Source organism: Niallia sp. FSL W8-1348 (assembly GCF_038006745.1).
GTDB lineage: Bacteria > Bacillota > Bacilli > Bacillales > Cytobacillaceae > Niallia > Niallia alba.
Window position 1 is genome coordinate 3,726,613 of record NZ_JBBOVV010000001.1, and the last position, 57,671, is coordinate 3,784,283.

Annotated in this window: 45 protein-coding genes, 22 tRNA genes and 3 rRNA genes (1 of these 70 running past the window's edge); 51 read left to right on the forward strand and 19 right to left on the reverse strand. The window is 36.5% G+C overall.

Features of this window, described 5'->3' with window-relative positions:
- The first annotated feature begins 56 nt into the window (after window positions 1–56).
- Together NST60_RS17550 and NST60_RS17555 are read left to right on the forward strand one after the other, a co-directional pair.
- Window positions 57–1,403, forward strand: a complete 1,347-nt coding sequence (locus NST60_RS17550; RefSeq protein ID WP_101729198.1) for a glucose-6-phosphate isomerase — start codon at window positions 57–59, stop codon at window positions 1,401–1,403.
- A 164-nt stretch (window positions 1,404–1,567) separates the two neighbouring features.
- The gene (locus tag NST60_RS17555) at window positions 1,568–1,900 is read left to right on the forward strand and encodes a four-helix bundle copper-binding protein (RefSeq protein ID WP_016202368.1); all 333 of its coding nucleotides are present in this window, start codon (window positions 1,568–1,570) and stop codon (window positions 1,898–1,900) included.
- Window positions 1,901–1,996: 96 nt separating this feature from the next.
- On the opposite strand, the gene NST60_RS17560 is transcribed toward NST60_RS17555, so the two are convergent.
- Both NST60_RS17560 and NST60_RS17565 read right to left on the reverse strand, forming a co-directional pair.
- The gene (locus NST60_RS17560; RefSeq protein WP_341099619.1) at window positions 1,997–2,995 is read right to left on the reverse strand and encodes a potassium channel family protein; all 999 of its coding nucleotides are present in this window, start codon (window positions 2,993–2,995) and stop codon (window positions 1,997–1,999) included.
- 81 nt (window positions 2,996–3,076) lie between these two features.
- Window positions 3,077–3,952: a TetR/AcrR family transcriptional regulator gene (locus NST60_RS17565; protein WP_169189007.1), complete on the reverse strand. Its 876-nt coding sequence runs from the start codon at window positions 3,950–3,952 to the stop codon at window positions 3,077–3,079.
- Between the two features lie 425 nt (window positions 3,953–4,377).
- Here NST60_RS17565 and NST60_RS17570 point away from each other — a divergent pair, with 425 nt between their 5' ends.
- The 3 genes from NST60_RS17570 to NST60_RS17580 are packed head-to-tail and all read left to right on the forward strand — an operon-like array spanning window position 4,378 to window position 6,805.
- Window positions 4,378–5,115, forward strand: a complete 738-nt coding sequence (locus NST60_RS17570) for a GTP cyclohydrolase II (protein ID WP_254415613.1) — start codon at window positions 4,378–4,380, stop codon at window positions 5,113–5,115.
- Between the two features lie 11 nt (window positions 5,116–5,126).
- Entirely contained in the window at window positions 5,127–6,227 is a 1,101-nt protein-coding gene (gene ribD, locus NST60_RS17575; RefSeq protein ID WP_016202363.1) for a bifunctional diaminohydroxyphosphoribosylaminopyrimidine deaminase/5-amino-6-(5-phosphoribosylamino)uracil reductase RibD, read from the forward strand.
- A gap of 20 nt (window positions 6,228–6,247) precedes the next feature.
- Entirely contained in the window at window positions 6,248–6,805 is a 558-nt protein-coding gene (locus tag NST60_RS17580; protein ID WP_101729195.1) for a 5' nucleotidase, NT5C type, read from the forward strand.
- 410 nt (window positions 6,806–7,215) lie between these two features.
- Here NST60_RS17580 and NST60_RS17585 read toward each other — a convergent pair whose 3' ends face one another.
- From NST60_RS17585 to NST60_RS17595, 3 genes are read right to left on the reverse strand one after another with little or no spacing between them, the layout of a single operon-like run.
- Window positions 7,216–7,692, reverse strand: a complete 477-nt coding sequence (locus NST60_RS17585; protein WP_016202361.1) for an Lrp/AsnC family transcriptional regulator — start codon at window positions 7,690–7,692, stop codon at window positions 7,216–7,218.
- 37 nt (window positions 7,693–7,729) lie between these two features.
- Window positions 7,730–8,269 carry a chromate transporter gene (locus NST60_RS17590; RefSeq protein WP_016202360.1) on the reverse strand — a complete coding sequence of 180 codons (540 nt, stop codon included), beginning with the start codon at window positions 8,267–8,269 and terminating at the stop codon, window positions 7,730–7,732.
- 2 nt (window positions 8,270–8,271) lie between these two features.
- The gene (locus NST60_RS17595; RefSeq protein ID WP_016202359.1) at window positions 8,272–8,838 is read right to left on the reverse strand and encodes a chromate transporter; all 567 of its coding nucleotides are present in this window, start codon (window positions 8,836–8,838) and stop codon (window positions 8,272–8,274) included.
- 567 nt (window positions 8,839–9,405) lie between these two features.
- Here NST60_RS17595 and ade point away from each other — a divergent pair.
- Complete coding sequence (ade, locus tag NST60_RS17600; protein WP_341099621.1) at window positions 9,406–11,142, forward strand: adenine deaminase; 1,737 nt, start codon at window positions 9,406–9,408, stop codon at window positions 11,140–11,142.
- Window positions 11,143–12,199: 1,057 nt separating this feature from the next.
- Here ade and NST60_RS17605 read toward each other — a convergent pair.
- From NST60_RS17605 to gsiB, 3 genes are all read right to left on the reverse strand, one after another.
- Window positions 12,200–12,520 carry a hypothetical protein gene (locus NST60_RS17605; protein ID WP_016202357.1) on the reverse strand — a complete coding sequence of 107 codons (321 nt, stop codon included), beginning with the start codon at window positions 12,518–12,520 and terminating at the stop codon, window positions 12,200–12,202.
- Window positions 12,517–13,437, reverse strand: a complete 921-nt coding sequence (locus NST60_RS17610; RefSeq protein ID WP_101729192.1) for an HD-GYP domain-containing protein — start codon at window positions 13,435–13,437, stop codon at window positions 12,517–12,519. Before NST60_RS17610 ends, NST60_RS17605 begins: the two co-directional genes overlap by 4 nt.
- Before the next feature lie 514 nt (window positions 13,438–13,951).
- The gene (gene gsiB, locus NST60_RS17615) at window positions 13,952–14,323 is read right to left on the reverse strand and encodes a glucose starvation-inducible protein GsiB (protein WP_016202355.1); all 372 of its coding nucleotides are present in this window, start codon (window positions 14,321–14,323) and stop codon (window positions 13,952–13,954) included.
- Window positions 14,324–14,449: 126 nt separating this feature from the next.
- On the opposite strand from gsiB, the gene NST60_RS17620 reads away from it, so the two are divergent.
- The 3 genes from NST60_RS17620 (at window position 14,450) to NST60_RS17630 (ending at window position 16,925) form a co-directional block, all read left to right on the forward strand.
- The gene (locus tag NST60_RS17620) at window positions 14,450–14,818 is read left to right on the forward strand and encodes a hypothetical protein (RefSeq protein WP_016202354.1); all 369 of its coding nucleotides are present in this window, start codon (window positions 14,450–14,452) and stop codon (window positions 14,816–14,818) included.
- Between the two features lie 196 nt (window positions 14,819–15,014).
- Window positions 15,015–15,686 (forward strand): response regulator transcription factor, encoded by a 672-nt coding sequence (locus NST60_RS17625; protein WP_016202353.1) that lies wholly within the window; start codon window positions 15,015–15,017, stop codon window positions 15,684–15,686.
- Window positions 15,687–15,701: 15 nt separating this feature from the next.
- Window positions 15,702–16,925 (forward strand): sensor histidine kinase, encoded by a 1,224-nt coding sequence (locus NST60_RS17630; protein WP_016202352.1) that lies wholly within the window; start codon window positions 15,702–15,704, stop codon window positions 16,923–16,925.
- A 53-nt stretch (window positions 16,926–16,978) separates the two neighbouring features.
- Here the strand turns inward: NST60_RS17630 and NST60_RS17635 are convergent, their stop codons facing one another.
- Window positions 16,979–17,722: an NADPH-dependent oxidoreductase gene (locus NST60_RS17635; RefSeq protein WP_016202351.1), complete on the reverse strand. Its 744-nt coding sequence runs from the start codon at window positions 17,720–17,722 to the stop codon at window positions 16,979–16,981.
- A 306-nt stretch (window positions 17,723–18,028) separates the two neighbouring features.
- Window positions 18,029–18,811, reverse strand: a complete 783-nt coding sequence (locus NST60_RS17640) for an SDR family oxidoreductase (protein ID WP_341099625.1) — start codon at window positions 18,809–18,811, stop codon at window positions 18,029–18,031.
- A 178-nt stretch (window positions 18,812–18,989) separates the two neighbouring features.
- Here NST60_RS17640 and NST60_RS17645 point away from each other — a divergent pair, with 178 nt between their 5' ends.
- The 4 genes from NST60_RS17645 (at window position 18,990) to NST60_RS17660 (ending at window position 23,442) form a co-directional block, all read left to right on the forward strand.
- Window positions 18,990–19,985: a zinc-dependent alcohol dehydrogenase family protein gene (locus NST60_RS17645; protein ID WP_016202349.1), complete on the forward strand. Its 996-nt coding sequence runs from the start codon at window positions 18,990–18,992 to the stop codon at window positions 19,983–19,985.
- 84 nt (window positions 19,986–20,069) lie between these two features.
- Window positions 20,070–20,303 carry a small acid-soluble spore protein Tlp gene (gene tlp / locus NST60_RS17650; RefSeq protein ID WP_169189709.1) on the forward strand — a complete coding sequence of 78 codons (234 nt, stop codon included), beginning with the start codon at window positions 20,070–20,072 and terminating at the stop codon, window positions 20,301–20,303.
- 243 nt (window positions 20,304–20,546) lie between these two features.
- Window positions 20,547–21,719 (forward strand): beta-ketoacyl synthase N-terminal-like domain-containing protein, encoded by a 1,173-nt coding sequence (locus NST60_RS17655; protein WP_341099626.1) that lies wholly within the window; start codon window positions 20,547–20,549, stop codon window positions 21,717–21,719.
- Window position 21,720: 1 nt separating this feature from the next.
- Complete coding sequence (locus NST60_RS17660) at window positions 21,721–23,442, forward strand: ATP-binding protein (protein ID WP_016202346.1); 1,722 nt, start codon at window positions 21,721–21,723, stop codon at window positions 23,440–23,442.
- Window positions 23,443–23,636: 194 nt separating this feature from the next.
- Here NST60_RS17660 and nspC read toward each other — a convergent pair whose 3' ends face one another.
- The 4 genes from nspC to NST60_RS17680 all read right to left on the reverse strand — a co-directional run bounded on the left by nspC (window position 23,637) and on the right by NST60_RS17680 (window position 27,230).
- Entirely contained in the window at window positions 23,637–24,776 is a 1,140-nt protein-coding gene (gene nspC / locus NST60_RS17665) for a carboxynorspermidine decarboxylase (protein WP_016202345.1), read from the reverse strand.
- A 10-nt stretch (window positions 24,777–24,786) separates the two neighbouring features.
- The gene (locus NST60_RS17670) at window positions 24,787–25,986 is read right to left on the reverse strand and encodes a saccharopine dehydrogenase family protein (RefSeq protein ID WP_016202344.1); all 1,200 of its coding nucleotides are present in this window, start codon (window positions 25,984–25,986) and stop codon (window positions 24,787–24,789) included.
- A 288-nt stretch (window positions 25,987–26,274) separates the two neighbouring features.
- Window positions 26,275–26,350, reverse strand: a tRNA-Ala gene (locus NST60_RS17675).
- 193 nt (window positions 26,351–26,543) lie between these two features.
- Complete coding sequence (locus NST60_RS17680) at window positions 26,544–27,230, reverse strand: MgtC/SapB family protein (protein ID WP_040343016.1); 687 nt, start codon at window positions 27,228–27,230, stop codon at window positions 26,544–26,546.
- A gap of 568 nt (window positions 27,231–27,798) precedes the next feature.
- Between NST60_RS17680 and NST60_RS17685 the strand changes: the two genes are divergently transcribed.
- The 24 genes from NST60_RS17685 to NST60_RS17800 all read left to right on the forward strand — a co-directional run bounded on the left by NST60_RS17685 (window position 27,799) and on the right by NST60_RS17800 (window position 35,090).
- Window positions 27,799–29,347 (forward strand): 16S ribosomal RNA (locus NST60_RS17685).
- A 478-nt stretch (window positions 29,348–29,825) separates the two neighbouring features.
- A 23S ribosomal RNA gene (locus tag NST60_RS17690) occupies window positions 29,826–32,763 on the forward strand.
- A gap of 269 nt (window positions 32,764–33,032) precedes the next feature.
- Window positions 33,033–33,149, forward strand: a 5S ribosomal RNA gene (rrf, locus tag NST60_RS17695).
- The 16S, 23S and 5S rRNA genes sit together here with 21 tRNA genes alongside, the layout of an rRNA operon.
- A gap of 13 nt (window positions 33,150–33,162) precedes the next feature.
- Window positions 33,163–33,238: transfer RNA gene (locus NST60_RS17700), tRNA-Val, on the forward strand.
- 8 nt (window positions 33,239–33,246) lie between these two features.
- Window positions 33,247–33,322, forward strand: a tRNA-Thr gene (locus NST60_RS17705).
- A 5-nt stretch (window positions 33,323–33,327) separates the two neighbouring features.
- Window positions 33,328–33,403 (forward strand) — tRNA-Lys (locus NST60_RS17710).
- Window positions 33,404–33,429: 26 nt separating this feature from the next.
- Window positions 33,430–33,514: transfer RNA gene (locus tag NST60_RS17715), tRNA-Leu, on the forward strand.
- 18 nt (window positions 33,515–33,532) lie between these two features.
- Window positions 33,533–33,607 (forward strand) — tRNA-Gly (locus tag NST60_RS17720).
- A 9-nt stretch (window positions 33,608–33,616) separates the two neighbouring features.
- Window positions 33,617–33,705: transfer RNA gene (locus NST60_RS17725), tRNA-Leu, on the forward strand.
- 16 nt (window positions 33,706–33,721) lie between these two features.
- Window positions 33,722–33,798: transfer RNA gene (locus NST60_RS17730), tRNA-Arg, on the forward strand.
- 8 nt (window positions 33,799–33,806) lie between these two features.
- Window positions 33,807–33,883 (forward strand) — tRNA-Pro (locus NST60_RS17735).
- Between the two features lie 13 nt (window positions 33,884–33,896).
- Window positions 33,897–33,972: transfer RNA gene (locus NST60_RS17740), tRNA-Ala, on the forward strand.
- A 20-nt stretch (window positions 33,973–33,992) separates the two neighbouring features.
- Window positions 33,993–34,069 (forward strand) — tRNA-Met (locus tag NST60_RS17745).
- A 9-nt stretch (window positions 34,070–34,078) separates the two neighbouring features.
- Window positions 34,079–34,155: transfer RNA gene (locus NST60_RS17750), tRNA-Ile, on the forward strand.
- 9 nt (window positions 34,156–34,164) lie between these two features.
- Window positions 34,165–34,257: transfer RNA gene (locus NST60_RS17755), tRNA-Ser, on the forward strand.
- Window positions 34,258–34,281: 24 nt separating this feature from the next.
- Window positions 34,282–34,355: transfer RNA gene (locus tag NST60_RS17760), tRNA-Met, on the forward strand.
- A 3-nt stretch (window positions 34,356–34,358) separates the two neighbouring features.
- Window positions 34,359–34,435: transfer RNA gene (locus NST60_RS17765), tRNA-Asp, on the forward strand.
- A 31-nt stretch (window positions 34,436–34,466) separates the two neighbouring features.
- Window positions 34,467–34,542 (forward strand) — tRNA-Phe (locus tag NST60_RS17770).
- A 38-nt stretch (window positions 34,543–34,580) separates the two neighbouring features.
- Window positions 34,581–34,656 (forward strand) — tRNA-His (locus NST60_RS17775).
- Between the two features lie 19 nt (window positions 34,657–34,675).
- Window positions 34,676–34,749, forward strand: a tRNA-Gly gene (locus tag NST60_RS17780).
- Between the two features lie 5 nt (window positions 34,750–34,754).
- Window positions 34,755–34,831 (forward strand) — tRNA-Ile (locus tag NST60_RS17785).
- An 11-nt stretch (window positions 34,832–34,842) separates the two neighbouring features.
- A tRNA-Asn gene (locus NST60_RS17790) sits at window positions 34,843–34,917 on the forward strand.
- Between the two features lie 8 nt (window positions 34,918–34,925).
- A tRNA-Ser gene (locus NST60_RS17795) sits at window positions 34,926–35,016 on the forward strand.
- 2 nt (window positions 35,017–35,018) lie between these two features.
- Window positions 35,019–35,090, forward strand: a tRNA-Glu gene (locus NST60_RS17800).
- A 105-nt stretch (window positions 35,091–35,195) separates the two neighbouring features.
- On the opposite strand, the gene NST60_RS17805 is transcribed toward NST60_RS17800, so the two are convergent.
- Window positions 35,196–35,408 carry a hypothetical protein gene (locus NST60_RS17805; protein WP_016202891.1) on the reverse strand — a complete coding sequence of 71 codons (213 nt, stop codon included), beginning with the start codon at window positions 35,406–35,408 and terminating at the stop codon, window positions 35,196–35,198.
- A gap of 304 nt (window positions 35,409–35,712) precedes the next feature.
- On the opposite strand from NST60_RS17805, the gene glgB reads away from it, so the two are divergent.
- Genes glgB through NST60_RS17830 form a run of 5 tightly spaced genes read left to right on the forward strand, consistent with a single transcriptional unit; the run spans window position 35,713 to window position 43,641 of the window.
- A complete protein-coding gene (glgB, locus tag NST60_RS17810; protein WP_341099894.1) occupies window positions 35,713–37,653 on the forward strand; it encodes a 1,4-alpha-glucan branching enzyme in 1,941 nt (646 codons plus the stop codon).
- Entirely contained in the window at window positions 37,601–38,746 is a 1,146-nt protein-coding gene (locus tag NST60_RS17815) for a glucose-1-phosphate adenylyltransferase (protein ID WP_101730612.1), read from the forward strand. The genes glgB and NST60_RS17815 overlap by 53 nt, the downstream gene beginning before the upstream one ends.
- Before the next feature lie 23 nt (window positions 38,747–38,769).
- On the forward strand, window positions 38,770–39,798 hold the full coding sequence (locus tag NST60_RS17820; protein ID WP_212119658.1) for a sugar phosphate nucleotidyltransferase: 1,029 nt from the start codon (window positions 38,770–38,772) through the stop codon (window positions 39,796–39,798).
- Window positions 39,795–41,249 carry a glycogen synthase GlgA gene (glgA, locus tag NST60_RS17825; RefSeq protein ID WP_101730614.1) on the forward strand — a complete coding sequence of 485 codons (1,455 nt, stop codon included), beginning with the start codon at window positions 39,795–39,797 and terminating at the stop codon, window positions 41,247–41,249. The genes NST60_RS17820 and glgA overlap by 4 nt, the downstream gene beginning before the upstream one ends.
- A complete protein-coding gene (locus NST60_RS17830) occupies window positions 41,239–43,641 on the forward strand; it encodes a glycogen/starch/alpha-glucan phosphorylase (RefSeq protein ID WP_169188997.1) in 2,403 nt (800 codons plus the stop codon). The genes glgA and NST60_RS17830 overlap by 11 nt, the downstream gene beginning before the upstream one ends.
- A 490-nt stretch (window positions 43,642–44,131) precedes the next feature.
- On the opposite strand, the gene NST60_RS17835 is transcribed toward NST60_RS17830, so the two are convergent.
- Complete coding sequence (locus NST60_RS17835; protein ID WP_407939841.1) at window positions 44,132–44,893, reverse strand: TraR/DksA C4-type zinc finger protein; 762 nt, start codon at window positions 44,891–44,893, stop codon at window positions 44,132–44,134.
- A 292-nt stretch (window positions 44,894–45,185) separates the two neighbouring features.
- On the opposite strand from NST60_RS17835, the gene NST60_RS17840 reads away from it, so the two are divergent.
- The 6 genes from NST60_RS17840 (at window position 45,186) to NST60_RS17865 (ending at window position 52,898) form a co-directional block, all read left to right on the forward strand.
- A complete protein-coding gene (locus NST60_RS17840) occupies window positions 45,186–46,565 on the forward strand; it encodes an isochorismate synthase (protein WP_016202883.1) in 1,380 nt (459 codons plus the stop codon).
- Window position 46,566: 1 nt separating this feature from the next.
- The gene (gene menD, locus NST60_RS17845; RefSeq protein ID WP_169188995.1) at window positions 46,567–48,312 is read left to right on the forward strand and encodes a 2-succinyl-5-enolpyruvyl-6-hydroxy-3-cyclohexene-1-carboxylic-acid synthase; all 1,746 of its coding nucleotides are present in this window, start codon (window positions 46,567–46,569) and stop codon (window positions 48,310–48,312) included.
- A gap of 12 nt (window positions 48,313–48,324) precedes the next feature.
- Window positions 48,325–49,131: a 2-succinyl-6-hydroxy-2,4-cyclohexadiene-1-carboxylate synthase gene (gene menH, locus NST60_RS17850; RefSeq protein WP_101730617.1), complete on the forward strand. Its 807-nt coding sequence runs from the start codon at window positions 48,325–48,327 to the stop codon at window positions 49,129–49,131.
- 37 nt (window positions 49,132–49,168) lie between these two features.
- Window positions 49,169–49,987, forward strand: coding sequence for a 1,4-dihydroxy-2-naphthoyl-CoA synthase (menB, locus tag NST60_RS17855; protein WP_016202880.1), 819 nt, complete (start codon window positions 49,169–49,171; stop codon window positions 49,985–49,987).
- 166 nt (window positions 49,988–50,153) lie between these two features.
- Window positions 50,154–51,632: an o-succinylbenzoate--CoA ligase gene (locus NST60_RS17860; RefSeq protein ID WP_101730618.1), complete on the forward strand. Its 1,479-nt coding sequence runs from the start codon at window positions 50,154–50,156 to the stop codon at window positions 51,630–51,632.
- A gap of 63 nt (window positions 51,633–51,695) precedes the next feature.
- Window positions 51,696–52,898, forward strand: a complete 1,203-nt coding sequence (locus NST60_RS17865) for an NAD(P)/FAD-dependent oxidoreductase (RefSeq protein WP_101730619.1) — start codon at window positions 51,696–51,698, stop codon at window positions 52,896–52,898.
- Between the two features lie 54 nt (window positions 52,899–52,952).
- On the opposite strand, the gene NST60_RS17870 is transcribed toward NST60_RS17865, so the two are convergent.
- A complete protein-coding gene (locus NST60_RS17870) occupies window positions 52,953–53,117 on the reverse strand; it encodes a DUF1540 domain-containing protein (RefSeq protein ID WP_016202877.1) in 165 nt (54 codons plus the stop codon).
- 332 nt (window positions 53,118–53,449) lie between these two features.
- Here NST60_RS17870 and NST60_RS17875 point away from each other — a divergent pair, with 332 nt between their 5' ends.
- Window positions 53,450–54,007: a beta-class carbonic anhydrase gene (locus NST60_RS17875; RefSeq protein ID WP_016202876.1), complete on the forward strand. Its 558-nt coding sequence runs from the start codon at window positions 53,450–53,452 to the stop codon at window positions 54,005–54,007.
- Here the strand turns inward: NST60_RS17875 and yidD are convergent.
- Window positions 54,004–54,261, reverse strand: coding sequence for a membrane protein insertion efficiency factor YidD (yidD, locus tag NST60_RS17880; RefSeq protein ID WP_016202875.1), 258 nt, complete (start codon window positions 54,259–54,261; stop codon window positions 54,004–54,006). The genes NST60_RS17875 and yidD overlap by 4 nt on opposite strands.
- Window positions 54,262–54,470: 209 nt before the next feature.
- Between yidD and NST60_RS17885 the strand changes: the two genes are divergently transcribed.
- Window positions 54,471–54,947 (forward strand): S-ribosylhomocysteine lyase, encoded by a 477-nt coding sequence (locus tag NST60_RS17885; protein ID WP_016202874.1) that lies wholly within the window; start codon window positions 54,471–54,473, stop codon window positions 54,945–54,947.
- Window positions 54,948–55,303: 356 nt separating this feature from the next.
- Here the strand turns inward: NST60_RS17885 and cls are convergent, their stop codons facing one another.
- Entirely contained in the window at window positions 55,304–56,758 is a 1,455-nt protein-coding gene (gene cls, locus NST60_RS17890; RefSeq protein ID WP_016202873.1) for a cardiolipin synthase, read from the reverse strand.
- Between the two features lie 551 nt (window positions 56,759–57,309).
- On the opposite strand from cls, the gene NST60_RS17895 reads away from it, so the two are divergent.
- A protein-coding gene (locus NST60_RS17895; protein WP_169188992.1) for a sulfite exporter TauE/SafE family protein crosses the window boundary here: on the forward strand, window positions 57,310–57,671 show its beginning. 409 nt of this gene lie beyond the right edge of the window; the window shows 362 of its 771 coding nt (coding positions 1–362); it begins with the start codon at window positions 57,310–57,312; its stop codon lies off the right edge, out of view.

Genomic DNA, 57,671 nt, shown 5'->3' on the forward strand with positions numbered 1-57,671 from the left:
TACTTCCGATAAAGTGGAAGAGGAGTATAAATAAATATTATATTGGAGGATCATTTATGACACACGTTCGTTTTGATTACTCAAAGGCATTAAGCTTCTTTGGAGAACACGAAATTACATATTTAGAAGATGCAGTAAAAGTTGCTCATCATTCCTTGCATGAAAAGACAGGACAAGGAAGCGATTTCTTAGGATGGATAGATCTTCCTGTAGCATACGATAAAGATGAATTCGCACGCATTTTAAAGGCATCAGAAAAGATTAAAAGTGATTCAGAGGTATTACTTGTAATTGGTATTGGTGGTTCTTATTTAGGCGCACGCGCAGCAATCGAAATGCTAAATCATAGTTTCTACAATTCTTTATCTAAAGAAAAGAGAAAAACACCACAAATTATCTTCATTGGAAAAGATATTAGCTCCACTTATATGAGTGATGTCATTGATTTCCTTGGCGATAAAGATTTCTCTATTAATGTTATTTCTAAATCAGGAACAACAACAGAGCCTGCAATTGCGTTCCGTATTTTCCGTAAATTATTAGAACAAAAATATGGAGTAGAAGAAGCAAGAACGAGAATTTATGCTACTACTGATAAAGCTCGTGGGGCGTTAAAAACTTTAGCGATGGAAGAAGGATATGAATCATTCATCATTCCTGATGATGTAGGTGGACGTTATTCTGTGTTAACACCAGTTGGTTTATTGCCAATCGCTGTTAGTGGTGCAGATATTACGGCTATGATGGAAGGTGCGGCAGCTGCACGAACTGATTTCAGTACATCTGAATTAAAAAATAACATTGCTTATCAATACGCAGCAGTTCGTAATGTCCTTTATAATAAAGGAAAAACAATTGAAATGTTAATTAACTATGAGCCAGGCTTGCAATATTTCTCTGAATGGTGGAAACAATTGTTTGGTGAAAGTGAAGGGAAAGATCAAAAAGGGATTTATCCTTCTTCTGCAAACTTCTCAACAGACTTGCACTCATTAGGACAATATGTTCAAGAAGGCCGTCGCGATATTTTTGAAACAATTGTAAAAGTAGACAAGCCTCGTCATGAATTAGTTATTGAAGCAGAAGAAAATGACTTAGACGGTTTGAATTACTTAGCAGGACAAACTGTTGACTTTGTAAACAATAAAGCATTCGAAGGAACACTGCTTGCACACACAGATGGTGGAGTACCAAATCTTATTGTAACAATCCCAGAAATGAATGAATATACATTTGGATATCTAGCATATTTCTTCGAAAAAGCTTGCGCAATCAGCGGTTATTTACTAGGTGTAAATCCATTTGATCAACCAGGAGTAGAAGCATACAAAGTAAATATGTTCGCATTGCTTGGTAAACCAGGATTTGAAGAGAAAAAAGCAGAATTAGAAAGTCGTTTATAAGATTGTAGTGATGAAGCTATCGGTAAACTCAGAAAATGAGGGTTACCGATAGTTTTTTTAGTTTCTCTTTCTATTCTATTGATGCCATTTCGCTTTTCAAAATGTTTAAAGGTTTCATGAAAGGTTAAATAAATAGAAATAGGTATTAGAAGGAGGAAGTAGGGATGCTTGTGGAAAAAGAACAGTTATTAATTAAAACATTACAGGAATGTATGATTGTTTGTAACCATTGTCTAAATGAATGTTTAGCAAGTGAGAAGGTAACACCAATGCTTGATTGTATTCATGCCAATAGAGAATGTATACAGTTTTGTAGTTATTTAGAACAAGCTATTATTAGAAAGTCTCCATATGCAAAAGAGTTTGCGGAGATTTGCTTATCTGTATGTACCGATTGCGCTAGCGAATGCAAGAAACATGACCATCGCCATTGCCAATATTGTGCAGAAATTTGTATGGAGTGCGCTAATGCTTGCAAAACTTTTTTAGAAGCTTAAGGATAATCCTTAAGCTTCTGAGGCATACTTTTTGTTTCTTGAAAAGCGAGTAGTATGCCTCAGAAAATAATCTATTATTAAATAACTTCACTTAGGCTAAGTGATAATAATTAATTCATCATTCTCTTCAAACTGGAATGCAGGATTAGGATTAAGGTAACTAGTCCCCCCTCTTTTCACCCCTAATAATAGCTTTCCATCTGCTAATAAATAATTGTTTAATATCAAATAGTCTCCTAATTCACCATGAATATTTGTTAAAGGGATAAATTGAAGCTTCTTATCCTTCAGTTGATTTAAAAGCTCCAGAAATGCAATCATTGTATCTTGAGAAGTTAAACTATTGTGCATAACAAAGCTCGTTAAACTATTTGTCTCAATAATTTCATCTGCACCAGCTCTTTTAGCGTTCTGGATTTGTTCTGCAGTTAGTATTTCAACAATACATGGTATCTTAGCATTCAAACCTTTTATCGCAAGTAACGACAATATTGAATGCATGTCAGCTTGTAACTCTTCTTTGTTTTGATCAGCTGTAATAATAACCTTACTAGCGGTCATTATATTTGCTTTCAGCAGGACGCTGTCTAAGTTTGAATTGCCTCTTACGAAGTGGATGGTTTCTGGCACTGGATTGGTTGTTAAAGACTCATCAACTAATGTAATAGGGATATTTTCCTGGTCTTTAATAATAGAATGAATAATCAGCTTTGACCGTTCATTCCACCCAATGATAATCAAGTGGTTTTGCCCTTTATAAGTCGTTTTTCCTTCTAGATAAGCATTTTGTTTAGCTACAGCCGCAGTAGCTAATGTCACTAAATAGGTCGAAAGGAATCCTACCCCTGTTAATATTAATAACATTCCTGTTATTCTCCCCAAAACGGTAATGGGAGCATAATCACCATAGCCAACTGTGGAAGTCGTAATAATCGCCCACCAGATTCCTTCAAATATAGTGGGAAATGTTTCTGGTTCAATAAAGGTGATAAAGAAACCGAATAGGATAATAATAGATAAAGAAATTGTTAATACACGAATACTTAACGGTAATCTTAAGAATCTAGAAAGTATAGAATTAGGCAAAGTAAACACCTCATAAAGTTGTTATCCTTTGCATTATTGACCAATAAAAAAACTTTCATAATCAAATGAAAGTTTTTTAGTAGAATATACTCAAAGTTCTATCTGATAATAATCAGCAATCTTTTTTTGTTCTGTTTGAAAGTCATCATAACCATTCAAGTTATAAAGCATTCCCTTGATAATTGGGACTCTTGGTTCTTCTGCATGGATTTCTGTCATTAATACTTCCAATGTTACTTCTATCTCTTCCTTATTTGCAATATGCTCCATTTTCTTTTGAATAGAGTTAATAGCATCTACTATATGTTGATGATTATCTTCCATAAAGTTGATAGCAGGCTTCTTAATAATATATTTAAGAAAAACATTGGAAAAGAGAGGATGCTCGTTCTCTTTTACCATATCCGTTATAATGGAATCTAATCTTTTTAATAAGTAACTGGCAATATCTTTGGACGAGACATTAATGGAATCTAAAATCGAAACTTTCAAAAAAGAATGAATAAGTCCATCTTGGATAATAAGCAAATCTAAAAGGTATTTCTTCTTCTCTTCCCCATAAATAGCAAGGAGACCTTTTAGATTATAGTCTTGCAGTTCTGCTTGCATTTTTGCTAAGAGTTCCTTAATAGAATTGTTTAAAGGAATTGCCTGTTCTTTTGATTGCATAATGATAAACTCTTTATGCTTTAATGCGTGATCGAACATAAAGGTCAGTTGATCTATATATTTATCTCTAGATGGGACTGGCCTTTGACTAATTTCTTCAAGTGTTTCGATCAGTTCATCATAATAATATTGTAAGATTTTATAAAGAAGGGAATCTTTTGATTTAAAGTATAAATAAAAGGCACCTTTTGATATCCCACAATCACTTGCAATTTCTTGTACAGATGTAGAAGAAAAGCCTTTTTGCGCAAAAAATTTTATCGCAGAATCGATAATTATTTTTTCTTTTTCTTTCACGTAATTTCCTCCTGTGCATATAGGAAGTAAAGTTGACTAAACGGTCATAATGATATTGAATTTGTGACTAGTTAGTCAAATTATATAGTAAATGAAAAGAAAAATCAATTAATAGCGCTTTTCTTCGCAGCTCTTTGGTGAGAAGTAGAGAATTTTCGAATTGTATGAATGAGGGATTTGCTATATGATAGTAGTCAGAAAAGATTTAAGAACAAAAGTTGAGTAATCCAATTGGTTTATAATGTTTAAAAGAGCTGATTACTTGACGTTAATTTCTTATGATTGTAAACTTACTTACGCATAGTAAGTGAAAAGGGGATTAATAACCTAAATTCTTTTTTCACAAACTATAAGATGAAATTTATTTATAAGTGATATATTAGCTGATACATGAAGGAATAATACGACAAAAAGGGGATTTTCGAATGGATCAAAATATTATCGATCTTCTTCAAGATAAAATGGAAATAATCGCATTTAATGAAGAACAGAATTTAAGCTTAGTTGGACCAGTGAAACTGCCAGTTCAATTAGATGATCAAGTGGTTACTTTTCAATGGTATACATGGTTACCAATAAATAAAAATGAAACGAAAGAAGAAGTTCTTCGTTCCTTACCAGCTCTAGATTTAGCAGATTATCAACAATCATCTGTTTTAGTGTATGGGGACTTCGCATCAGAAGAAAATGCATTAATACGTATGCATAGCATTTGTCATACGGGCGACATTTTCGGTAGTAAACGGTGTGATTGTGGATATCAATTAAAAGAATCTATGAGAATGATTGTGGCGAATGGAAATGGCGCACTCTTTTATTTAGCCAATCATGAAGGAAGAGGTATTGGATTATTTACAAAATCCCTTGCGTACCTTTTACAAGAAAATGGTTTCGATACAGTAGAAGCGAATCTTGCACTTGATTTCCCAGATGATTTGAGAAGCTATGAAGCACCTCTTAAAGTACTTCAATTTCTTCGTCAAAAGCCAGTGAAATTAATAACCAACAATCCTAAAAAGCTAGAAGCTCTTAAGAAACTGGGGCTAACAGCTGAAGAAAATGTTCCGTTATGGGGGGATGTTTCTTCTTATAATGAGAATTATTTAAAGACAAAAGTTAATAAATCTGGTCATATTCCCTTGAAAAATACGGTGACCATTTAAGGAGAATAGGTATGAAGCTTGATCAAGATTATATGAGAATGGCGTTGGAACTTGCAGCATCAGCACTAGGGAAGACAAATCCGAATCCAGTGGTGGGAGCTGTGATTGTAAAGGATGGAGTAATTGTCGGCACAGGTCTTCATCGGAAAGCTGGAGAACCACATGCTGAAGTCCATGCTTTTAGAATGGCAGGAGACCATGCAAAAGATGCAACCCTTTATGTTACATTAGAGCCTTGCTCACACTATGGAAAAACGCCGCCATGTGCACTTTTGGTTAAAGAATCTGGGGTGAAAAGGGTAGTAGTGGCAACAGAAGATCCTAATCCACAAGTAGCGGGTAGGGGAATTAACATCTTAAGAGAAGCGGGAATTGAGGTTGAAGTTGGAATCTTACAAAAAGAGGCCCAACAATTAAATGAGCGTTTTATCCATAATATGATTCACGGAACTCCGTTTGTCATTTCCAAGGTTGCAATGACTTTAGATGGAAAAATTGCTACTCATACTGGACATAGCCAATGGATTACGGGTGAAGCGGCAAGAAAGGAAGTCCATCTTTTAAGAAACGAAGTGGATGGTATTTTAGTTGGTATTGGAACAGTATTAGCAGATAATCCTAGATTGACAACCCGATTAGAGGGACCATCAAAAAATCCTATTCGTATTATTTTGGATGCTAATTTAAGGACTCCTTTAGAAGCTCACATAACAGATTGTAAGGAAGCGAAGACAATTATTGTAACTTCTGCAATTGCTCATTCTTCCAAAGCAATTGCTTTGGAAGAAAAGGGAGTAGACCTATTGACAGTTCCTTCTATTAATGGGCAATTAGATTTAAAAATAGCATTAAAGGAATTATATAAGCGCGGAATTACGGATATTCTTCTTGAAGGCGGAAGTGAAGTAAATGCAAGCTTTATGCGGCAAGGACTTATTAACAAGTATCTAGTATATATTGCCCCTAAAATAGTAGGTGGTACAAATTCCTATACGCCATTTAGAGGAGAAGATATTGATAAAGTAGAGGAGGCTGTACCATTACGTTTTGAAAAGACGGAATGGGTTGGAGCAGATATTAAAATAACAGCTTATCCTGTGAGTAATAAATAGTAATTCTATGGAGGAAGTCAATGAAGTTTGGGTTTGATATAGATGATACACTTATCAATTTAAGGCAGCATGCTTTTGAACTTTATAATAAAAAGTTAAAGAAGAATATTACGTTAGAAAGCTTCCATGCATTAAAAACAGTCGAAATTCATGAACCATTTGGATTAAATGCTATTGAAGGAAAGCAATTATGGGATTCCCTTAGGGAAGAGATTTACTTTACAACTTGTCCCCCTTTTCCATCAGCAATAGAAACACTAAATGAGCTTGTAAGTCATGGTCATGAGGTTTATTATATTACGGCACGGAAAAAACAATTTGCAGAAAAAACGAAAGATTGGATGAGAGAAGTAGGTTTTCCAATTTTGGATAGTCATTTTTATTGCGGAATGGAAGATCATGAAAAAATAGCTATCATCCAAGCGCTTAAGTTAGACTATTATTTTGATGATAAGCCAGCTGTACTGGAAACACTTCAAGAACAATCAACAAAGCTTTATGTGAAAGATCATCCATATAATCAGCATCTTGAGTTTAATCGTATTAATGATTGGGCACAGCTAAGAGAACTGTATTAGCGTTGATCACAAAGAGGTTGGGACAAAACAAAATATATAATAGATAAAGAGGAATCATTTCTCATTTAGTAGCGAAACCAACTCGTTCCATTACGCTACAGACACTCCCTTTCTGCAGGAGTTGAGTGTCCTCCGCTCCATTTCACTCCGTTTTTAAAGGTTGTTTCGTTCCACCATTTTTTAAAAAGAAAATATAATGGGTAATACAAAGCAGACTGAATACACGGAGACTCCTATGGGAGCATATCATTCAGTCTGCGGGTAATAACCACAAATATTCTTTCTTAAAATGAATAAACCCCAAACAATTATACGAACCTTTCTTAGCATGTACGTATAATCGTTCGGGGTTATTTGGTTGAAAATACTTATGTCCCAGCTTCTCTTAAAACTCCACTGATAGAAGTTTTTTATAGCTTCATGCCGATTCTGCTCTTATATCGTTTGATAAGAATTTGACAGTCTACACTAACAACACCTTTTATTGCATACAATTTATTTGTGAGAAAGGACTCCATTTCTTGGTTATCAATAAATATTCCATGCATATGTAATTTACTTGGACCTGTCATATGGTACAGACTTGTAACCGCAGGATCATCTGCAAGTGTATTAGCCACGCTTTCTAAGTATTGAGGTTCTACATCAACATTAAAGAAAGCAGAGACCGTTTTCCCAACTTTAGCAGGATTAATAACAGTTGTGAACTTCTCAATTATGCCATTTTCAAATAAAGTATTTACTCTTGTTTGAACAGCAACTCGAGAAATCCCAATTTCTTTTCCGATATCTGTATAGGAGATCCGGCTATTCTCGTGAAGCAAGGACAAAATATGTCGATCAATTTTATCTAATTTTATATTAGGAACATAAAACTTTTTATCCATAAAAAATCCTCCAACTAATTTTCTTCGCCTTAATTGTTTAACTTAAGTGAGGAACAATGAGGCCACCGTAAAGAAAGGCAAGTATAATGACAAATGCGGGATGCACCTTCCATTTTTGTAGCAATAAAAATGCAACTAATGCAATAACACCTGATTGAATAATACCTATGGAATGATAGGAATCCTGAAACATTTCAAAGGTCAAAACTAGCATTAATGCTGTTATGACAGGTTGAACTAGAAGGGTCATACCTTTAACAATCACTGAATCCTGATGTTTTCTCATTATTTTCAATAAAAAAATAAGTGCTATAGCTGAAGGGAGGATGGTTGCAAGTAAAGCAATAAAAAATCCTCCCCAACCACCAACTCCAAATCCTACATAGGCAGCAATTTTTGTCGCAATTGGACCAGGTAAGGCATTAGCAAAAGCTAACATATTCGAAAACTCAGTGTTGGATAACCAATTATATCTATTTACTATTTCTTCATACATTAAAGGAATAGAAGCGGGACCGCCTCCATATCCCAATAAATTAGCAACAAGAAAACTGAGAAAAATACTGACGAATATCATATTCACTGGCCTCTTTCTTTCTTATGTATAAATTTTTCTTTTAGTTTAAAATGGAATGCTCCATAGGTAAGAAAAACGAGCACAACAATACCAGGATGAATGGAAAATGTTTGTAAGAGGATGAGACAGACAATGGTAAGTCCAATTCCCACATAGATTCCCAGGCCTTTCACTGCTTTTTCTCCAAATTCATATGCCATTAAGCCAAGCATGACGGCAATTACAGGAACAACTGCTGAAATCATGCTTGTTATTATTGGTGAGTGACTAAGAATAGATATAAAGGAAAATAAGAATACCATTGCCAAACAAGTCGGTAATATGTGAGCTAGAACACTAACGATTGCTCCGACAGTTCCCTTTTGGCGATAACCTAAATAGGCGGCTATTTTAGTAGCAATTGGCCCAGGGAGTGTATTGGCAATTGCTAATACGTCTCCAAATTCTTTATTATCCATCCATTTATATTTTGTCACCGCTTCGTGACGAATTAGTGGAATGACAGAAGGACCTCCTCCAAATCCAAAAATACCTGCACGTAGCATGCCTAGAATTAAATCTTTATACATGAATTTATTTCTCCTTTCTTAACAAGTGTAACGATATAGAAAAAATAATTACGATACGTAACTATAATACCACGATTTATTATTAATGTGTTTAAAGAAAATGTTAAATCTATACTAATAGAAAGTTTATTTGGACTATCTTATCCATTGAAAAATAAATCAACATATAATAAAATAATAAAAATATATTTAAGTAAGAGTTATCTTCATCCTAGCTTTCGTAAATAATGGCTCATTATACTATTCCTTATTGCCTTAAGTCTAAACGTTTTCAGAAAGTAGTAGTTCAAATTATGATAGCAAAATAATTTAATGGTGTAGATATGAAATAATTTACCCACTCTTAATGGGCAGTAAGCTACAGCTTAAGTTGCGAAAAATCGCAGAAGCTAGGTGTTAAACTCTCCCGTAAAGGCGCGATAAGTGTAACTAACTATCAGTGGGAAATGAGAAAAACCAAACTGATGGAAGTTTTCTTTATAGGATGTAACCTTCTATATTTTTTAGGAATGATTATATTATTTTATGAAGTTTGAATATTCAGAAATATAAAGGAGGTACTTATATTTGAGAGAGCAATTGGAAAAAAGAATTAGAATTTCTGCAAAAAAAGAAATTGCCGATATAGTGATTACCAACGCTAAAATTGTTAATGTGTTTACAGGCGAAATAATGGAAGGGGACTTAGCAATTGCTGATGATACAATAGCTGGTATTGGGCGTTATAAAGGAAAACAAATAATTGATGGTCAAGGAAAGTATATTGTTCCTGGTCTCATTGATGGACATGTCCATATAGAAAGCAGTATGCTTACCCCTCAGGAATTTGCGAAAATTCTACTTTTGCATGGTGTTACAACTGTTATCACAGATCCACATGAAATTGCAAATGTTGCGGGGGCGGCTGGAATTCAGTATATGTTAGATAAATCTGAAGAGCTTCCGTTAGATATTCGTGTAATGTTGCCATCTTGTGTTCCTGCTGTACCAGAGGACTCAAATGGTGCAACATTATATGCTAAGGATTTAGCGCCTTTTTATTCCCATGAAAGAGTACTAGGATTAGCAGAAGTTATGGATTTTCCCTCTGTTTTTGAAACGCAGACGGATATGATTGATAAACTAGTCCTGACAAAAAAACATAATCGCTTAATTGATGGGCATGCTGCAGGAATTGAAAGAGAGAAATTAAATGTTTATAGTGCGGCTGACATCCGGAATGACCATGAAGCGACAACATTACAAGAAGCAAAGGATCGGTTAGATTTAGGAATGTATCTGATGATTAGAGAAGGTACAGTGGCAAGAGATTTGAAGGCTTTGTTACCTGTTGTAACGTTGAGAAATTCACGTAGATGTTTGTTTGTAACAGATGATAAACTTGTAGATGATTTGGTGGAAGAGGGCAGTGTTGATCACAGTATACGCTTAGCAATAGAAGAAGGATTAGATCCGATTACAGCGATTCAGATGGCCACGATTAATGCTGCTGAATGTTTTAAACTAGATTCAATTGGAGCGGTATCTCCAGGCTATCGAGCTGATTTTCTACTTGTAGATAATCTTGAGAAATTAACCATTCACTCTGTTTTTAAAAATGGTCAATGTGTTGTAGAAAATGGAAAGTTAACAGATGAGAAATTTGTTAAACATCCTTATTTAGATGCTGAGTTACCTTCCATTAATTGTGCAGAAGTATCTTTAGAAGATTTAAAGCTTCCTTTAGCTTCTAACACATGTCATATCATCGAAATTATTCCCAATAGTATTGTTACAAAGGAAGTCATTGAAAAAGTAAACAGGCAAAATGGGTATTTTCAACCATCTATTGAAAAAGATCAATTAAAACTAGTAGTAGTGGAAAGACATCACCAAACTGGAAATGTAGGAAAAGCTATTGTAAAAGGATTCGGTTTTAAAAAAGGTGCAGTTGCTACAACCATTTCTCACGATTCACATAATATCGTTGCGGTAGGAACAAATGACGCTGATCTATTATTGGCCATTCATACATTACAGGACATAGATGGAGGAATTGCGGTTGTATCAGAAGGGATAGTAGTTGCTACATTGCCTTTACCGATAGCTGGCTTAATCTCGGATCAGGACTATTTAACGTTGTATGAGCAGTTAAAAATTTTGAATCATAATGTCAAAATTCTACAAGGGTATGATTCTTTTAATCCATTTTTAACATTATCCTTCTTATCATTAACTGTAATCCCAACCTTAAAATTAACGGATAAAGGATTATTTGACTTTTATGCTTTTTCTTATAAAGATATTGCTCTAGAGATTAAATAGTTTTTTATTTTTTAATCTTTTGTTCATTATTTGTTCATAATTATTCGTTATTCTATAAATAGGTTAAGAGTTTCCCCTCTTAAAATATATATTACCCGAAAGAAATTTCGGGCTTTTTTCATTTTTAATTTCCCTTTCCTCCATTAGTAGGAATTGTTAATAAGTAAATGAGATGTATGTTTAAAATTACTATATAAAGTGAATACTTTTATATAGGTATACAAATATACAAGGTAGACAAAGAACTTATAAGAAAAACAGGAATAATGAAAGCGTTTTCTGATATAATGAAGGTATAGATGATCTACTTACTAATAAGGAGTGGATAACGATGGAAGAACAAACAAACTTTTTTAATGGACTTAAATGGGGCGTTATTATTAGTATACCTTTATGGATTTCGTTTTTTGGTTGGATAAAATTATTAATTCATTTGGCTTAATAGAGAAGCTTCTTTAGAGTGTTAATTATATAAATAAAAAGAGGCTGGGACAAAACTAGATAGCCAATCTGTAAAGACGAACAATCTCTAATTTATCACTTAAATAAAGGTTCCTTTTATACAATGGTTATTTATGTTTTTAAATATAGTCAAGTGTAAAAACTAATTCGTTCCATTGCGCTACAGAAACTCGCTTTCCGCGGGGAGCAACCTAAGCCTCCTCGGCTAAAGCCTGTGGGGTCTTAGGTTTTGCTCTACTTCCCGCAGGAGTCGAGTGTCTTCCGCTCCATTCCACTCTGTTTTTAAAGGCAATTCCCTAAAAAATATTGTTTTTTTAGAAAAAATGAATTAGTAGGAAATATGGAGCAGCCTGAATACACGTAGACTCCTATGGGAGCTGCGAGAAAGTCCGAGACCCTGCAGGCCATAGGCCGAAGCGGCTCGGCGCTCGCCCCATGGAAAGCGAAGTGTATTCAGGCTGCGGATATTAACACTAACTGTACTGAAACAGCCTTTTATAAAACTAATAAAACCCGAACAATCATTTAGGATTATTTGATAGTTGTTCGGGTTTATCTATGACTGGAATACTTATTTCCCAGCCTCTTTTTATTCTTATGCTTGTGGTAGTGGAGGATCTATTCCTAAAACTTTCTCTCCATTAACGGTTAACCAAATATAGTAACGATCGATTTCTTTACCAAGGATCTTTTCGATTTTAGTAATTACTTTTTCTTGAACTTCAAAGGAAATTTGTGCAGTTTGTTCACCTAGAGGTACATTTTTAAGTCCAAGTGCATCTGCAATTTGTCTTGCTTGATCATAAGATACTTCGATATATTTGTCATACTCAGGTAAGTAAGCAGCTTCAGCAGGCTTTACTTGAAGTGACACAATTAATACTACAGCTAGTAAACTCCATACTAATTTTTTCATAAAATCTCTCCCTTTTCGTTTATGATTTTTTCTTTTAGTGCTATAAAAGTATCTACCACTAAGGGGTGATACATAGTACCCCGATTATTTAAGATTTCTTGAAATGCTTCTTCGGCAGCTTTGCCTTTTTTATATACTCTATCTGTTGTCATTGCATCGAAGGAATCGACGACTGATATAATGGCAGCTTCAATAGAAATCTCACTTTCTTTGAGACCTTTTGGATAACCTTTTCCATCATATCTCTCATGATGCTGTTCAACTATTAATCCAACTTCACAAAGAACAGGTATTTTTGTCTCTTCAAGTAAATCTCTACCAAATGTAGTATGTTTTTTCATAATGGCCCATTCATCTTCTGTTAATTTAGCGGGTTTTTGCAGAATTTCTAATGGAACTCGTACTTTGCCAACATCGTGAAAAAAAGAAGCCAAGTTTAATCTTGTAATCTGTTTTCTATTAAGATCTAATGCCTCTCCAACTAGCATGGAGTAGTGTTTAATTCTTTCACAATGATCTACTGTGTAACCATCCTTTTCTTCTATAGAAATCGCAAGTTCCATTAAATCTTTAGAACATTGACTATAATAATGAAAAACTGGTTGACTTGTTATATAAATAAATTCTGTAATTTCTTCTGCAGTAAAAATACTGTACTTTTTAATAGGGCTCTCAAAAAAAGCTTGTCCTGCTTTCATTTCAACAATATCTTCATCAGTTCGATGGGATAATTTCCCAGAGAGTATATAAAAATATTCAAAACCATCCCAATTATCTTCAGGAGTCATTGCCCAACTAGAACCAGGTTGTAATTTATGATAGATTACTTCGGTCCCATCTCCAGCAGCCATTAACGAAATTTGGAGACCTTTAAAATAAACGGTTTCTATAAACTCACCTGCATTAATGATGCCCACGATTTACTCCCTCTTCTCTTTATACAATAAAAATAGATTAATATAATCTATAAAAATTCAATTATAGTTATTTTAAATCATAAATAATGTTATTTTAATAGGTACATTAGATTATATTATATTCTATTGTTCAAAGGGGAATATTATCGAAATTTGTAAAACTTAACAAAAATATTGTATCAAAAGTTCTCTGGAAATAATAGCTTTAATTGTAAAAACCATTTGCTTAAATAATAAATATAGAATAATAGGTTAGCAGAGGGTAGGATAAGCAGAGGGAAAAGTAAGTTGTAGTGAAAAAAGAAATCTTTGAATTACGTTTACAAATAATGTATCATAAGAAGTAATAAATAGATGAAAAGGGCTAACCAAATACAAAGAATCGATCTTGTAAAGGTCAGCCCCTTATGGATTTTTAAATTAATTTTTATCTTTTACTTTTTGTTTTTTGGTGGAGTATCCACTTATTTGTTAACGTATTGGTATGTTTGAACAACGGACAGGTCTGTAGCCATTAATCGTTATCGTTACGAGAATTTCCGCCTTTTCGACCAATTTCTTGGTAAAATTCCTTGTCATGGTTTTCAGAGGTAGCCTGTCCACCTTTTTTACCAATCTCTTGGTAGAATTCCTTGTCGTGGTTTTCAGAAGTAGCTTCTCCACCCTTTTTACCGATTTCTTGGTAAAATTCCTTGTCATGGTTTTCAGAAGTAGCTTCTCCACCTTTTTTACCGATTTCTTGGTAGAATTCTTTGTCATGGTTTTCAGAAGTAGCCTGTCCACCTTTTTGTCCGATTTCCTGATAAAAATCCTTGTCGTGATTTTTAGAAGTAGCTTCTCCGCCTTTTCTACCTGCTTCTTCTCTGCTCATTTTGTTGTCTGCCATTTCTATCACTCCTATTAAAGATTTTTAATTAACGTTACATAGGTTATATAGCCGAATTCAAAGAGAATAAACATTAACATTTGTTTTTTTAAGTATAGTAAATATTGGTAAAGGGGAAATGTATGTATGATGGTTTCAAGAGAAAAATTTATGAAAGTGGTACAGTTTGCTGAAGAATTAGGTTGCAAAGTTGTATATGATTCGACAAAAAAAATAAGTTTTAATACGAAAATGTATATTACAGTTCCATATCAACTTACATTGGAAAATATCTATGCACTTGCCCATGAAATTGGTCATGTTATTGATTATGTAAATGGTGAATTAGAACATGATAAATGGCTGCATGATTGGTCTTACCGTGTAAATGCGGAGATGAGTGCATGGGTCCATGCTTATAAATTACTAGAGAAGAATGGTGTTTCGTTACATAATTGGCAAACGCATGTAAATGCTAAGCTAGCAAATTATTTTATTCTTCCAGAAGTAATCTAAGGTGAACGTAATAATGTCGGACTAATAGAGGTAAGAGGCAGTTATTCCATTTCCTTGTCCAAAAGGAAGGAAAACTGCCTTTTATTAAGAAAAAAGTGAAATTTAAGGTTAAATTAAGCAGTTATTATTAAAATAGAGATAATATATACTTTTGTAATGTTGTAAAAAATGGAGAAGAAAGTAAGGAGAACTTTCAATGAAATTACTAATTGTAGAAGACAATAAACTGTTACTTGATTCTTTAAAAACAATACTGGAAACAGAATATACAGTGGACACGGCAGATAATGGGGAAGATGGAATGTTTTTTGCGGAACAGAATATTTATGATTTAATCATCTTGGATGTGATGCTCCCATATGTTAACGGTTTTGATATTGTTAAACAGATTCGACAAGAGAAAATTAAAACACCAGTATTATTTTTAACTGCAAAAGATGCACTTGAAGACAGAGTGAAAGGGTTAGAATATGGAGGAGATGATTATCTCGTAAAACCATTTCAAACACCAGAACTTCAAGCACGCATTAAAGCTTTATTAAGAAGAAGTGGTTCTCTTGACCTGGATGAAGGTATCAAGTATAAGGGAATCGTCCTTACTGGGAAAGAAAATGATGTTTTGATTAATGAAGTTCCAATCAAATTAACAATAAAGCAGTATGATTTACTCGAATACCTTATTCAAAATAATGGAAAAATAGTAACGAAGGAGCAAATATTCGATCGAATATGGGGATTTGATTCAGATACGACCATTGCCATTGTGGAAGTGTTTATCCATCAAATTCGCAAAAAATTAGAACCTTTTGATTTTCATAAAGATATTCAAACTGTCCGAGGTGTAGGCTATATTTTGAAGGACTATTAAGGGGCAAATAGAAAAATGTTTCGTAAAACAAGAATCAGGCTAACTATATTAAATTCGATTGTCTTCATATTACTAATGGTTATAATAGGTTACACCATTTATCTATACACAGAAAAGCAAACATATCGTGAAGTTAATAATTCTCTTCTTAATGGAATAGAAGACTTGAAAAGAATGGGCGAAAGGGACGGTAGAGGACCGGTTCCCATGTTAGAGCCTAAATTAATGCTTATCCAATGGGGGACGAGTGGAGAAATCGAAGGGGCTTCGGAAAATTCATTTATTGATTATACAGCAGAACAAGAGTATTTAAAGCCAAGTTCTACTAATACATTAGAAAAGAAAACTTCTTCTGAAGGATATCATTTTCAAACGATATCCACTAAGTTAGAGGTTAATGGGGAAACAAAAACGATTCAAATAGTAAGAAATATTGATTCTGAAGAGAGCATGCTAGCTCAATTAATCATTATTATGTCTGTTGGAATAGGTGTTGGCAGCCTATTTGCAGTACTGGGAGGTTACTTTTTAGCAGGTAGAGCTTTAATCCCCATTCAACGATCGTGGGAGGCTCAACAACAATTTGTTTCGGATGCATCCCATGAACTAAGAACACCGCTAGCTGTTATTCAGTCCCGTACGGATGTGCTTTTTCAAAAACCTGAAGCTACAATCCAGGAAAGAGCATTTGACATATCTGTCATTTCGAAAGAAACAAGAAGATTGAGTAAACTTGTAACAAATTTATTGACATTGGCTCGATCAGATTCAAACCAAGCAGAAATAGTAAAAACACAATTTGCTGTAGAAGAAGTCATTCAAGAGGTTGTGGAACAATATGAAGATATTGCAGATTTTCAAGGGAAAAAAATCTATGCTTCTGTAAAAAACAAAATTTCATTTATTGGTGATAAGGAGAGAATTCATCAATTGCTTGTTATTCTGGTTGATAATAGTATGAAGTTTACAATGGAAGGGGGAGAGATTGAGCTTCGAGCCATTGAGCGAGCTAATTCAGTAGTCATTATGGTAAAGGATAATGGAATAGGTATACCTAAAGAAGAGATTTCAAAAATTTTCAATCGCTTCTATCAAGTAGAGCAATCGAGAACAGATCGAGAAGGGACAGGTTTAGGCCTTTCTATTGCGCAGTGGATCATTGAAAAACACGATGGTTCTATAAAAGTAGATAGTGCGTTAAATAAAGGGACCACTTTTGAAATAAATTTTCCAAAATAAAAATGCTGTTTCCAAGATGGTTATTCACCGGATTGGAAACAGCATTTTTTCTGCTAGATATGCATATCTTTCGCAAGGAATCCTTGTTGTTTAATCATTTTTGCATTACTTGGATAGTAGGATTTATTATAAAAGTTTGCAATTCGATCGGTCCAGCCTACTGGGGTTTCTCCTCGGTTCTTTAAGTATTCTTTATATGTATCGTTATAGTCTTCAATGAAAGGTTGTTGGTTTTTATCGTATTTTTCTTCTTGAAGAATACTTTTTAAGGGTAATCTAGGTTTTAAACCAGGGTCCTCATCAGGGTAACCAACACAAAGTCCAGCAATAGGAATGACATAGGTAGGAAGCTGTAAAAATTCAATGACTTGTAAGGAATTGCGACGAATACCCCCTATTGGAACAGTACCTAATCCGAGTGATTCAGCAGCAGTAATGGCATTTTGCATGGCAAGCCCAACATCAGTGGCTCCTATTAAAAGTGTATCAATATCTTCGATTGCTTTAAAATCCTTTCCTTCCATCTCACTAGCAAGTTTTGCTCGATAGAAATCTGCGCAAAAAACAAGAAAAGCAGGGGAGTTATCCACATGTTTTTGATTCCCACATAATTCTGCCAATCTTTTCTTTCTCGCTTCATCTCGAATAAGGATAGCCGTTACGTGCTGACCGTTCGTCCAAGAAGGGGCGGCTTGTGCTGCTTCCATAATCAATTGGAGTGTTTCGAAAGTTACTTCTTTATCCTGATAATTGCGGTAAGAACGATGGTTTTTCAATTGTTGTATTGTTTCATTCATGGATAGATTCTCCTTTTTTCGGTATTTTCTTTATCCCACTTTTAACAGGCAGTAAGACCCTCCTCTCAATCTGTGGAAAACCAAGGCAAGGAAGCTTAATGGGGGATAACCGCCCGTTAAGGTCTGATAAGTTAACCATCAGTGCAACCCCCACTGATGAAAGTTCTCTCTATTTTACCATACGATAGGGAGAATACTGCATTTAGTTGCTCTATCTACTCGCGTATAAAAATTAAAGGTAGATAGCAAATAGCTTTAATCCATAATAAACCCTACCAGATAATTGTCAGGTAGGGTCTATATTCTCTATAAAAGAGACTCTGCTCCATCAATATATACTTCTGTTCCAGTAATATGACTAGATAAATCAGAACTTAAAAAATATACTAAATCAGCCACTTGCTGTGCACTGCCTGATTGATGAGATAGTGGCTGGTTACCTTCCGGATATTCAACAGGGATGGCTATTTCTTCTAAGTGTTTTTCATCTTTAAAAGTATTCTTTTCTATATTTGTATCGATTGCACCTGGGCAGATCATATTCACTCGAATGTTGTATTGTGCTAATTCAAGTGCAGCCATTTTTCCAAAAGCTGCTTGACCAGCTTTAGAGGTACTGTAAGCAGACATTCCAAAGTTTTTAAAAATGCGATTCCCATTTATGCTACTTGTAATTATAATGCTTCCTCCATTGGTTTTCATAAAAGGAACACTATATTTAACCGTTAAAAATGTACTTTTTAAATTTTTTTCAATCGTATTATCCCACTCGGATGGTGTTAGATCTTCGATGGAAGAAACTGCTCCGTTAATTCCAGCATTAATAAAAACGGTATCTATTTGCTGCCATTTTTCAACTGTTTCATCAATAGCCTGTTGAATAGAAGTGGGCTCTGCAACATTTGCTTCCAGTGATATAGCTACTTGACCTTTATTATTAATCGTTGCTTTTACTTCTTCTAAATCATCAACATTTAAGTCTACTAATGCTACTTTCATGCCTTTGTCGGCAAGGGAGATGGCTGTAGCCTTTCCAATACCAGAAGCGGCTCCAGTTATAATGGCTACTTTATTTGCAAGGTCATTCATGTGTGGGTCCTCCTCGATAAATATCGATATTGATATTGTTAGTATGATAGCTATAAGATACTAATATCCCTTTTTAACGAAATAGAAACGTTTTATTAATTAAATGAGAAAAGGAATACGAAATTTTCGAAAAAATCGAACGGATTAGGTAATATGGAAATAAAGGAGATGAATGATGATGAAAGCGATGATAATAGAAACATTTGGTGATTCTTCCGTTTTTAAATTGAAAGAAATAGAATCACCGGATTTATTGCCAGGTCAAGTGAGAGTAAAGGTAAAAGCCACGAGTGTCAATCCAATTGATATTAAAGTGCGATCTGGAGCTGTACCAGCAGTTTCTCCAGCCTTTCCTGCCGTATTACATGGAGATGTAGCAGGTGTTATTGAAGAAGTGGGGGAGGGGGTTAAGTCCTTTCAAATAGGAGATGAAGTATATGGATGCGCAGGTGGTTTCAAAGGATTAGCAGGGGCATTGGCGGAATATATGATTGTGGATGCAAAGGTCCTAGCACATAAACCTCAGAATATTTCAATGGAAGAAGCTGCCGCAATCCCTCTAGTTGGCATAACGGCATGGGAGTCTTTATTTATCAAAGGTGGTTTAAAAGCAGGGAAGGATATTCTAATTCATGGCGGTACAGGAGGGGTGGGGCATATAGCTGTTCAGTTAGCTAGGTGGGCTGGAGCAACTGTTCATACAACGGTTTCATCCATGGAAAAACAAGCAATTGCAAGAGAATTGGGAGCTAATCATGTTATAAATTACCGAGAAACATCAGTTAAAGAATATGTGGGAAAATATACAGCTGGAAAAGGATTTCCGATTATTTTTGATACAGTTGGTGGTAGAAATTTAGATAATTCCTTTGAAGGTGCCGCTGTAAATGGAACAGTATTAACGATAGCTGCTAGATCTACACATGATCTAACTCCCTTACATTCGAAGGGACTCTCTTTCCATGTTACGTTTATGCTTCTTAAGCTGCTTGATGAAACAACTCGTTTTGAACATGGGGATATATTACGGAGTATTACTGCCGTAATAGAAGCAAATCGTTTAAAGCCACTACTAAATAAAAAAACGTTTTCCTTCGAGGACGTTGGAGAAGCACATGATTATTTAGAATCGGGTAAAGCTGTAGGAAAAGTTGTTCTTGTGAATAAATGGTAGTATGTGTTAATCAAGAAGCATTGCATAAAAAATTCAGTAGACATCCAAAATACCTACGTAGCATATTAAGAAGGAGGAATAATGATGAGCTTTCAAAAGCCCAATCCCGATGATCGTTCTGATAATGTAGAAAAATTACAGGACATGGTGCAAAACACAATCGAAAATATCGACAAAGCAGAAGAAACATTGGTTAATGCGAGTTCTGACGAAAAAGAAATGCTTCAGCAGAAAAACAAGCGAAGAGAAGCTGCAATTCAATCATTTAAAGAAGAGATTCAAGATGAGGCATCTGATAGAGAAAATGGCTATCAGTAATTAAAAATCAACATTTTTGTTAGTAGAAGGCTGGATACAAGGTTCTGACTTTATAAGCAGTTATTTAAGTTACTTCTTTTAAATTAGAAGAATTAGCAGATAATTGTCTTTGTAAGTTGGTTAAACTTTGGTGCAGCCTTTTTATTTGTGGCAATTTGGACATTTTCTCTTATTTTACTGATGTAAATCAATTTTCATAGTAAAATACATTATGTAAGGAATATTTTATAGGAGAATATATATATGAAATCGGTTATTACTGGCATGGGGATAATTGGCACAGGCTTTTCCAATATAATAGAATATACGACTGTACTTGAAAATAGTAAAAGTATGTTGAAACAGGAAGAATATGAAGGAAAATACATATATACAGGCAGAGTGCATGAAGAACAATTAAACAAGTTAAGCAGGAAACAAGAAAAAATGTCTAAACTTGTTCGTATGATACTCCAAGCATGTAAAGAAGCAGTTGAACAAGCAGATATAAGTGTTAGAGATTATCGAACAGCAGTAATTGTCGGTTCTTCAGGTGGAGGCTTAGCAGAAATAAGTAAAGCTACTATTTCTTCAGAAAAAGGAAAAAGGATATCTCCTTATATGATTGGAAATATGAATGCTAATTCTTTATCTTCAAGTATTAGTGCTGAGTTGCAATTAAATGGTATGTCTTTATTATTAGCGAATAGTTGTACATCTGGAATAGATGCACTAAATTTAGCAAGAATATTAATCGAATCAAATCAAATAGATGTTTGTATAGTCGGTGCTAGTGATGAACCGATTTGTGATACCGTTATAAAAGGTTTTCTTCCGCTTCGTGTCTTACAAGCAGGAGACAATCCTTTGCCAATATTTGGACCGTTTTCTGGGGGGAGAGGTTTTTCGATTTCAGAAGGAGCTGGAGTATTAATTGTGGAAAGTGAACAAATAGCAATTCAGCGTAATGCTTCCATATTGGGAATAGTAGAGGAGACGAGTGTAACACAGGATGCTATTTCTCCTTATCAGTCAGATTCAACAGGATTGCTAATGGAAAAAGCGGTTGCTGAATGTATAAAGGAAAATATGCCAACTTACATAAATAGTCAGGCTTTAGGAATAATGGAAAATGACCATATTGAAGTAGGGGTTTATAAGCAGTTTTTTGCAAACTCTAATATACCTATTACTTCGATTAAGGGCACGGTTGGTCACCCAATGGGGGTAGCGCCTCTTTTTCAAATAATTGCATCATTAATAAGTATAAGTAAAAGCTTTATTCCACCAACGATAAGCGAAGAAATAAATGATTATTATCATGATTATCCAATAGTTACAAGCGTAATGGAACAAGATGTTGATCGTGTTTTAATAACGGCACATGGATACGGAGGAAATAATGGGTGCGCAATGATAGCAAAAGGAGGAGTATAATATGGAAGCTATATTATTATTGATGGTTTCGTTAGTTCCGCTCATTATTTCTGTGACGATCATTTTTTACTCACAGTCTCAATTAACGAAGGCCTTATCTCTTTTCTTATTTATGCTATCCTTTTGGCAAATGGATATTGCTGTATTATATGCAGGAGATTTTTTGAGCCAGGATACAATTGAACTTTTATTTAAAATATTACGAATTGGAACCATTTGTATAATGCCAGTAATGTATTATTTTTCTTATTATTTAGTAAGTGAAAATATAGAATTTAAACGATTCAGAGTTTTATTTAATAAGCCGTTTTTATACGTTTTAATATTCTATAGTTTATTCGCTTATTTTATAAATTTTACAAGTCTTGGCATTAAGGATTTTGTGGTGATGGAAGGAAGTTTGCTTTCATCTGAATATGTTCTACCAATTTATGGTGAATGGAATATATTATTCATTCTTAATATTGTCTTATTATATTTAAACACTATTATTTTATTGATAATCTCATTTAAAATAAGGGATCCAATTTATAAAAGTTTTTATATGAAATTTGTCATTGCTGTTTTAATCATCTATATAAATGGTGTATTTAGTGGTTTCATTTTTATTCCACTGTTTTTCTCGAGTTTTAATTCTTTAATAGCGGCAGTTATTTTATTTTTAAGCTTTTTCCAAATGCAATCAACACATTTGAATAGTATGAATGCAGAACTGTCGAGGCAGAGTGAATTATTAGAAGCCATCATGGATATAAATCCTAATTATTTATTAGTTAAGAATGGGAAGGAACAGATAGTGAAGATGAATCCTTCTTTCTTACATCTATTATCGTTAGAAAACAAGAATTGGTTGGGTCGTCCGTTTTCTTATATTACAGATCGTATTAATATGGTAACAGAGAAACCACATCGCTATGTAGACAGTAGAGGGAAAAACTATTTTCTTATTTGGGGAAAAAAAGAACTTATACATAGTACTGGGGAAGAATATCATATCTATTTTGGTCATGATATCACTGAGCAGAAGCAAAATGAACAACTAATGATTTCTTCTGAGAAATTAAAAGTAGTAGGGGAGATGGCAGCTAGTGTTGCCCATGAAATTCGAAATCCATTGACTACCATCAGAGGTTTTATTCAGCTTCTAAAGGAAAAAAATGATGCTTCTGGTTATGAAACTATTTTACTTGATGAAATTGATCGAATTAATGAAGTCTTAAAGGAATTGCTTATACTAAGTAAACCTGAAGCGAAAGAAAATGAAAATAATAACCTTCCTGTAACAAAGGCATTTTTAGAATTGAAAAATATAAAAGTTTTATTTCAGGCTGTGGCTAATGAACAAAATAAAGAGATTATTGTAGAAAATAGAGAGGAACGAGAATTAATTGCTTCCATTGATAACTCGCAGTTTAAACAAGTATTATTAAACATATTAAAAAATAGCATTGAGGCGATTTCACCTCAAACTGGCAAAGTAAAGGTTATTCTTGATCAAAAAGAGACTCATTGTCGAATTAGAATAGTTGATAATGGAGATGGAATAAGTAAAGAGAGGCTAGCTAGAATAGGAGAGCCTTACTATACAAGCAAAGAAAAAGGAACTGGAATAGGTTTAACTATATGCCTGAAGCTTCTTAAACAAAATAACGGAGACATGATAGTAAAAAGCAAAGAGGGTTGGGGAACAGCCGTAACTATTATATTGCCATGTATTCAATAAATTTAATCGATTAAATGTGAATTTGAGGTATCAAGAAGGTAAAATATAATAAAAAAGAGCTGTTTTCTTTAGAAATTGCTGTGCGCATTATTTTCTAAAAGCGACCTGTTCTGATGTTTAACCACAAAAAAGCAGATGTTTAAGGGAATGAGTCCTTTTTAAACATCTGCTTTTTTTCTTTAGAAACTATTTATTTAGGATAAGCGATTACTATAATCTTCAAAGACAAATTGACGAACAACTTTTAATCCTTCTTCGTCATTATAAGAAGCAATAGAAGGTAAGTTAACACCATTAAACATATGATTTTTAACCATTGTGTAATGAGCCATATCACAGAATACGATCTTATCACCAGGCTTTAATGGCTCTTTGAAAGAATAATCACCGATGACATCTCCTGCTAGACAGGTCATTCCACCAAGTCTATAGGTATATTCATTATCACCAGGCATTCCCGCATCTATAATATTTGGTCGATAAGGCATTTCTAGTACATCAGGCATGTGACATGTTGCGGACGTATCAAGAATGGCAATATCCATCCCATTATGAACAATATCAAGGACAGTGGAAACTAAATAACCTGTGTTTAATGCGATAGCCTCTCCCGGCTCTAAATAAACATCTACATTGTATTTTTCTTTTATAAACAAAATGGATTCAACAAGTGTTTCGATATCATAATCTGGACGGGTAATATGATGTCCCCCACCGAAATTAATCCACTTCATTTTCTTTATATATTCGCCAAATTTTTCATCCACTACTTTTATAGTGCGTTTTAAAGTATCGGAATTTTGTTCGCACATTGTATGAAAATGAAGGCCGTCAATACCGTCTAATTCATCTGGATTAAAGTTATCCAATGTAATGCCGAATCTTGAGTATGGTGCACATGGATTATAAAGCTGCGTCTCTATTTCTGAGTACTCAGGATTAATTCGAAGACCAACATCAATTTTTTTTCCGGCATTTTGAACCTTTTCTTTAAATCTATTCCACTGGCTGTGTGAATTAAAGACAATATGATCCGTATATTGAAGTAGTTCATCGAATTCGCTGTCTGCGTAAGCAGGTGCATATGCATGTACTTCTTTGCCCATTTTCTCATACCCAAGTCTTGCTTCAAACAGAGAACTAGATGTTACCCCTGCTAAGTATTTACCTACTAGAGGAAATACAGAATGCATGGAAAAACCTTTTAACGCAAGGAGAATTTTTGCACCTGTACGTTCTTGTATAGACTGCAAAACTTCTAAGTTTTTTGTTAAAAGACGCTCGTCCACTACGTAACTTGGTGATGGAGCTTGTGTAAAGTCAATCTTTTTCATTTCATTCCTCTCAATCTATAAGAGTCGGAGAGAAGTTCTCCTGCCATGGTAATCCGTATTTATTTAAGGCATCCATGAATGGATCTGGATCAAATTCCTCTACATTGTAAACGCCTGGTCGTTTCCATTGGCCTTTCATGATTAGCATTGCGCCAATCATTGCTGGTACACCAGTTGTATAAGAGATTGCTTGAGATCCTACCTCACGATAACATTCTTGGTGATCACAAATATTATATACATAATAAGTTTTTGGTTTGCCGTCTTTTACCCCTTGGATGATACAGCCAATATTAGTTTTTCCTTTTGTTCTAGGTCCAAGCGATGCTGGATCAGGAAGGATTTCTTTTAAGAACTGTAGTGGGATAATCTCTTTTCCTTCATAATTAATTGGTTCAATTGATGTCATGCCAACATTTTCAAGAACCTTTAAGTGGTTTAGATAATTATCAGAGAAAGTCATCCAAAAACGGATTCTTTTTAATCCTTTAATATTAACAGCTAATGATTCTAACTCTTCATGATATAATAAATAAATGTTTTTTGGACCAATTTGCTCTAAATCATATTCTCTTTTTTCAGAAAGCGGTGGGGTTTCAACCCATTGTCCATTTTCCCAATATCTTCCGTTTGCAGTTATTTCACGAATATTGATTTCAGGATTAAAGTTTGTCGCGAACGGATAACCGTGATCTCCTCCATTAGCATCCACGATATCAATATAATGAATCTCGTCAAAATGATGTTTTTGTGCATATGCAGTGAACACACCAGTTACGCCAGGATCAAACCCGCTTCCAAGTAAAGCAGTTAAACCAGCTTCTTCAAACTTTTGTTTATATTCCCATTGCCATTTATATTCAAATTTAGCTGTCTCAGGTGGTTCGTAGTTTGCTGTATCTAAGTAATGTACACCTGTAGCAAGACATGCATCCATAATAGTTAAATCTTGGTATGGTAATGCCACATTGATTACTAGTTCTGGTTTAAAGCTATTGATTAATTCAATTACTTCTTCTGTATTATCAGCATCGACTTGAGCAACTGAAACTTTCGTCTTGCCACCATCAATTTTATCTTTAATTGCTTCACACTTTGAAAGTGTTCTGCTTGCGATACAAATTTCCTCGAATACATCCGGTACTTGACAGCATTTATGTGCAACAACACTTGCTACTCCGCCAGCACCGATAATTAATGCTTTTCCCAAAATGAATAACCTCCTTTAATACTACCTAAAAAATTTCAATAAGGCTGATTATACATAATGTGCGTAAAATAATCTATATAATCCAGTAAAATATAATAAATTTTTATGAAAATTTATTGCTAGGAAATATATTTGTAAAAATAGGGAAAAAGAAGAAGTGGTAACTACAATGATATGAATGCAGATTAGTCAAAAATGAAGAAGTGAAGATTAATTGATATAGATGGAAGTTTTTATAAAGAGGATATAAAAAAACGACTATAATAGTCGGAAGTTTAGATGGAAAAATGGTGGAGACTATCGGGATCGAACCGACGACCTCTTGCATGCCATGCAAGCGCTCTCCCAGCTGAGCTAAGCCCCCTTATAATATCTAAGCTATATTATACAAAAATAAACAGAAACTTCAAGTCATTGAGAGAAAAAAATGTAGAGTCTTTCAGTTAATAAAGAATATTTCGTTATGAACAATACTGAGAATGAAAATGAAAAGAAAGAAGAGCGGTATCTATAAAGTAATTTACTCTCTTCCTTCTATCAATTTAACCTACTTCAAATTAATTCAAGCTCTCTATTTCAATTTCTTTTACTCCATGTATTTCGGAAATTTCTCTATAAACATCCGTCACTTCTCTTTTTTGATCAACTATTACTATAAGTAAAATAGAATGTTCTCCAGTTTCCAAGTCTTTAATTCGTATATGTTTTATTCCTGTTTTTAGATTTCGAATAGCTTTAATAATAGTTGATACGTTTTCTTTTTGATCAGCTTTTAATTTTACTCTAATTTCTTTTTCTCTCAGTTGACGAGGGCCGATCATACTCATGAAAATTGGTACAAATTTAACGCTGATTAGTAAAAGGGTAACACCAATGAGAGCTTCTATATAATATCCAGCTCCAACTGCAATTCCAATTCCGCCCGCTCCCCAAATTAAAGCTGCGGTAGTTAAGCCTGAAATACTATCGTTTCCTCTTCTAAGGATAACACCTGCTCCTAAAAAACCGATTCCAGAAACTATTTGAGCTGGGAGTCTTAGAGGATCCATTTGAATATTTACTTGTTCGCTACCAGGAAATTTATACGCAGCTTCAATAGAGATAATTGTTAATAAACAACTTACTATACTTATTACCAAACTAGTTTTTAGGCCAACAGGTTTTCGTTTGATTTCTCTTTCTAATCCAATTATTAATCCTAACCCAGCGGAAATTCCTATTTTTAATAAAAAATCTATATTAATATCCAATTGTGTTCCATCTCCTGTGTTTTAATTAATATGTAATAGTGTGTCATTAATGATTAATTACTGTTGATATAATTTAATGAAACAGGAAATTAAACGATTCAAACAAGTATTAAACTTTAATGGGTGGAAGAATTCCTTTGAAATAATACAAAACCTAAAGTATATTATCCTTTATTGATTCATTGTAAACACCAAATATTAGTTAAGTGTATGTTATATAATGAAAAAAATTCTTCTTGTAGGACGATAATCCTTCTTTTTAATTAATCTGAGATTTTTTTTGAAAAAAGTATTGACGTTTATTTTGGAATAATGTTATATTTATATCCGTCGCTGAAACAACACGAAACATTGAAGTGGATGGCGAAAAAGTTTTTTGAAAAACTATTGACAATGAATGTTGATAGATGGTATATTGGGAAAGTCGCTTCTTGAGCGACCAACTAGATTGCTCTTTGAAAACTGAACAAACAAACGTCAACAATAATCGTTTTATAACGAATGTTATAGAACGAAAACAAGTAATAAAAAGCTAGAGTTTAGCAATGAGCTAATCAACTCTTTATTGGAGAGTTTGATCCTGGCTCAGGACGAACGCTGGCGGCGTGCCTAATACATGCAAGTCGAGCGGACTTTAAAAGCTTGCTTTTAAAGTTAGCGGCGGACGGGTGAGTAACACGTGGGCAACCTGCCTGTAAGACTGGGATAACTTCGGGAAACCGGAGCTAATACCGGATAATTCTTTCCACCACATGGTGGAAAGCTGAAAGACGGCATCTCGCTGTCACTTACAGATGGGCCCGCGGCGCATTAGCTAGTTGGTGAGGTAACGGCTCACCAAGGCAACGATGCGTAGCCGACCTGAGAGGGTGATCGGCCACACTGGGACTGAGACACGGCCCAGACTCCTACGGGAGGCAGCAGTAGGGAATCTTCCGCAATGGACGAAAGTCTGACGGAGCAACGCCGCGTGAGTGATGAAGGTTTTCGGATCGTAAAGCTCTGTTGTTAGGGAAGAACAAGTACAAGAGTAACTGCTTGTACCTTGACGGTACCTAACCAGAAAGCCACGGCTAACTACGTGCCAGCAGCCGCGGTAATACGTAGGTGGCAAGCGTTGTCCGGAATTATTGGGCGTAAAGCGCGCGCAGGCGGTCCTTTAAGTCTGATGTGAAAGCCCACGGCTCAACCGTGGAGGGTCATTGGAAACTGGGGGACTTGAGTGCAGAAGAGAAGAGTGGAATTCCACGTGTAGCGGTGAAATGCGTAGAGATGTGGAGGAACACCAGTGGCGAAGGCGACTCTTTGGTCTGTAACTGACGCTGAGGCGCGAAAGCGTGGGGAGCAAACAGGATTAGATACCCTGGTAGTCCACGCCGTAAACGATGAGTGCTAAGTGTTAGAGGGTTTCCGCCCTTTAGTGCTGCAGCAAACGCATTAAGCACTCCGCCTGGGGAGTACGGCCGCAAGGCTGAAACTCAAAGGAATTGACGGGGGCCCGCACAAGCGGTGGAGCATGTGGTTTAATTCGAAGCAACGCGAAGAACCTTACCAGGTCTTGACATCCTCTGACACTCCTAGAGATAGGACGTTCCCCTTCGGGGGACAGAGTGACAGGTGGTGCATGGTTGTCGTCAGCTCGTGTCGTGAGATGTTGGGTTAAGTCCCGCAACGAGCGCAACCCTTGATCTTAGTTGCCAGCATTAAGTTGGGCACTCTAAGGTGACTGCCGGTGACAAACCGGAGGAAGGTGGGGATGACGTCAAATCATCATGCCCCTTATGACCTGGGCTACACACGTGCTACAATGGATGGTACAAAGGGCAGCAAAACCGCGAGGTCGAGCAAATCCCATAAAACCATTCTCAGTTCGGATTGTAGGCTGCAACTCGCCTACATGAAGCTGGAATCGCTAGTAATCGCGGATCAGCATGCCGCGGTGAATACGTTCCCGGGCCTTGTACACACCGCCCGTCACACCACGAGAGTTTGTAACACCCGAAGTCGGTGGGGTAACCTTTTGGAGCCAGCCGCCTAAGGTGGGATAGATGATTGGGGTGAAGTCGTAACAAGGTAGCCGTATCGGAAGGTGCGGCTGGATCACCTCCTTTCTAAGGAAAATGGAATTTACATTCCATCATGGATTGTTGACGATTTGTTGTTCAGTTTTGAGGGAGCAATTAATTCCTCAAAACAGTAAGAAGTTTGAGGGCAAAGAGAAACAAGTAGATCAAGGAAGTGCCTGAGTGAGCACCGGAGCGTACGACAGTACGTGAGGAGCAGAACGAAGAAGCTGACGAAGAGATGCGAAGTTTATCTTTAGCCGAAATTGTTCCTTGAAAACTAGATTATGAATAGTAAAAACAAGAAAGAAACCGAGTAATCGCCATCTTAGATTCTCTATGTTAGAGAATTATTTCTTTGAAAAGTAATCGTATTAAACGAATACCTATTCAAAGAATGGAGGGTAAAGAGAAACGAGCAGGTCAAGGAAGCGACGGAGCGAGCACCGGAGCGTACGACAGTACGTGAGGAGCAGAGTGAAGAAGCTGACGAAGAGATGTGAAGTTTATCTTTAGCCGACAACTAAGTTAAGTTAGAAAGGGCGCACGGTGGATGCCTTGGCACTAGGAGCCGATGAAGGACGGGATTAACACCGATATGCTTTGGGGAGCTGTAAGTAAGCTTTGATCCAGAGATTTCCGAATGGGGGAACCCTCTATCCGTAATGGGATAGAATCTTTACCTGAATACATAGGGTACTGAAGGCAGACCCGGGGAACTGAAACATCTAAGTACCCGGAGGAAGAGAAAGCAAACGCGATTCCCTGAGTAGCGGCGAGCGAAACGGGATTAGCCCAAACCAAGAGGCTTGCCTCTTGGGGTTGTAGGACACTCTATATGGAGTTACAAAGGAACGGGGTAGACGAATCGATCTGGAAAGGTCAGTCGTAGAAGGTAAAAACCCTGTAGTCGAAACTTCGTTCCCTCTTGAGTGTATCCTGAGTACGGCGGGACACGAGAAATCCCGTCGGAAGCAGGGAGGACCATCTCCCAAGGCTAAATACTCCCTAGTGACCGATAGTGAACCAGTACCGTGAGGGAAAGGTGAAAAGCACCCCGGAAGGGGAGTGAAATAGATCCTGAAACCGTGTGCCTACAAGTAGTTAGAGCCCTTTTATGGGTGATAGCGTGCCTTTTGTAGAATGAACCGGCGAGTTACGATTACATGCGAGGTTAAGTTGAAAAGACGGAGCCGCAGCGAAAGCGAGTCTGAATAGGGCGAAATAGTATGTGGTTGTAGACCCGAAACCAGGTGATCTACCCATGTCCAGGGTGAAGTCCAGGTAACACTGGATGGAGGCCCGAACCCACGCACGTTGAAAAGTGCGGGGATGAGGTGTGGGTAGCGGAGAAATTCCAATCGAACTTGGAGATAGCTGGTTCTCTCCGAAATAGCTTTAGGGCTAGCCTCAAGATTGAGAGTATTGGAGGTAGAGCACTGTTTGGACTAGGGGCCCCCATCGGGTTACCGAATTCAGACAAACTCCGAATGCCAAATACTTATTCTTGGGAGTCAGACTACGAGTGATAAGATCCGTGGTCAAGAGGGAAACAGCCCAGACCACCAGCTAAGGTCCCAAAGTATACGTTAAGTGGAAAAGGATGTGGAGTTGCTTAGACAACCAGGATGTTGGCTTAGAAGCAGCCACCATTTAAAGAGTGCGTAATAGCTCACTGGTCGAGTGACTCTGCGCCGAAAATGTACCGGGGCTAAACGTATCACCGAAGCTGTGGATTGACATCTATGATGTCAGTGGTAGGAGAGCGTTCTAAGGGCGTTGAAGCTAGACCGTAAGGACTGGTGGAGCGCTTAGAAGTGAGAATGCCGGTATGAGTAGCGAAAGATGAGTGAGAATCTCATCCACCGAATGCCTAAGGTTTCCTGAGGAAGGCTCGTCCGCTCAGGGTTAGTCGGGACCTAAGCCGAGGCTGAAAAGCGTAGGCGATGGACAACAGGTTGATATTCCTGTACCACCTTTAAATCATTTGAGCAATGGGGGGACGCAGGAGGATAGGGTAAGCGTGCTGTTGGATTAGCACGTCCAAGCAGTTAGGCCGGTAATGAGGCAAATCCCATTACCATATGGCGGAGCTGTGACGGCGAGGGAAATATAGTACCGAAGTTCCTGATTCCACACTGCCAAGAAAAGCCTCTAGCGAGATTTATGGTGCCCGTACCGCAAACCGACACAGGTAGGCGAGGAGAGAATCCTAAGGTGAGCGAGAGAACTCTCGTTAAGGAACTCGGCAAAATGACCCCGTAACTTCGGGAGAAGGGGTGCTCTTTTGGGTGTTAAAGCCCGAGAGAGCCGCAGTGAATAGGCCCAGGCGACTGTTTAGCAAAAACACAGGTCTCTGCGAAGCCGCAAGGCGAAGTATAGGGGCTGACACCTGCCCGGTGCTGGAAGGTTAAGAGGAGGGGTTAGCACGTGTAGTGCGAAGCTCTGAATTGAAGCCCCAGTAAACGGCGGCCGTAACTATAACGGTCCTAAGGTAGCGAAATTCCTTGTCGGGTAAGTTCCGACCCGCACGAAAGGTGTAACGATCTGGGCACTGTCTCAACGAGAGACTCGGTGAAATTATAGTACCTGTGAAGATGCAGGTTACCCGCGACAGGACGGAAAGACCCCGTGGAGCTTTACTGCAGCCTGATATTGAATTTTGGTACAGCTTGTACAGGATAGGTAGGAGCCTTGGAAGCCGGAGCGCCAGCTTCGGTGGAGGCATTGGTGGGATACTACCCTGGCTGTATTGACATTCTAACCCGCACCCCTGATCGGGGTGGGAGACAGTGTCAGGTGGGCAGTTTGACTGGGGCGGTCGCCTCCTAAAAAGTAACGGAGGCGCCCAAAGGTTCCCTCAGAATGGTTGGAAATCATTCGTAGAGTGTAAAGGCACAAGGGAGCTTGACTGCGAGACCTACAAGTCGAGCAGGGACGAAAGTCGGGCTTAGTGATCCGGTGGTTCCGCATGGAAGGGCCATCGCTCAACGGATAAAAGCTACCCCGGGGATAACAGGCTTATCTCCCCCAAGAGTCCACATCGACGGGGAGGTTTGGCACCTCGATGTCGGCTCATCGCATCCTGGGGCTGTAGTCGGTCCCAAGGGTTGGGCTGTTCGCCCATTAAAGCGGTACGCGAGCTGGGTTCAGAACGTCGTGAGACAGTTCGGTCCCTATCCGTCGTGGGCGTAGGAAATTTGAGAGGAGCTGTCCTTAGTACGAGAGGACCGGGATGGACGCACCGCTGGTGTACCAGTTGTCTTGCCAAAGGCATCGCTGGGTAGCTATGTGCGGAAGGGATAAGTGCTGAAAGCATCTAAGCATGAAGCCCCCCTCAAGATGAGATTTCCCATAGCGTAAGCTAGTAAGATCCCTGAAAGATGATCAGGTTGATAGGTCAGAGATGGAAGCGTGGCGACATGTGGAGTTGACTGATACTAATAGATCGAGGACTTAACTAAAATGAAAAGCAGAAACGCCTGTTTATCGGCGTACAAACTGGAAGAGCTTCGACTGAGATAAAGGAAACACAGTGAACGAGAGTGAACTGATGTTGACTTATCGTAGGGAGGAGATCGGAAGTTTGATAGGCGATAGGCGTTGGAGCTGGACAATTGATTACTTATTTCTTTCTTTTTACTTCATAATCTAGTTTTGAGGGAATAATTTTTTAAAAAAATACTTGAAAATTATTCTAAAACATGTATAATAATACATGTCCCAATAAAAGTCTGGTGGCGATAGCGAGAAGGTCACACCCGTTCCCATACCGAACACGGAAGTTAAGCTTCTCAGCGCCGATGGTAGTTGGAGGTTCTCCTCCTGTGAGAGTAGGACGTCGCTAGGCAATTATATTATATGGAGGATTAGCTCAGCTGGGAGAGCATCTGCCTTACAAGCAGAGGGTCGGCGGTTCGATCCCGTCATCCTCCACCATTATGTTTGCCGGTTTAGCTCAATTGGTAGAGCAACTGACTTGTAATCAGTAGGTTGGGGGTTCAAGTCCTCTAGCCGGCACCATCTTTGAGCCATTAGCTCAGTCGGTAGAGCATCTGACTTTTAATCAGAGGGTCGGAGGTTCGAATCCTCCATGGCTCACCATTAATTAGTTTTTAAAAGCATGTTAAGCGGGTGTGGCGGAATTGGCAGACGCACTAGACTTAGGATCTAGCGCCGCAAGGCGTGGGGGTTCGACTCCCTTCACCCGCACCAATTATTAATTAAATAGACGCGGAAGTAGTTCAGTGGTAGAACACCACCTTGCCAAGGTGGGGGTCGCGGGTTCGAATCCCGTCTTCCGCTCCATAAAACAATGCCGGGGTGGCGGAACTGGCAGACGCACAGGACTTAAAATCCTGCGGTAGGTGACTACCGTACCGGTTCGATTCCGGTCCTCGGCACCATTGTTTTTAAAATAAAGCGCCCGTAGCTCAATTGGATAGAGCGTCTGACTACGGATCAGAAGGTTATGGGTTCGACTCCTTTCGGGCGCGCCATTATATTACGGGAAGTAGCTCAGCTTGGTAGAGCACTTGGTTTGGGACCAAGGGGTCGCAGGTTCGAATCCTGTCTTCCCGACCAGCGAAAACTTATTGGGGCCTTAGCTCAGCTGGGAGAGCGCCTGCCTTGCACGCAGGAGGTCAGCGGTTCGATCCCGCTAGGCTCCACCAATTTTATATTTATTAATGATGGCGGCGTAGCTCAGCTGGCTAGAGCGTACGGTTCATACCCGTGAGGTCGGGGGTTCGATCCCCTCTGCCGCTACCATAATATATTGGACCTTTAGCTCAGTTGGTTAGAGCAGACGGCTCATAACCGTCCGGTCGTAGGTTCGAGTCCTACAAGGTCCACCATTTCATTGAGGAGGAATACCCAAGTCCGGCTGAAGGGATCGGTCTTGAAAACCGACAGGCGGGTCAAACCGCGCGGGGGTTCGAATCCCCCTTCCTCCTCCATTTAATTAAATAATTTATTATCGTCGCGGGGTGGAGCAGTCTGGTAGCTCGTCGGGCTCATAACCCGAAGGTCGCAGGTTCAAATCCTGTCCCCGCAATCTGGTCCGGTAGTTCAGTTGGTTAGAATGCCTGCCTGTCACGCAGGAGGTCGCGGGTTCGAGTCCCGTCCGGACCGCCATTTTTTCAAAAAGTAAATAGCATTAACTAATGGCTCAGTAGCTCAGTCGGTAGAGCAAAGGACTGAAAATCCTTGTGTCGGCGGTTCGATTCCGTCCTGAGCCACCATTTTAGAGAGAAACTAAAATGACAATTTAATTATGATGGCGGCTATGGCGAAGTGGTTAACGCATCGGATTGTGGCTCCGACACTCGTGGGTTCGATTCCCATTAGTCGCCCCATTATAAATAATGAAAATACGCGGGTGTAGTTTAATGGTAAAACCTCAGCCTTCCAAGCTGATGTCGTGGGTTCGATTCCCATCACCCGCTCCATATTTGGGCCTATAGCTCAGCTGGTTAGAGCGCACGCCTGATAAGCGTGAGGTCGATGGTTCGAGTCCATTTAGGCCCACCATAAAAAAATATTCCGCAGTAGCTCAGTGGTAGAGCATTCGGCTGTTAACCGAACGGTCGTAGGTTCGAGTCCTACCTGCGGAGCCATTTTTTTTGGGGAAGTACTCAAGAGGCTGAAGAGGCGCCCCTGCTAAGGGTGTAGGTCGCGTAAGCGGCGCGAGGGTTCAAATCCCTCCTTCTCCGCCATTGGCCCGTTGGTCAAGCGGTTAAGACACCGCCCTTTCACGGCGGTAACACGGGTTCGAATCCCGTACGGGTCATAAAAAAACTGATAGCATTTGCTATCAGTTTTTTTGTTTATCTTTATATCATATAAACCAATATTCAAATCCCCAAATGGAAAGATTAAGAATGAAGTATATGATTTAAAATTTTCCCCGTTTTAAATCTTCCTCCCATTTAGCCTCACTAGTCAGCAATTTATTCCCAGGATTATTTAAATCAAAATCGGAAAGAAATCCAGTATATGGCCCTCTAAATAAATCGATAGCTAGTATTTTTTGATCTGGTGCTTCAAAAAATGGATGGGATTCTCTCATTGATTGTTCTTTAAGGTAGTCTTCTTCACTTTTACTCATAATAATGTTCCTTTCTTATTATAAAAATCCTTCTTAGTATTTCTCATTAATAAAAATCTATGATAAAAATTCACAATCTAAATCAGTCAATTAAACATAAAAAGTTTTATAGTATCATAAAATTTTAAAAACAAAAAAGGATTTACACTTTATTGATAGAATATTAAAATTAATCGGATTTACTTTAATGTATAAATTTTAGCAATGGTTGTCGTAATTTGTTTTGGATATCGAAAAAAAGGGAATTGCAATTGTACAAAGTGTAAAATTTAGTCACTTAATATTAAATGCAATAGAAAGTAGGATGACAGTGGAGACAGTATACCCAACAGAATTTCAACTACATTTATTTCATGAAGGTAACTTGTTTGAGAGCTATAGATTATTTGGATCCCATGTTCATCATAAAAATGGAGAGGTTTACACCAGTTTTTGTGTTTGGGCTCCCAATGCTCTAAGTATCCAATTAGTTGGGGATTTTAATAATTGGAGTGGTGAGGGATATTCCCTTGAACAAATAAATAATGAAGGTGTTTGGCTTCTAAATGTCGATAAGGATCTAACAGGTTCTATGTACAAGTACAAATTAACGACGCCTGATGGAAAAGTATTCTTGAAAGCTGATCCATATGCTTTTTTCTCTGAAGTAAGACCCAATACAGCGTCAATTGTTTATTCATTGGAAGGCTATAAATGGAAAGATACAAAATGGAAACAAAAAAAGGCTAAGAAAAACTATTTAAATGAGCCACTTGCTATATATGAGGTTCATTTAGGTTCTTGGAAAATTCATGAGAATGGAGATCTTTATACTTATAGAGAACTTGCTGATGAATTAATTCCATATGTTGTTGAACAAGGATTTACACATTTAGAATTGCTACCTCTAGTAGAACATCCACTTGATATATCTTGGGGGTATCAAGGTACAGGATATTATTCAGCGACAAGTAGATTTGGGGAACCAAAAGATTTAATGTATTTTATCGATCAATGCCATCAGCACGGTCTTGGCGTTATTTTAGATTGGGTCCCTGGCCACTTCTGTAAAGATGCACATGGTCTTTATCAGTTTGATGGAACGAGTCAATTTGATTATGCAAATCCGATGGATCGTGAGAATCATGTATGGGGAACAGCTAATTTTGATTTAGGAAAAAATGAAGTACAGAGTTTTCTTATTTCAAACGCAATCTTTTGGATGGAATATTTTCACGTCGACGGATTTAGAGTTGATGCTGTTTCCAATATTATTTATTGGCCCAATTCAAATGAAAACAGTGTAAATCAATATGGAATCGATTTCCTTCAAAAGCTTAATCAAACAGTTTGTCAATACGATTCAACAGTCTTAATGTTTGCTGAGGATTCTACTGATTGGCCTCAAGTAACGGCTCCAGTCCATTATGGAGGCATTGGGTTCCATTACAAATGGAATATGGGATGGATGAATGATATTTTAACCTATATGGAAACTGATCCCGTTCATAGAAAACATGTTCATGATAAAGTCTCCTTTTCTCTACATTATGCCTTTTCCGAAAATTTTGTTTTGCCATTTTCACACGATGAAGTTGTTCATGGAAAAAAATCATTAGTAGATAAGATGCCAGGCGATTATTGGCAAAAATTTGCTCAATTTCGTCTTCTTTTAGGATATATGATTGCCCATCCAGGAAAAAAATTATTATTTATGGGAAATGAATTTGCACAGTTTGCAGAATGGAAAGATAAGGAACAGTTAGATTGGATGCTGCTAGATTATGAGATGCACCAAAAGGCAAATGAGTATATGAAGGAGCTATTAAAAATCTATAAAAGATCTAAGCCCTTGTTTCAATTGGATCACGTAAATGAAGGCTTTGATTGGATAGATGTAAACAATAGAGAACAGTCGATATTCTCCTTTATACGTAAAGCTGAGAGCGAAGAGGATTATTTAGTCGTCATTTGTAATTTCACTTATCATACTTACGAAAATTACAGAATTGGCGTGCCTCTAAATAACTCTTTCCGAGAAATATTAAATAGTGACACTGATAGATTTGGTGGAGCTAATTATATAAATAAAAAAGTAATAAAAGCAGAAAAAGTAGAATTTCATGGAAAACCTTATTCTGTTCAACTCACAATACCAGCTTTTAGTATGATCATTTTACGTCCAGTTCAACATCGGAAGGGGAGAAAAGGAAATGGGAAAGAAACGGTGCGTCGCAATGCTTCTAGCAGGGGGAAAGGGGAGTAGACTCTATTCTTTAACTAAGAGTTTAGCAAAACCGGCTATTCCTTTTGGAGGGAAATATCGAATTATTGATTTTACTTTAAGCAATTGTTCCAATTCGGGAATAGAAACGGTTGGAGTTTTAACGCAATATCAGCCCTTAGTTTTGAACTCATATATTGGGATAGGAAGTGCATGGGACCTAGACCGTGTCAATGGAGGGGTAACCGTATTGCCCCCATACAGTGAATCATCTGAAGTAAAATGGTATACAGGAACAGCAAGTGCTATTTATCAAAATCAGAACTATTTGTCTCAATATGATCCTGAATATGTTCTTATTTTATCAGGAGATCATATTTATAAAATGAATTATGAAGAAATGCTTGAGTATCATATCAATAAGCAAGCAGATGCTTCTATCTCGGTTATTCAAGTAGGGTGGGAAGAAGCTAGTAGATTCGGAATCATGAATACAAATAAAGATATGGATATCATAGAATTCGAAGAGAAGCCTCAACATCCTAAAAATAATTTAGCCTCAATGGGGATATATATTTTTAAATGGAAGGTATTGAAAGAATTACTAGAAGAAGATAACTTAAATAAAAATTCCTCCCATGATTTTGGGAAAGATATAATTCCTTTACTAATAGAACAAAAGAAAAAGGTTGTAGCTTACCCATTTAAAGGATATTGGAAAGATGTTGGAACTGTTCAAAGTCTCTGGGAAGCAAATATGGATTTGCTGGATGATAATAGTGCATTAAATATCTCTGATTATAATTGGAGAATCTATACGGTTAATCCAAATCATCCCCCACAATATATCTCAAGTGATGCACATGTAAGAGAGTCTATGGTGAATGAAGGTTGTATTATTAGTGGAGATTTAGAAAAATCAATTGTTTTCCAGGGGGTGACTGTAGGGAAAGGGACAATCATACGTAGTTCTGTCATAATGCCTGATGCGAAGATTGGAAATGATGTTTATATAGAGAAGGCTATTGTCCCTTCTGACATTACAATACCAGATGGAATGGTCATTAAACCAGAGAAAGACCTAGATGAGGTAGTATTGGTTACAGAAGAAATGGTTAATGAAATGATTTCCTAACAAACTAGATAGGAGGGATTAAGATGAAAAGATCAATGCTGGGCATTATTGATGCAACAACACACCTGGAAGATTTAGAAGAGTTAACTGCTCATCGTACACTTGCTGCACTTCCAATTGGTGGACGATATCGATTAATCGATTTTGTCCTTTCCAATATGGTGAACTCTGGAATAGGAAGCGTTGCTATTTTTCCAAAGTATCAGTATCGCTCGTTAATGGACCACTTAGGATCAGGGAAAAATTGGGACTTGGACAGAAAGAGAGATGGTTTATTCTTCTTTCCAGCCTCTATTTCTGATTCTAATACGAATGGAATTGGCTCATTTAATCACTTTGCGGCAAATATTGATTATTTTCACCGCAGTAAACAAGAATATGCATTAGTTGCAAATTGTTTTACTGTTTTTAATATGAATTTTAATCCTGTATTAGAGCGTCATCTCGCCTCTGGTTGTGATATAACGGAAGTTACTAATAATGGGAATTCGTTAGAAGTATATTTAATCAAGAAATCAAAGCTAATTAATTTAATAGACTCAAGGGATGCAACAGGTTATACATGCATGAAGGACGTTGTGTTAGATATTAATAATCAGTTAAAAATATGTGAATATGAATATAACGGCTATGCCGAAAAAATAGATTCTATATCTAGTTACTATCGTGTAAGTAAAGATATATTAAAATCAAATGTATGGAATCAGCTTTTTATAAAAGAGAGACCAATATTTACAAAAGTAAAAGATGAGCCACCTACTCGTTATACTAGTACAGGAGAAGTAAAAAACTCCATGATAGCGAATGGTTGCTTTATAGAAGGTGATATTAATAATAGTATTATATCTAGAGCGGTTAAAGTCGGAAAGGGTTCTAGTTTAAAAAACTGTATTATCATGCAAAAGTGTACAATCGGAGAAAATTGCCAGTTAGATTCTGTTATTTTAGATAAGGATGTAATCGTAGAAAGTGGTACAGTGATGATTGGTACTGCTAATTCTCCCTTTGTCGTAAGAAAAGGAACAGTGCAAGGAGCGTTGATGAATTCGTGAGAGTATTATTTGCAGTTTCAGAATGTGTACCATTTATAAAATCAGGAGGACTGGCAGATGTGGCTGGTTCTCTTCCTAAAGAATTAAAAAAACAAGGCACGGATGTGGCTGTAATTATGCCAAAATATCAAGATATTCCAGCACATTTACTTGCTAATATTAAGAAGCGATGTTATTTTTTTGTTCCAATCGGTTGGCGAAATCAATATTGTGGAATTGAAGAGTTAGAAGTGGATGGTATTACTTTTTATTTTATTGATAACGAGTGGTACTTTAAGAGAAGTGGCTTGTATGGCTATGGAGATGATGGCGAACGCTTTGCATTTTTTAATAGAGCCGTATTAGAGAGCTTACCTTATTTAGCCGATTATCCAGATATTATTCATTGCCATGATTGGCATACAGCAATGATCCCTTTCTTATTGAATGTCGACTATAAGTGGAAAAAAGAGTATAGCAATATAAAAACTGTTTTTACCATACATAATCTTCAATTTCAGGGAATATTGCCAAGAGAGGTTCTTGGTGATTTATTTAATTTAAATGATTATTATTTTACAGCAGATAATCTTGAATTTTATGGAAACGTTAATTTGATGAAAGGGGGACTTATTGCTACTGATAAAATAACAACAGTAAGCCCTACCTACAAAAACGAAATCCAAACAGAATATTATGGGGAGAAGCTGAATAATGTATTAAAGCAGAGAGAGTCTGATTTATATGGCATTATAAATGGTATCGATGAGGAAACATATAATCCAGAAACAGATCCAGGGATAACAGCTAATTATACGGTTACTTCTTTAGAAAAAAAGCAAGAAAATAAAAAATTTATTCAGCAGAAGTTTGGATTAAAGGAAGATCCAGAGGTTCCAATTATTTGTATGATTACCAGATTAACTAGTCAAAAGGGATTGGAATTAGTAAGGCACGTATTTCATGAAATAATGGAAGAGGATGTACAGTTCCTAGTATTAGGAACTGGGGATCCGGAATTTGAGAACTTTTTCCGTGAAATGGAATATACGTATTCTGACAAGTGTAAAGCCTATATTGGATTTGATGAAAACTTAGCTCATCAAATATATGCAGGTGCCGACTTATTTCTAATGCCTTCTAAGTTTGAACCATGTGGATTAGGACAGTTAATTGCATTAAGATATGGTAATATCCCAATTGTAAGAGAAACTGGTGGACTTAATGATACAGTTTTCTCTTATAATGAGCTGACAGAAGAAGGAAATGGATTTAGTTTTACTAATTTTAATGCCCATGACATGCTTTTTACGATTAGAAGAGGTATTGGTTTTTATAAAGAGGATAAAGAAGTATGGCATAAACTAATGAAGAATGCGATGTCGATGGATAATAGTTGGGCTCAATCTGCATTCAAATATAATCAATTATATGCAGAGCTTATCTCGAGGAGTGAATCCCATGTTTTCTAATAAGGAACGATTTAAAAGGTATTTTTTGCAAAGGCTTGAGATGACATATGGAAAAACCTTTGAAGATACAACAAGTAGCGATCATTTTCAAACATTAGGTCACATGATTAGAGAGTATGTAAGCTCGAATTGGATACAGACAAATGAGCAAAGCCGTAATAATAATGGAAAACAGGTGTATTATCTTTCAATCGAGTTTTTATTAGGAAGATTGCTTCATAATAACTTAATAAACTTAGGCATTGATCAAGTTGTAATAGAAGGATTGGCAGATCTTGGAATTGATTTCTTTGAAGTAGAAGATATTGAGCATGATGCTGGTCTTGGAAATGGTGGACTAGGAAGACTTGCTGCATGTTTCTTAGATTCTCTCGCAACATTAAACTTGCCAGGGCATGGTTATGGCATTCGATATAAGCATGGATTATTTGAACAGCGAATTGTGGATGGATACCAAATTGAATTACCTGAACAATGGTTAAAGCAAGGACAGGTTTGGGAAGTCAGAAAAGAAGATTTAGCGGTAGACATTTATTTCTGGGGAAATATCGATATGTATGAAAGGAATGGGAAGTTACAGTTTCGGCATTTAAATGCCGAAGCTGTAACAGCAGTTCCACATGATGTACCAGTAATCGGTTATCATACGTCGACTGTTAATACACTAAGGTTGTGGAATGCGGAGCCAACATCTTTGATTGCAAAAGATGTCAAAGATATTATGCGATATAAAAGGGAAACTGAATCAATTTCAGGATTTTTGTATCCAGATGACTCCAATGACGAAGGCAAAATCTTACGCTTAAAACAACAATATTTTTTAGTTTCTGCAAGCTTACAGTCCATTGTTCGAAATTATAAGCAGCAACATAAAAATATTAGTGAAATGCATCACTATATAAGCATCCACGTAAATGATACGCATCCCGTATTGGCAATCCCTGAGCTTATGAGAATATTAATGGATGAGGAAGGATTAGGCTGGGAAGAAGCATGGGATATTACTACAAATACTATTTCTTACACCAATCATACCACATTATCTGAAGCATTAGAGCAATGGCCAATCTATATATTCCAACCTTTATTACCACGGATTTATATGATTATCAATGAAATAAATGAGCGTTTCTGTAAAGAATTATGGGAACGGTATCCGGGTGATTTTCAAAAAATTGAGAAAATGGCAATAATTGCACATGGCATGATAAAGATGGCTCATTTAGCTTTGGTCGGTAGCTATAGTGTAAATGGAGTAGCAGAAATTCATACGGAGATTTTAAAGAAACGAGAAATGGCTGATTTCTATGCATTTTATCCCGAAAAGTTTAATAATAAGACAAATGGCATCACTCATAGAAGGTGGTTAATAAAAACAAATCCTAAGTTGACGAACTTAATTTCTCAAACCATTGGTGATAAATGGATTGATGAGCCCATTTTTCTAAAGGAATTGCTTAATTACCAGGACGATGTGAATTTTAAAGAAAATATTGCCTCTATAAAGCATAATAATAAAGAGATACTAGCTAAGATTATTAAGGAGAAAAATGGTATCCTTGTAGACCCTTCTTCTATTTTTGATGTACAGGTAAAGAGGCTGCACGCATATAAAAGACAGTTACTAAATATTCTGCATATCATGACTCTCTATAATAAGTTAAGAGAAGATCCAACGATTGACATGGAACCGAGAACATTTATATTTGGAGCAAAGGCATCACCTGGTTATTATTATGCCAAGAAAATTATAAAATTAATTAATACAGTTGCTCATAAAGTTAATAATGATAAAAGAATCCAAGATAAATTAAAGGTTGTCTTTCTCGAAAATTATCGTGTTTCACTGGCAGAGCATATTTTTCCTGCTGCTGATGTTAGTGAGCAAATATCAACAGCAAGTAAAGAAGCTTCCGGTACAGGTAATATGAAATTTATGATGAATGGTGCATTGACCATCGGAACACTTGATGGTGCTAACATTGAAATGCATGATTTAGTGGGAGATGAGAATATTTTCATCTTCGGAATGAATGCAGATCAAGTATTAGAACTTTATCAAAATGGCGGTTATAGTTCTCGGGAGTATTATTATCATGATGATAGGATTCATGAGGTATTCAATCAATTGAAAAATGGATTTTATGATCATCCTTCCAATGAATTTGATCCCATTCTTGATTCTTTACTAATAGAGAATGATCAATTTTTCGTCTTAAAAGATTTTAATTCTTACGCAAATATTCATGAAAAGGTGAATCAGGTATTTAAGAATAAGCAAGATTGGCTACAAAAAAGTATTGTTAATATTGCTATGTCAGGTCATTTTTCAAGTGATCGCACAATAAAAGAATATGCAGATGATATTTGGCATATAAAACCTTATTCTTAAGAGCTGGAAGAGGCGGGGATAAAACTAAATAGCCACTCTGTAAAGACGAACAATCTCATTTAGCTCTTAAATAAAGTATTCTAAGTTTTTAAATATAGTCAAGTCTAAAAACTAATTCGTTCCATTGCGCTACAAACACTCGCTTTCCTCTATTTTCCGCAGGAGTCGAGTGTTTTCCGCTCCATTCCACTTCGTTTTTAAAGGCAATTTCTAAAAATTTATTTTTTGCCAAGAAAAAATAAATTAGCAAGAAAAATGGAGCAGCCTAAATACACGTAGACTCCTATGGGAGCTGCGAGAAAGTCCGAGACCCTGCAGGACATAGGCAGACCGCGGCTCGGCGCTCGCCCCATGGAAAGCGAAGTGTATTCAGGCTGCGGATATTAACACCAACTTTACTGAAACAGTCTTTTATAAACCTGAACAATGGTGTGTTATTATCGTATAATTATTCGGGTTTATTTATAGCTGAAAAAATTATGTCCCAACCTTATTTCTCTTTTTTTCCCTTATTGTCTGTATATCCATCTGTTTTACGGTAAGGGACATCTCCAAAAGGAGCTTCTATTCCTTCATCATCTAATGCCTGCTCATATTGTTCCTTTTCTTTAGAAGGGTAAACAGATCGTTCAGAGCCATCAATATTTGTAGCTGTAAAGGCTTCATAGTCTTCAGGGAAGTCTCCGTTATCACTATCCCTATCATAAAGACTATCATAATCTTTAAAATCACCTCTTAAATCTGAGGGAGTTTCAGATGTCCCATAGCGGGCAACTTCTTGAAAACTATCTTGATAGTCTCTCACGTCACCAGTATCATAGTGACGATATTCATTTCCATGAGCTAGTTCAAGGATATCATCTTCAACTGGGCGATCAGAAGCTATAGATTGTTCTTCGCTATATTCTTTGAGAGTGAGGGCAGTTGGAATTGCTTCTAATCTCTCATAAGGAATTTCTTTTCCTGAAACTTTACAAATCCCATAAGATCCATCTTCTATTGCTTTCAAAGCGTTATTAATTTTATTTAATTCAGATTGGTCATGTTCTTCTAATGCTGAATCTTTTTCTCTTTCATATAACTCGGTTCCCATATCTGCCGGATGGTTATCATAGCTTGATAATTCACCTACTGATTCTTGAACATTTTCTTCACTTGCATATCCATTAATCCTATTCAATACATTTGATTTTCTGTCTTCTAATTCTTTTTTTAAATGATTTATTTGTTCTGTTGACAACAAGTTAAACACATCCTTATCTATACGATTATAACAAAACAGTATAAACGTAATTGGAGATTAAATGTAAGACAAGCTATTCATAAATTTCCCTGTTTTATGGTTATCAAACCTCTTCTTTTTAAGAGGATTTTTTTATATTGTACAAAATTTGGAAACGGCATTAAGAATTCACTATGATTGACATAATATAAAGGACAGGTGTATCGTAAAATATGCTAAAATAATAAGTAAGCGTATATCTTTGAACCAATAGAATCAAGAAATAAAACTCTTGATTTGTTTTAGGGGGATTCAAAACGGGATGAATGAAGCATTTGGAACAATGGTACAAACAAAAATAAGGGATAGTGTTTCTTCCACAATTTTAGTTAGTGAAGTCAGGAAGATAGAAGAAAACACGGATATTCTGGACTTTTTTTCTAAATTCCATGCCTATAAGGGGAAACGTTTTTTTTGGAAAGAACCTTCTGGGGAAAACATGCTAGTAGGAATTGGCGTTTGCGAAAAAATTGAATGTTCAAAAGGAGAAAGTTCGTATTCTTATGTGGAGAAGAAATGGAAACAGCTTATAGAAAATGCGATTGTATTTAATGAATTCAATCATATTGGAATTGGTCCTGTTCTTTTAGGGGGTTTTTCCTTTGATCCATTAAAAGAGAAGACTCAGGACTGGGATGGATTCTCTGAAGCCCATTTTTATGTGCCACAGTTTATGTTAAGTGAAATAAATGGAATTCAATTCATTACAACAAATATATTTATTCAAAAAGATAGAATAGAAAATGCAAAAGTGGAGCTGGAAAAAAACTCGTTCGCATTTCAAAAAAAATTAGAAGAATATTCTTCTCCATCTGAACCGTCTATTAAGAAAATAACAGAGGTAGACCGTGCAACATGGAAGAATACGGTTGATAAAGTAATAAGCAATTTAGATGGACATCTAAAAAAAGTAGTGTTAGCTCGTGCTAGTAAAATCCATTTCTCAAGAGAATTAGAATCAGAGCTTGTACTAAAAAAATTAATACAACAACAGAGCAACGGTTATATTTTCGCCTTGGAAGCAAAAGATAAATGCTTTATAGGGGCATCTCCTGAAAGATTGGTAAAAAAAGAAGGAGAGACCGTTTTTTCTACATGTCTAGCTGGCTCTATTTCTAGAGGGGGAAACAAAGAAGAAGATAATACCCTAGCAGAAGCGTTGCTTTCTGATTTAAAAAATAGAGAAGAACATAATTATGTTGTTAAAATGATTAAGAATGCCATGGAAGAAGTATGCAGTAGGGTAGAAATGCCACCAAATCCGCAAATCATGAAAATGAGAGATATTCAGCATCTTTATACACCTGTTAGTGGTAAGGTGAAAGAAACAGAATCATTAATTTCCTTAATTCGATTATTGCATCCAACTCCAGCCCTCGGTGGTTTTCCACGCGAAGAAGCGTTAAAGGTTATAAGAGAGGTGGAAGGACTAGATAGAGGTATGTATGGTGCCCCAATCGGTTGGCTTGATTATCAAGGTAATGGTGAATTCGCTGTAAGTATTCGTTCAGGCTTACTACATGGCAATGTTGCAACAATCTTTGCTGGGTGCGGGATTGTCGCTGACTCTGATCCTGACTCTGAATACGAGGAAACAGCTATTAAATTTAAGCCGATGCTAACTGCGTTAGGAGGAAAATAAAATGAGTCATCAGCAACAGTTAACAGCTTATGTGCATGCACTGATTTCCGAGTTAGTAAAAAACGGAGTAGCGCATGCTGTTATTAGCCCTGGTTCGAGATCTACACCAATCAGTCTATTGCTAGCAGAAGAAGAAGATATCCAGTTACATGTACATGTTGATGAAAGATCAGCAGCTTTTTTTGCGTTAGGAATAGCGAAAGCATCAAAGAAACCGACTGTGTTAGTGTGTACATCAGGAACAGCTGCCGCGAATTATTTTCCCGCCATCGTAGAGGCGAAAATTTCGCGTATCCCGTTAGTTGTGTTGACGGCAGATCGTCCCCATGAACTAAGAGATGTTGGGGCTCCTCAAGCAATTGATCAATTAGATCTATATGGGAAGCATGTAAAATGGTTTATGGAAATGGCTACACCAGATAGTAGTCCAGGTATGATTAGATATGCTAAGACAGTCGGAGCCAGAGCCATTGCAATGGCGAAGCAGCATCCTAGTGGTCCTGTCCATGTAAATATACCATTAAGAGAACCGTTAATCCCTGATTTGGATAATTTAGAATATTATCGTCTAGAAGAACAGAAAAAAACATCCATTCAAATTCAAACTGGGGAGTTTATATTAAGCGATTCTTATTTTCAGGATCTAGTATCAACTCTTAATAAGAAAGAGGACAGAAAAGGAATTATTATTTGTGGAGAAATAAATAATGAGGAATTTTTTGCAAAGGTAATAAAACTAGCGGGACAGACTGGTTTTCCAATCATTGCTGATCCATTATCACAACTACGAAGCAAGAGTGCGGACAAGGAAATTATCATTGACACATATGATACTTTTTTAAGAAATGAAAAGGTAAAATCCTTACTAAAACCAGATGTGATTATTAGATTTGGAAGTATGCCTGTCTCTAAGCCATTAACCATTTTCTTACGTGAAAATGAACAAGCAAAACAGATTGTTGTAGATGGAGGTAGTGGCTACAGGGATCCTAACCAATTAACTACAGAAATGGTTTATTGTGAAGAAGGTTATTTTTGCGAAAAGCTTACATCAGTTATTTCTCATTGCTCACTAAATCACTATTTAAATAAATGGATTGAAATTAATGAGCTTACGAAGAAGGAATTAATGCAAACGGCGGAAATCCAAGAAATAAGTGAAGCCAAGCTTTTCCACAGCTTAGGAGAATTAATTCCTAATGATGCAGTGTTATTTGTAGGTAACAGTATGCCAATTCGTGATTTAGATACATTCTTTCATAAGCAAAATAAAGAAGTTACCATTGTTGCCAATAGAGGTGCAAATGGAATTGATGGAACAATATCTACCGCTCTCGGTGTAGGGGTTATAAAGCAGCCTCTATTTTTAATTGTTGGGGATTTAACCTTTTTCCACGATCTTAATGGTTTAATCCTATCTCAGTTGTATCAGCTGCCAATTACTGTACTGTTAATCAATAATAATGGTGGAGGTATCTTTTCGTTTCTTCCACAAGTAGAGCTGCCAAGACATTTTGAGTTATTATTTGGAACTCCTTTAGATATAGATTTTAAGCATGCTGTGGAAATGTATAAGGGTGAGTATGAGCTTATAAAAAGCTGGCAAGATTTACAGATGTTATTCCAGAAAAGTAATTTCACCGCAGGTTTAAGAGTTTGGGAATTACAAACAAATCGAGAACGAAATCTATTAGAGCATCGTCAAATGACCAATCGAATCCAAAAGGTGTTAGATCAATTAGTTTAAAAGGTGAAGTGTATGTTTATCAAAATAAAAGATGTAAACTATCATATAACCGTTGATGGAGAAGGGGAATCCCTTTTATTATTACATGGGTTTACTGGGGATTGCAGAACATGGCTTCCGTTTATTCCGTTATGGAAGAAGTATTATAAGGTAATAACAGTCGATATTATTGGACATGGAAAAACAGATTCACCGAAAGAAACAAAAAAGTATGTAATGGAGGAAAGCGTCTCCCATTTAAAAGCACTAATTGATTACCTTCAAATAGCTCCTGTTCATTTATTAGGCTATTCGATGGGTGGAAGGTTAGCTTTGGCATATAGCATGGAGTATCCTGATACAGTTAAGAAACTAATACTTGAAAGTGCCTCTCCTGGTTTACGAACTGAATTGGAGAGAAAACAAAGACGAATACTGGATGAAAAACTAGGAGACTCTATCCTTGAAAAGGGTATAATAAGTTTTGTGAACAAATGGGAGAAGATTCCGTTATTCAAAAGCCAGGAACGGCTGAGTCCAGACGCTAGGCAGGCGATAAGGGATCAACGATTAGTCAATAATCCAATGGGATTAGCTAATAGTTTAAGAGGAATGGGGACAGGTGCACAAAGCTCTTATTGGTCTCAACTTTACCAGTTTCCCAAAAAGGCACTTTTAATTACGGGAGAACTCGATCAAAAGTTTGATGGAATTGCGGAAGAAATGGCAAAGTGCAATAAAAAAATGCAACATTTAAATGTAAATGATGCAGGTCATGCAATTCATGTGGAGAAACCTGAAATTTTTGGTACAATAGTATTGGAGTTTTTAAGGAGCTGACATAGATGTTCAGCCCTGTTTAGAAGGAGGAAAAATAATGACAGTAGAATGGGTTGCTGGCAGACAGTACGAAGAAATTATTTATGAAACATATAATGGAATTGCCAAGATTACAATTAATAGACCCCATGTACATAATGCTTTCACGCCAAGAACGGTAAGTGAATTAATTGATGCATTTGCAATGGCAAGAGATGACAGTGATGTGGGCGTAATTATTTTAACTGGTGCGGGCGATAAAGCGTTCTGTTCTGGTGGAGATCAAAAAGTTAGAGGACATGGTGGATATGTTGGTGAGGATCAAATTCCTCGCTTAAACGTGCTTGATTTACAGCGTCTAATTAGAGTTATTCCTAAGCCTGTAATCGCCATGGTAAAAGGGTATGCAATAGGTGGAGGACACGTTCTTCATATCGTCTGCGATTTAACAATTGCTGCAGATAATGCTATTTTTGGACAAACTGGTCCAAAGGTAGGAAGCTTTGATGCTGGTTATGGTTCCGGCTACTTAGCAAGAATCGTTGGCCATAAAAAGGCTAGAGAAATTTGGTTCTTATGCCGCCAATACAGTGCACAAGAAGCATTAGACATGGGCTTAGTAAACACTGTTGTACCATTAGAAAAAGTAGAAGAAGAAACGATTAAATGGTGTGAAGAAATTCTAGAAAAAAGCCCAACTGCCCTTCGTTTCTTAAAAGCTGCATTTAATGCAGATACCGATGGATTAGCTGGTATTCAGCAGTTTGCTGGTGATGCAACACTACTGTACTATACAACAGATGAAGCAAAAGAAGGAAGAGATTCCTTTAAGGAAAAACGCAACCCTGATTTTGGACAATTCCCTCGTTTCCCTTAATTAGGAAGAGGATATTAATAGTTGGATTCCCGGTTATGGGAAATAGTTATTAATGTACCATTTATAAAAAAATAACAGTAGGTGACACTCGTTTTTAGCAAATGTATTTTTAGACATGCTAATAATAGTGTCACCTTTGTTTATAGAAAAGAGGATAAAAAAAGTAATGACTGAAATACTTCCTAATTTTTTAAAAAATAGAGCGAGTTTAACGCCAGATAGAGAAGCAATTGTTTATAAGAATGAGCGGCTAACTTTTAAAGAACTTTATGAAAGAGCCTATCATTATGCTGGAATATTGACTGCTTTTGGAATAAAAGACAAGGATTATGTAGGATTTCTTGTCAAAAATGATTTAGAAACAGTCCTCCATTTATATGCTATGCAAATTATTGGAGCAAAGGCAGTCCTGCTTAACAATCGCTTAACCGTGAAAGAAATGGCTTATCAATTATCGGATGCAAATGCTAGTTATCTAATAACAGAAGAAAACTTTCAGGAGCAGGCAATCCAGTTAGAAGAAGAGTTGGTTATTTCCATTTTTTATAAAGAAAAATTGGAAGATAACCCTTACATAGAACCGATAGAAAAAAGGCAACTTCATTTAGATGATACTTGTACTATTATGTATACATCCGGTACAACAGGCCTTCCAAAAGGAGTCATTCAATCATACGGTAACCATTGGTGGAGTGCAGTAGGAAATACATTAAATGCCGGCTTATATGAGAAAGATACTTGGTTATGTGCAGTCCCATTATTTCATATTAGCGGATATTCTATTTTAATGAGAAGTATTATTTACGGTATGAAAATTGTCCTGCATGATTCCTTTGATGAAAAAAAAGTGCTAGCCGATTTGTGGAAAGAAAAAGTAACGATTATATCTGTTGTTACTACAATGTTGCAACGAATAGAGCATGTTGCAAGTGACAGATTTCCAGATTATTTCCGGTACATGCTTCTAGGTGGAGGACCTGCCACAATAGATTTGCTCACTCGATGCATGAAGAAAGAAATTCCAGTTTATTATTCTTATGGGATGACAGAAACCTCTTCACAAATTGTCACGTTATCACCAGAAGACAGTATTAGAAAAATTGGTTCAGCAGGAAAGCCACTTTTCCCTGCTCAATTAAAGATTGTTAATCATTCAGGAGAAACATTAGAACCAAATGAAGTTGGAGAGATTACTGTATGCGGCCCAAATGTTTCAAAAGGTTATTTAAATAAAGACAACCATTTAAAGGATGGATGGTTTTTTACAGGTGACATTGGGTATACAGATTCTGAGGGCTTTCTCTATGTCTTAGATAGACGGTCTGACTTAATTATTTCAGGAGGAGAAAATGTTTATCCAGCAGAAGTAGAAGCGGTACTTACAGACATGGAAGGAATAAGAGAAGCAGCAGTGATTGGGATTCCGAATAATAAATGGGGACAAGTTCCGATTGCGTTTGTAGCAAAAGAAAAAAGTATGCTAACAGAGCAACAGATTATCAATAATTGTGAAAACTCTTTAGCTAAATATAAAATTCCTAAAAAAATATTTTTTGTAACAGAGGTTCCACGTAATGCTTCTGGAAAAATAGTCAGAAGAGAATTAAGGAAGTGGGTAGAGGAGCAAGCGGATTTTTCATTGTAAGGAAACACTAGACTGGATAATGAGGTTAAACGTAGAAAAAACTAATGAAAGAAGTGTAGGAATGTGAGCTTATACCATGGATCATTATATTGGCCAACAACGATAAGTGATAGACCAGTTTATCCAAAGCTGGATAAAGAAGTTTCATGTGATGTTCTTATCATTGGGGCAGGAATGTCGGGAGCTTTGTTAACATACAAGCTCGCAAAAGAACCACTAGATGTTATTCTAGTGGATAAAAATTGTGTTGGCAATGGGAGCTCTTCTGCAAATACTGGTTTATTACAGTATTCAAATGATAAAATGCTTCATTCCTTTGCTGAAAGCATCGGTGAGAAAGACGCTGTTCGATTTTATCAGCTATGCTTGAATGGTATGAAAGAACTGAAAAAAATTGCAACATCTTTACAAGATGATATACAATTTATAGATAGACAAAGCTTATATTATGCCAGTACAGAGTCTGATATAGTATCTCTTCAAAGAGAATTTGAAATACTGAAAAAATATAATTTTCCAGTAGAATTTTTAGAAGAGGAAATGCTTTATAAATTATATGGACTTAATAAGCATGGCGCCATTCGAACAATGGGGGATGCGGAAGTAAATCCCCTAAAGTTGGTCCTATCTTTAGTGAAAGAGGCTTCAAAGAAAAGCAATGTCCAAGTTTTTGAAAATACGGAAGTAACAGAACCTCAATACAAAGATGGTTATTGGTTATTTCATAATGAAGATGCGATTATTCGAGCAAAGCATGTCGTTTATGCAACAGGTTATCAATTAGATAACTTTACAATGGAAATGCCTACGGAATTAAACAGAACCTTTGCAATCATAACGAATCCTATATCCTCTTTTCGTAATTGGAAGGATAGATGTCTAATTTGGGAGACAAAGCGGCCATACTTTTATATGCGAACAACCGTTGACGGAAGAATTATAGCTGGCGGTTTAGATGAAGAGACAATAGAATCACCAAGAGATCCAAGGATTTTACAAATTTATGCAGATAGATTGTTGGCTCGCATTAAAGAACATTTTCCCTATTTGCAATTAAAGGCTGAATATGTTTATGGTGCTACTTTTGGAGAATCCAAGGATGGGATTCCTTTTATTGGGGAACATCCAAATAAGAAAAATCTCTACTATTGTTTAGGATTTGGTGGGAATGGAACGGTTTATAGTGCTTTTGGTTCAACTATTATAAAGGATTTAATAATAAATGGGAATCACCCTGATGCCGATTTAGTTCGATTAAATAGATAAAAAGGAATCCCCTGAGAATTCTTTCTAGGGATTCCTTTTAATGGTTAAATCTATTTAGCTCAAGCTGTTTTCGGGCTCAAATGTTTTACAATCTGTTTCATAGCTAGTGTCAGCATGTTTTCCGGCATTACTTACAACATAAATTTGATCGGCTCCACACTGATTTCCTTTTTCCCAAAAAGTGCAGTTACTTACTTCACAAAGTACATCTTTGGCCATTTGTTTACCACTCCTTTTTCTTTAGTTGTTTTGTTCTTTAATGGTACGTACTTTTCTTAAAAGTAATATTCAGGAGATGTCCATCCATTTTATGTGGAGTTAATACCCACAATGAGACTTATGAGAGCCCCACTATACTTTAGTATTGGAAGGATGGAGGAAATACATACGTAGAACAAATGAAAAGAAAAGCCAGTATTTGAGAGGTAATGGAGTCTCACATTTGTATATTATGCAATTTTTCATTACTATTAATAAGGAGAATCTTTTCTCCCCTGTTAAAGGAAATAGAAATTATTTAATGAATTGAATTATTTAAGGAGTGCTTGAAAATGAGTCTATTACAAGATATTTTAGTCTACAATGAAGAATTTGTTAGGGAAGAAAAGTATGAAAAATTTATTACAACCAAATTTCCTAATAAAAAAATGGTTATTCTAACTTGTATGGATACAAGACTGTTAGAACTTTTACCCCAGGCATTAAATCTTGCTAATGGAGACGTAAAAATTATAAAAAATGCAGGTGCTGTGGTAGTTCATCCTTTTGGAAGTATCATGCGTAGCATTTTAGTGGCAGTGTACGAACTACAAGCAGATGAAGTAGTGGTGATTGGGCATCATGACTGTGGTATGAGTGCCCTACATTCGGACAGCATGATGGAAAAAATGAAAGAAAGAGGTATATCAGACGAAACCTTTGCTACACTGAAGCATTCAGGAATAAATCTAGAGAAATGGTTAAAAGGATTTAATTCTGTATCAGAAAGCGTTGCTCATAGCGTAGATATGATAAAAAAACATCCTTTATTACCAAACGATGTTCCAGTTCATGGGTTAGTAATTGATCCAAAGACTGGCAAGTTAGATTTAGTGGTAGATGGTTATTAATTATTTTTTTTAGGCGAATGGTTATGGTTTCTACAATGCCATTCATCGGGCACAGGATCTAAACCACCTGGATGAAAAGGGTGACATTTAAGAATTCGTTTAATGGTTAAATAGCCCCCTTTAAAAGCACCAAACCTTTGAATTGCTTCTAAGCCATAAGTAGAGCAGGTTGGATAAAAACGGCAAGTTGGCGGTTTTAATGGTGAAATGACCTTTCGATAAAAACGAATGATTAATAAAAAAACTTGTTTCATGTGACTTTTTCCCTCTCCTTCTTTTGCAAGTAGTATAACATGGACGAGGACAGGTTTTAAAGCAATCTCTATTAAGCAACTTAATCTTACTGGATTTAAGGATGGAACGTACGAATTGTTACTGGAAAAAAATTATATATATTAAGTTGATGAAATTACTCGGGTTTTTAGTTATAATAGAGATACATGAAAAAAAGGGAGATGTTTAGATGCCTTCAGTTGAAAGTTTTGAATTAGATCATACAGCGGTAAAAGCTCCATACGTAAGACATTGCGGTGTACACAAAGTGGGTAGTGATGGCGTAGTTAATAAATATGATATTCGTTTTTGTCAGCCAAATAAGCAAGCGATGAAGCCAGATGTTATTCATACATTAGAGCATTTATTAGCATTTAACTTACGTGCACATGTAGAAAAATACAACCATTTTGATATTATTGATATTTCTCCAATGGGTTGCCAAACTGGTTATTATTTAGTGGTAAGTGGGGAACCAACTGTTGATGAAATTATCGATTTACTAGAAGCAACAATGAAAACAGCGATTGAAATTACCGAAATTCCAGCTGCTAATGAGACACAATGTGGTCAAGCGAAACTACATGATTTAGAAGGTGCAAAAAGGTTGATGAATTTTTGGTTAAGTAAAGATAAAGAAGAGTTAAAACAGGTATTCGCAAAATAATGAAGCTGGGATATAAGTATTCCAGCCGAAGATAAACCTGAACAATGATACGAAGATTGTAAAAATATTTCGTATCATTGTTTGGGTTTTTTATTCATGTGAAAAAGGTTTGTGGTAATCACCCGCAGCCTGAATACACTTCGTTTTCCGTGGAGCTCGCGCTGAGACCCCGCAGCGTGTGGAGGCTCAGCTTCCTCCCCGCAGAAAGCGAGTGTCTGTAGCGCAATGGAACAACATAGTTTTTATACTTAACTCATAAATAACCAGTATAGGGAAGTAGGCTTTTAAGGGCTAAATTAGAGAATGTTCGCCTTTACCTATTATCTACTTAGTGATGTCCCGGCCTCTTCATTGCTCTATAAAAGGGGACTAAGGAGTCTGGAAAAGGATTCTTTAAAACGGATCCATAACGATCTTTTTGAATATTGGTCTGCTGTTAAATGTGTCGATAATTCCATGTCTTCTAAGAAATCATCTGTAAGCTCATTTGCGATTTGCTCACTATAAATGAAGGCATTTACTTCAAAATTCAGCCTAAAGCTTCTCATATCAATATTCGCTGTTCCAACAGAAGCGATTTTTCGATCAACTAAAATTGTTTTTGCATGGATAAATCCATTCTCATATATATAAATTTTCGCTCCTGCTTTTAGCATTTCACCGATATATGAATAGGTAGCCCAGTATACAAACATATGATCAGGTTTATTCGGAATCATAATTTTTACATCTACACCAGAAAGAGCAGCAATTCTTAATGTATCGAGTAAGCTAGCATCAGGAATAAAATAAGGTGTTTGAATATAAACACTTTCTTTGGCGGAAGTAATCATTTTTATATAACCATTTTTAATTTGTTCCCACTCAGAATCAGGTCCGCTTGAAACGATTTGCATGCCAATATTCCCAATAATTTCATCAATTTTCCCTGGAAAATATTCAGGAGAGTATTTAATATCGTGAAGATGGGAAGCTTGATTCCAATCAAGAATAAATCTTGTTTGAATAGCATATACGGCAGTACCTACGATACGTAAGTGTGTATCTCTCCAATAACCAAATTTAGGATGGAGTCCTAAATATTCATCTCCTACATTGAAGCCACCAATATAGCCAATTTTGCCGTCGATAATTCCAAGCTTTCTGTGATTGCGATAATTTAAACGTAAATTAATTAGATGAAATTTACTTGGGAAAAATACTTCGACAAAACCACCGGCTGCTCTTAGCTCTTTAAAAACCTTTTTTCGTAACGTTCTAGAACCAAGCTCATCATATAATAAGCGTACTTCGACTCCTTCTTTTGCTTTTTCAACAAGTAAGCTGATAAGATCGGAGCCAATTCCATCATTTTTAAGAATATAATATTGTAAATGAATCGACTTTTTGGCATTTTTGATATCCGTAAATAATTGATCAAATTTTTGATGACCATCCGTAAATATTTGGACAGCATTGTTTTCTGTAAGAACCGCATCATTGTTAAATAAATTCATATAAATGAGGTCTTGGTTTTTCCGAATGACTTCATTTGTTGTTCGTAATTGATTGGAGCTTATTTGTAACAGTTGGGAAGCTAATATAGGCTCTATCCCAAGCTTTTTTCGCTCATCCCACTGAAATAATTTTCTGTTTCGTAAATTTTGGCCGAAAAGTAAATATAAAATAAATCCTAGAATAGGGATGAAGGTAAGTACCATTAGCCATGCCCATGTTGCGATAGGATCTTTTCTTTCAAAAAAGATAACAAGAAAAGCCAAAATGATATTAAGTATAATAATTACACTTAAAACAATTGAATAAATGTGCATTGAAATTCTTTTCCTTTCCCGTGCTAAAAGACAGCAATAGTAAGTGCAATATATAGAGACTAGGTATAATTTTGCATGTTCATGAAGAAATATCCTGTATAATTATAGGGTAAAAGGGTAAAACTTTGTACTATTTTGTATTTATTTTTCAAATAAGAATTTTCCTTCTTCCTTTAATGTGATAAAGTGAATAAGGGAAGTGAATCTTCTTCTAAATAGATTATTGACAAAGCGATTTTACGTATAGGATATTGCTTTTAACTTTTAGGCTGTTTTCTAAAGGATTGTTGTTTTTTCAATCGAAAAAAAGAATTAGTTGAAAAATGGAACAGCCCGAATACACGAAGACTCCACGGGGATTAGCGAGACAGCCTGAGACCCCGGAGGCTTAATAAGCTTAGCCCCATGGAAAGCGAAGTGTGTTCCGGCTGCGGATAATCGCAACAAGCTTTACGAAAACAGCCAACTTTAAAATGCCTACCCAAGTATTAGCCTTGAGGGTATCCTACTACCTAAATGAAAATTGCCGTTAGGGTAAGGAGTATTTTTTTATGGAAGAAATAAATCTTGGAATGCTACTTTTTTTAATTGGCGCTGGTTTTATTGCTGCATTTATTGATTCTGTTGTGGGAGGTGGTGGACTTATTTCATTGCCTGCTCTTTTATTTACCGGACTGCCGCCACAAATTGCACTAGGAACAAATAAGCTTGCTTCAACTATGGGATCATTGACTAGCTCGATCTCTTTTATAAGACATGGGAAAACGGATAAAAAGTTGCTATTAAAACTCTTGCCTCTTTCCATTATTGGTTCCGCAATCGGAGTTTATGTAGTGCAAAAAATACCATCGGAAGCTTTGAAGCCGTTAATTCTTGTTGCTTTAATCATGGTGACTATTTATACACTTACGAA

Bases quoted from the DNA above. Each gene is read 5' to 3' on its own strand.
- menB (WP_016202880.1), top strand. From the start codon at position 49,169: ATGACAGTAGAATGGGTTGCTGGCAGACAGTACGAAGAAATTATTTAT.
- NST60_RS17820 (WP_212119658.1), top strand. From the start codon at position 38,770: ATGAAAAGATCAATGCTGGGCATTATTGATGCAACAACACACCTGGAA.
- yidD (WP_016202875.1), bottom strand. From the start codon at position 54,261: ATGAAACAAGTTTTTTTATTAATCATTCGTTTTTATCGAAAGGTCATT.
- NST60_RS17655 (WP_341099626.1), top strand. From the start codon at position 20,547: ATGAAATCGGTTATTACTGGCATGGGGATAATTGGCACAGGCTTTTCC.
- gsiB (WP_016202355.1), bottom strand. From the start codon at position 14,323: ATGGCAGACAACAAAATGAGCAGAGAAGAAGCAGGTAGAAAAGGCGGA.
- NST60_RS17870 (WP_016202877.1), bottom strand. From the start codon at position 53,117: ATGGCCAAAGATGTACTTTGTGAAGTAAGTAACTGCACTTTTTGGGAA.
- NST60_RS17860 (WP_101730618.1), top strand. From the start codon at position 50,154: ATGACTGAAATACTTCCTAATTTTTTAAAAAATAGAGCGAGTTTAACG.
- NST60_RS17595 (WP_016202359.1), bottom strand. From the start codon at position 8,838: ATGTATAAAGATTTAATTCTAGGCATGCTACGTGCAGGTATTTTTGGA.
- NST60_RS17805 (WP_016202891.1), bottom strand. From the start codon at position 35,408: ATGAGTAAAAGTGAAGAAGACTACCTTAAAGAACAATCAATGAGAGAA.
- NST60_RS17585 (WP_016202361.1), bottom strand. From the start codon at position 7,692: ATGGATAAAAAGTTTTATGTTCCTAATATAAAATTAGATAAAATTGAT.
- NST60_RS17840 (WP_016202883.1), top strand. From the start codon at position 45,186: ATGAATGAAGCATTTGGAACAATGGTACAAACAAAAATAAGGGATAGT.
- NST60_RS17645 (WP_016202349.1), top strand. From the start codon at position 18,990: ATGAAAGCGATGATAATAGAAACATTTGGTGATTCTTCCGTTTTTAAA.
- NST60_RS17875 (WP_016202876.1), top strand. From the start codon at position 53,450: ATGAGTCTATTACAAGATATTTTAGTCTACAATGAAGAATTTGTTAGG.
- cls (WP_016202873.1), bottom strand. From the start codon at position 56,758: ATGCACATTTATTCAATTGTTTTAAGTGTAATTATTATACTTAATATC.
- NST60_RS17580 (WP_101729195.1), top strand. From the start codon at position 6,248: ATGAAGTTTGGGTTTGATATAGATGATACACTTATCAATTTAAGGCAG.
- NST60_RS17830 (WP_169188997.1), top strand. From the start codon at position 41,239: ATGTTTTCTAATAAGGAACGATTTAAAAGGTATTTTTTGCAAAGGCTT.
- menD (WP_169188995.1), top strand. From the start codon at position 46,567: ATGAGTCATCAGCAACAGTTAACAGCTTATGTGCATGCACTGATTTCC.
- NST60_RS17570 (WP_254415613.1), top strand. From the start codon at position 4,378: ATGGATCAAAATATTATCGATCTTCTTCAAGATAAAATGGAAATAATC.
- menH (WP_101730617.1), top strand. From the start codon at position 48,325: ATGTTTATCAAAATAAAAGATGTAAACTATCATATAACCGTTGATGGA.
- NST60_RS17885 (WP_016202874.1), top strand. From the start codon at position 54,471: ATGCCTTCAGTTGAAAGTTTTGAATTAGATCATACAGCGGTAAAAGCT.
- NST60_RS17815 (WP_101730612.1), top strand. From the start codon at position 37,601: ATGGGAAAGAAACGGTGCGTCGCAATGCTTCTAGCAGGGGGAAAGGGG.
- tlp (WP_169189709.1), top strand. From the start codon at position 20,070: ATGAGCTTTCAAAAGCCCAATCCCGATGATCGTTCTGATAATGTAGAA.
- ribD (WP_016202363.1), top strand. From the start codon at position 5,127: ATGAAGCTTGATCAAGATTATATGAGAATGGCGTTGGAACTTGCAGCA.
- NST60_RS17640 (WP_341099625.1), bottom strand. From the start codon at position 18,811: ATGAATGACCTTGCAAATAAAGTAGCCATTATAACTGGAGCCGCTTCT.
- NST60_RS17635 (WP_016202351.1), bottom strand. From the start codon at position 17,722: ATGAATGAAACAATACAACAATTGAAAAACCATCGTTCTTACCGCAAT.
- NST60_RS17605 (WP_016202357.1), bottom strand. From the start codon at position 12,520: ATGAAAAAATTAGTATGGAGTTTACTAGCTGTAGTATTAATTGTGTCA.
- NST60_RS17590 (WP_016202360.1), bottom strand. From the start codon at position 8,269: ATGATATTCGTCAGTATTTTTCTCAGTTTTCTTGTTGCTAATTTATTG.
- NST60_RS17555 (WP_016202368.1), top strand. From the start codon at position 1,568: ATGCTTGTGGAAAAAGAACAGTTATTAATTAAAACATTACAGGAATGT.
- NST60_RS17660 (WP_016202346.1), top strand. From the start codon at position 21,721: ATGGAAGCTATATTATTATTGATGGTTTCGTTAGTTCCGCTCATTATT.
- glgB (WP_341099894.1), top strand. From the start codon at position 35,713: ATGACAGTGGAGACAGTATACCCAACAGAATTTCAACTACATTTATTT.
- NST60_RS17550 (WP_101729198.1), top strand. From the start codon at position 57: ATGACACACGTTCGTTTTGATTACTCAAAGGCATTAAGCTTCTTTGGA.
- nspC (WP_016202345.1), bottom strand. From the start codon at position 24,776: ATGAAAAAGATTGACTTTACACAAGCTCCATCACCAAGTTACGTAGTG.
- NST60_RS17630 (WP_016202352.1), top strand. From the start codon at position 15,702: ATGTTTCGTAAAACAAGAATCAGGCTAACTATATTAAATTCGATTGTC.
- NST60_RS17620 (WP_016202354.1), top strand. From the start codon at position 14,450: ATGATGGTTTCAAGAGAAAAATTTATGAAAGTGGTACAGTTTGCTGAA.
- NST60_RS17625 (WP_016202353.1), top strand. From the start codon at position 15,015: ATGAAATTACTAATTGTAGAAGACAATAAACTGTTACTTGATTCTTTA.